Raw genomic sequence first — 44598 nt, forward strand, 5'->3', positions numbered from 1 at the left:
CCATGTGCACGATGCACAACTGCACGGCTGCTTTCGGGAAGACCGCCTCGATAGCTTCCGGGAAACCCTTCAGGCCATCGACGCAGGCGATAAAGATGTCCTGTATTCCTTAGCCTTGTGGTTGCCTCATTTGTACGCTGATACGCCAAAGAAGCGATTTCTGCAACGACCTCATCAATTACTATTTTTTTATCGCCATCCATAAAAATCTCCGAATTTTTCCACTTTAATTTCAAATTAGTGTTGAATTTATGAGCTTAAAGTTCATGTTATATCTATCGAATTCCTAAAGACCCCTTCATCCCCAACGTCTGTTTACAACGCGGATAGTTATGACAACCCCAGAAGTCCGGGCGGCCGCCTTTACCGGCGACATGGCGCATGGGGGTGCCGCAATTGGGGCAAGTAGGCGTGGTGTAGTCGCCGCGCGTGGCAAAAGTCAGCAGCTGTTGTTTGATGTCGGCAGGCAGGCGTTCAATCATCATCAGCAACATTTCTCCATCAATCAGCGTGATGTTGTTGCTGCGGGCAACATTTTTCGCTTCGTCGGAAAACTTGCCGCTGGTCATGAAGAAGGCTTTGGCGATTTTTTCGTGGGTCATTACGCCCAACAGCTCGCGCACCGGTTTTACGCCCACATAGCGTTCGCCCCAGGCTTTGCATTGCACTACCGAGGTGGCGTTGCCCGAATCGTCCTGAAACAGGCGGATATCTATGCCGCCATCCGGCCCCAGCGGGGTGGTCTCACTCTTGATGCCTTTGAGTTGGTAAAACTGCTGGCAAACGTCCTCAAAGCGTTTCCATTCCAGACTGCGTATCAAACCAAGCGACCACGCCTCGGGCTTGGCTGGCGCAACAGGCGTGGCCGGTGTAGCGCGGTAGGCATCCGCCACCGGGTCGCTGGGCTTGTCCACCGTGCGGCGTACAGTGGGCGGGGGGGCGCGGAGCTCGGGTTTTGGTGACTCAGGGAGACGTTGGCCGAAGGCGCGCAGGGCAGAGAGCGCCGCCATGAGGAAGAAGAAACCGGCGACGAGCCAGGCCCCAGAGGCAAAGCCTTGCGCAATGGCTTGCAAGAATATGTTTCCGGCCCAGATAGCTGGCAACACCAGTTTGAGAACTATCAGGCTGGCAAAGCCCAAGCCTGCGCTGACATACCAAGGCAGGGCGATTAAAGCCTCCGCTTGGCTGGTTTTTCCTCTTCTACGTGCCATACCTGTTCCCAAAACCGCCATTTATGCAAAAAGATTTCTCTAGGAGAGCACGCAATTACATTGTTCTCAAGTCCTGAAATCACGCTTCATGCATATAAGCGCTTTGAGTCGCAAGGCCAAGCTGGCTATACCGCGCCAATCCTCATCTTTGCCAAGCCATTGTTGTAACTACTGATCTTTACCCGCCCCCTCATTGGCGCCTGCCAGATCAATCGTTTTTTTGCCATGGCGCAACCGCCCCTCCCCACCCCGCCCGCCGTTTTCTGCGATGATTTCGTCATCAAAACAGGTTGGGGCAGTCTCATGTCGCTGATCACACGCTTTCTGCCGGTTTACCAGTTTGCCGAAACGCACACCCGCTATATCCCGGCGGCGCCGGCCGCCGTACTGGATGCGGTAAGCCGGCCGGAGGTGGTGGACGACCCGGTGGCGCGGTTATTGATTGCGCTGCGCGAGTTGCCCAACCGGCTGGCGGGACGCTTGGGTTTTGCTTCCGCCTTGCGCCAGCAGCCGGCGTTTGGCCTGGCCAACTTCACCTTTCTGGGCCGAGATGGCGATCATGAAGTGGCTTTCGGCCTGGCCGGCCGCGTCTGGCAGGCGGATTACGGCTTGCACAGTGTGGCGGATGCGGAGGCGTTTGCCGCGCTCAGCGCCGCCGGCATGGCCAAGCTGGTGATGAATTTCTCCGCGCAGGCGGAGGGCACTGGCACGCGCCTGACCACCAGCACCCGCGTGTATTGCGGCGATGCGGCGGCCTTGCGTCGTTTTCGTCCTTACTGGTGGTTGATCCGGCCGGCCAGCGGCCTGATTCGCCGCCGCTTGCTACAGCGCGTGCACGCGGCGGCCACGCTCTCCGCCAACTGCTAGCCCCTGCCCGCCACAGCCATAGGCGCTGCCGGCGGTTTTTCATGCTCCCTCCTTGTGCCGGTGGCGCGCTCTGCCGCGCATTTCTTGCCTCGTTGCCCAAGCCCGCCGGTAATCCCTCCCCTGCCGTTCAATAGCGGCACCGGGATTGTCCGGCCGGGCTTCCTGGACTGCTGTGCTAACGCGCACCAGTCCTCCCTCCATTGCTTTGCCGTTTTCCATGGCGGGCCGTGGTGGGAGTCTCTCCGGAGACGCCGGACGGAAGCCGGTAACGCCAATCCCGCCATGCGCCTGCCACCCCGATTGGCGTCAGGTTGGGAGGGTTTGTCGCTCTTCCAAAAAGGGTTGCGCCATGAGCCATACGACCCGCAATACGCCGCGCCCCCTGCGGCCTCCCATCCCGTCCCTGCCCGTCGATTCCCCCAGCCTGACCGTCCCGCGCTTTGCCCTGTTCCTGCAGCAACTGGGCTTGCCGCTGGGACGCCTGCGCGCCCACCTGGCCGCCCTGCACCAGAGCCTGGGCGAGCACCCACTGCCGGAAACCCGGCAGACGCTCAGGCTGATCAACCACGCTTGCCATATCCTTGATGCGGGGCTGGAAGAAGTGCGTTACCTGCTGGACGACAGCGCGCAACTGATGAACAAGCTGCTGGCCATGCTGGACCGTACGGAGGTGGAAGGGCTGGAAGACTACGACCTCTACATCCCGCTCAAGTACCTGCAGGGTGTACTGGATCAAGCCCGCAACGAGCTGAAGCTGGCGTAAACCACCACACCATCCCCAAGAAAACAGCCCCCGGTCATCCGACCCGGGGGCTGTTGGTTGGCGGGTGGTTGGCCGAAGGGCGTAGCGATGAGGGCGAGGGGCTGCGAGGCCGGGCTTTGTGCGGGGCTTACGCCCTGAAGCCGCGCGCTTTCATGCCCTCATCGTAGGCCACGGTGATTTCGGCGGATTTTTCCTGACACACCTGCCGCACTTCCTCGCCCATGCCGGCTACCTTGTCAGGGTGGTACTGGCTGATCAGCGCGCGATAGGCTTTTTTCAGCTCTTCCTCGCTGACGGTTTCGGCCACGCCCAATACTTCAAACCATGGCCTGCGGGCGCTGGCGGGGACGGGCGCTTGCCAGGGGTCCGGCCCGGCGCGCCGCCAGGCACCCCAGGCGTCGTCAGTCTCCGGTTTGGCCTGATCAGGCTTGGCCGAGTCGCCGATGAAGCGGGACACCAGCCAGTAACCCAACAGAGCGCAGCCGATGATGATCAGGATGTCTTTGACGGCCATGCGGAGGTTTCCCTTTGCAAAAATGCGTTAAAGCCAAGCCTGGCGGCGGGCGTCTGGCCCGCGGCGGCAAAATCCAGCTGCTCTTGCAGCGTGCCGGCGCTGTGGGCCAGCAGGCCTGCCCAGCTAGCTTCGTCCAGCAGCCTACCGGCTTCGGCCAACCCATCCGCGCTGATGGGCAGGGCCAGGGTGAGCCGGCGCGGCAGGTTGGGGGCAAACGGCGGACAACAGAGGATTTCAAAAGCCAGCCCCGCCAGTTGCCCGGCGCTGAAACCGTAGTGGCGTCGCTGCGCCGCAAGCCAGGCAAAACACAGCACGGTGGCCGCGTAAAAGGCCAATAGCGCTAGCCCGGCCTGATTCCACTGCCCGGCCAGCGCGGCCCAGCCTGTCAGCAGCAGCAGGCCGCTGGCGGCGACGGCGTACCAGCGCACCGGCGGCAGCATGCCCTCCAGCGCTGCCGGCAGTACGGCCGGTTGCGGCCCTGTCGCCCCATCCATATTCCAGGCTAGCCGGTAGGCGGGGGAGAACATGCGACACGGCGCAGGCAGATGCACACCCTTGCCGCCGATATGCACGGCGCGGCCGGCATGCTCTGCCCGCCAGCCGCCGCGCTGGCGCACCAGCAGGAATTCATTGCTATAGAGCAGGCTGGCGGCTTCGTACAGGTACAGCCCCACGGCCAGCGCGATGGCCAGCCATTCGGGATGCGGCAGGTAGGGCAGAAAAGCCATCAGGACTGTTTTTTGCGGCTGAACAAGGATTTGAGCCAGGCCCCGGCGCCCAGGCATGCGGCGGCAATCAGTTTCCAGCCGCTGGCCAGCGCCGCGCCCAGCACTGCCCAGAAGCCTTTCTTGGTGGCCACAGCCGCCGCGCCGCCAATGATCAGCGCGCCCAGGCCCAGCTCCGCCACGTGGTCGCCGGGTTTGAATTCGGAGTATTTCTGGCCGGCATTGAAATTGTAGGTGGCAAGCATTTTCTTGAATTGCGGCAGGTCGCGGTCCAGCGTCTGGGTGTCGGTGACCAGCACGGCGTTCATCACGCCCTCTCGGCCGAGAATGCGCACCGTGTAGTTCACCGACTCCACATTACCGGAGCTGACGCGAATCGCCCATTCCAGCTGGTGGGTGACGGGGTCGTAATGCGGCGGGGTGTGCCAGCCCAGCGTGTGCAGCGCCGGCATGCCTTGCTTGGCCCGCTCTTCATTGGACGGTTCGTCCGAATCCTTGATGGATTTGAGGATGGCGTCGGCGTCGATCTTTTCGTCGTCCTTCACGTAACCCATGGGGTCGAAGCTGAAATCCGACCACCAGCCCTGCTTGCTGACGATGATGATGTTGCCCGGCTCCGGCAGGTTTTTGGTCAGCCGCAGAAACTCGGAAGAGTCTTTTTCGTCCAGCCCGCTCTGCTCTGCGTTCAGAGACAGGGCGCCGCGGTTGACGATGGTTTCCTGGCGCGGTCCGGTGTGCCAGTTGAGTTTGTCAAAAGCGCTGTCGGCTTCGCCTTCGGCCAACGCCGTTACCGGGAAAGCCAACGCCAGCAACAGCAACAAGGTGTTTTTCTTCATTGTCGTCTCCAAAAATTTTCCGGCTTGGCCATGATGCTCCATGACTGCCGGCCCGGCTGATCACACCAGCCGCCCGTTATGCAAAATTAATATCCGGCATTGTGCCGCGACCCCGCGCGCAAGGCGAGCCCACGCGGCTGACCTACATCAGTCAATACGCAATAAAGCCCCCGGCCAGTGGGCGCGGGGGCTGTGTGGGGGCCGGGTTGGCCGAAGTGCTGCGGCTAGCTGTGCACAGTTTATTGTTGCGGGTTCTGATAAGCCCCGGCGGAGTAGGTCAGCTCGTAGCTGTGGCTGTAGATTTCCAGGATGTTGCCGAACGGGTCTTCCATATACACCATGCGGTAGGGCTTTTCGCCGGGGAAGTATTCGCGCACCGGCATGCGCTGCTTGCCGCCGGCGGCCACGATGCGGGCGGCCAGGCCTTCCACATCCGGGTCTTGCACGCAGAAGTGGAAGACGCCGCCTTTCCAGTATTCAAAGTTGTTGTCGCGTTTTTCCGCGTTGGCAAACTGGAAGATCTCCACGCCCACGCGGTCGCCGGTGGACAGATGGGCAATGCGGAACGATCCCCAGCCGGGGCCGAATACGTCGCTGCACATCACACCGATGGCGGAATCGTCTTCCGAGATGGTGGTGGGCGGCATGATCAGATACCAGCCCAGCACCTCGGTGTAAAAGCGGACGGCGGCATCGAGGTCGGTAACCGACAGGCCGATGTGGGAGAAATTGCGCGGGTAAGCGGGGTGTTGCATGGTCTGGCTCCTGTTCAAATGCATGGCGGCAGTCTAAGCTGGCAGCGCCATAACAAGAACCGCACAAACCTTATCTATTTGATAAATCCTGCTTATGATTAACCCACTCTGGTTGCGCTCCTTTCAAGCGGTGGTAGCCGCCGGCGGCTATACACGCGCGGCGGAACGGTTGAACCTGACCCAGGCAGCGGTAAGCCAGCACATGGCGCGGCTGGAAGCGGAAACCGGCCGCCTGCTAACGCGACAGGGCCGCGCGCTGGAGCTGACCCCGCGCGGGCATGCCTTGCTAGCCTACGCCGCAGAAGTGGCGTTAGCCGAAAGCCGGTTGCGGCAAACGCTGAGCGACGACGGCCCGCCGGCCGGCCCGGTGCGACTGGCCGTGCCCGGCAGCGTGGGCCTGATGCTGTACCCGCGCTTGCTGGCATGGCAAAGCCGCCATCCGGGCGTGTGGGTGGACCTGCGCTTTGCGCCGGAGCCCGGCATCCTGCGCGCACTGCTGGCGCAGGAGGCGGAGCTGGGCATTGTGACGCTGCCGCCCAGCGACAACCGGCTGACAGCGGACTGGCTGGGGCAGGAGGAGCTTTGTCTGGCGCTGCCCGCCACCAGTACGGCCAACAGCTGGGACGAGCTGGCGGCGCTGGGCTGGATAGGCCACCCGGACGGAGAGGCCATGGCCGGACGCTATCTGGCGCGGGCCTTCCCCGGCAAGCGGCTGGCGGACATGCCGCAACGCGGTTTCATCAATCAGATCAGCATGATTTTGCAGCCCGTCGCACTGGGGCTGGGCTTTACCGTGTTGCCGCGCCATGCGGTACAAGCCTTCGGCCACGCCGAAGCCCTGCGCTTGTGGCCGCAGCCGGAACCACTGAGCGATACGCTGTGGCTGGCGCGCCGGCGCGAGTGGCCACTGAGCCGCCCGGCCGCGCTGGCGGCGCAGCACATTCACGCGCTATTGGGCGAGACAGGCAACAGGTAGCGGCCCCGCGCACCAAAACAAAACCCCCGGCTTCACGGCGCGGGGGCTTTTTGTGGATAGCAGCTTGGCCGAAGGGCAGCAGCGGCCAGGCCGTGGCTCACGCAGGGTTTTGCTGTACGTTCACCATCCATGCTACGCCGAAGCGGTCCACCAGCATGCCGAAGCCCGGGCTCCAGAAGGTGGCCTGGAACGGCATGGTGACATTGCCGCCCTCGGCCAGCGCGTTGAAGCTGCGCTGGCCGGCGGCCACGTCGTCGGTTGCCAGCGACAGGCTGAAACCGGCATGGGCCCTGTGTTCCGAGCAGGCGCCGCCATCCGACATCAGCACATGGCTATCGCCCACGCGTACGGTGGCGTGCATCACTTTGTCGGCCATGGCCGGGTCGGGGGTGCCGCCCGCGCCGGGCGGGGCGTCCTTGAAACGCATCAGCAGAATCACTTCCGCATTCAGCGCTTGCTGGTAGAAGGCGATGACCTCATCGCAACATCCATTGAAAAACAGGTAGGGCTGTACTTGCATGGCGGGCTCCTCGCGCAGAGGCTGGACGCATCGCGTCCGGGTGGGGGTGACGGAGCGCGCCCGCATCAGCGCGCCCACGCCTCAACATAGAGTTGCGCGGGGGTGGGAGCAAGAGAAGATGGCGGGCGGCAAAACACAATGTCATCTGCTATTTCTAAAGAAGTCTGCAATGCATACAGGCTTTTCAAATTTTCATTTGCTTTGAATACTTCTTCGCCTGGCAATCAGGGCGGCAGGACAAGCCATCATGTCGGCCACACCACACACCTTGCTTGAACGATTCAGCCCGCGCTTTTGGGGCCACGGCCCGCGTCTGGTGGTGCTGGGCCACGGCATAGGCACCGACCAGAACGCCTGGCGGCTACAAAGGCTGGCACTGGTTGAGGCAGGCTATCGCGTGCTGACTTTCGACTTTGCCGGCGCCACGCCGGAAACGGAGGCCAGCTTCTCGCCCCATCACCACGACACGCTGTACGGGTTTGCCGAAGACCTGCTGGTACTGCTGCATCATCTGGAGATTGAGCCCGCCGCCTATGTGGGTCATTCGATTGGCGGGATGATCGGCCTGCTGGCCTGCGTGGCCGAGCCATCGCGCTTTGAGCGGCTGGTGCTGCTGGGTGCGTCCGCCCGTTACGTGGACGACCCGGCCAGCGCGTATCAGGGCGGCTTCACCCAGGAAGCGGTCCAGCAATTACTGGATGCGGCGCGCACCGACTACGCCAAGTGGGCCAACGGCTTTGCCCCCGCCATGGTGGGTGAGGTGAACCCGCACCTTTCCTCCGCCGAGTTTTCCCGCCATCTGCAGACGCTCAGGCCGGACATCGTGCACACCATGCTGAAGGCGGCCTTTCTGTCGGACCATCGCGCCGAGGTAGAGCGGCTGAGCCGCCCGCTTTATGTCTTGCAGACCAGCGAGGATGTAGCCGTGCCCTGGAGCGCGGCGCAATGGCTGGCCGAACACGGCAGGGCCCGGGCGCTGATCCGGCTGCCCACGCACGGCCACTTGCCTCACATGACAGCGCCTGACAGCGTCAATGCCGCGCTGCTGACTTGCCTGACCGGAAACGCCGATGGCTGACCTGTCGCTGGCGGTGGCGGCGGTCCGCGATCTGCTTGCCGCGGATGCGGTCTGCCTCTGGTTTGTCGAGGCGGAGTCCGTCGCAGTACCGGTGGCCAGCGCGCCGGCCGACTGGATGTCCCGCCCTTGCGTGCTGCCGATGGCGGATCAGCCCTGGCTTTTAACCGTAGGCGAGGCTGCGGCTGACATGCTGCCGCTGTCCCTGCGCGCGCGCGAAGCGCTGGGCCATGACAGTGCCGTGCTGCTGGCCCGGCGACAATTGTCGGCAACCGTCAATGTGGGCTTGCTGGCCTTGTGGCGACAGAGGGCGCCGCCTGCCAGCGGCCTGGAGAAAACGGTCGAGGTGCTGCTGACCGCGCTGGGACAGAACATCTGGCAAAGCGGCGCCGGCGTCAGCCTGCTGGAGGAAGATCCGCACCTGCATGCGCTGGCGGACGCACTGCCGCAGGGCATCGTCATCGTGCCGCTTGATGGCCGCATGGGCTTCGTCAACCACACCGCCGCTGGTTTGCTGGGCATCGCCAAAGGCGAAACCTTGCCCGCCCCCCTGTCTCAGGCGCTGCGCCGCCTTATCGAGCGGGCCATCAATGCCGAGGAGGTGTCCGGCTTTGTCTTGCCGCTATTGGGCGGCTTGCCGCCGGATGACGAACTGCGCAGCATCACCATGCGCTTGCCGGCCGGCCAGGCACTGAGGCTCACCATTGCCCCGGTTGGCGACAGCCAGACAAGCGCCTGGGCCTGGCTGCTGGACGACATCAGCCACGAAACCGCCTTGCAGGACAAGCTTTCGGCCAACGAGCACAAATTCCGCCATTTCTATCAAACCATGCAGGACGCCGTCGCGTTTTATGACCAGGACGGCCAACTGACGGAGGGCAATGCGGCGCTGCTCAAATTACTGGACTGGCCGCAACAGCCGGTAGCCCACGCCTTTGATCTGGGCTGGCAAGTGGAGACCTGGCAAAACATGATCACCGTCTGCCTGGCCCACGGCTTTGCGCCCATGGCCGAACGCCAGCTGCCCAGAGCGGATGGCGCGGTGGTGTTTGTGGAGTTCTCCTGCCATGTGCGCCGCGACAGCGCCGGCCGCGTCACCGGCTGGTACGAAGTGATGCACGACATCACCCAGCGCAAGGCCAGCGAAGCGCGGCTGCGGCTTGCCGCCACGGTGTTTGAACGGCATGCCGAGGGCGAAGTGCTGACCGATGCCAGTCACATCATCCTTGCCTGCAACAGCGCTTTCGTGGCCATGACCGGCTACAGCCATGACGAATTGCGCGGCCAGACGCCCCGCTTGCTCCACTCCGACAAGCACAACGACAGTTTCTACCTGCTGTTGCGCCAGCAGATTCACGCCCGGGGCTGGTGGCAAGGCGGTATCTGGAGCCGGACCAAATCCGGCGAGCTGTTTTTTAAATGGCTCACCATCAACGCTCTGCGCGACGAGGCCGGCAACATCACGCACTTTGTCGGCCTGTACCGTGAACCCGAAGCGGTAAACGCCGCGCAAGGCCGCATCGCCTATCTGGCCACGCATGATTCGCTGACCCGGCTGCACAATCGCCAGTGGCTGGAAGACCGCCTTGCCCATTTGCTGAGCGCCAGCATCGGCAAAGTCATTGGCGTGGCGGTGCTGCAGCTGGACAATTTGCACAGTGTATTGGGCACGCTGGGGCAACAGGACGGCGATGAGCTGATACGACGCGCCGCCGCCCGACTGCGCGAGGTGGGCCAAGACGCCATCGCCAGCGCGCGCTTGTCGGACGACCGGTTCGCCCTGGTGCTGGAGGCGGTGTCCATCGATCAGTTGAGCGACACCGCGCACTGGCTGCTGCAAGCGCTCAACACCCCGTCAGGCGCAGCCGCCGACCCGCACATGACCTGGTTGCTGGGCCTTAGCGCCTACCCGGAACACAGCGACCGCGCCGATGCCCTGCTGCTGAACGCGCAGGCGGCGTTAATGCGGCTCAAGGAGGCGGGCGGCAGCGGCTGCCTGCTCTACAGCGCGGACATGCGCAAGGAAATCACACGGCGCTTCCAACTGGAAAACGGCTTGCGCGCGGCGCTGGAGAAAGATGAGCTGTTTCTGCACTATCAGCCGCAGATTGCGGCGCACAGCCACCGGCTGGCCGGCTGCGAAGCGCTGGTGCGCTGGCGGCGCGGGCAAAACATCGTGCCGCCCGGAGAATTCATCCCGGTGGCGGAACGCTCCGACCTGATCATCCCGCTGACGCGCTGGGTACTGCGCCGCGTTTGTCTGGATCTCCAGCTCTGGGACAAACAAGGCCTGGCCCCGCCAGTGGTCAGCGTCAATATTTCCGCCCGCCATTTCCAGCGCCCGGACATGGTGGATGATCTGCTGGCCATCGTGCGCGAGCATGGCATTTCCCCCTACCGGCTTTGTCTGGAAATCACTGAAGGGCTGCTGGCAGAGCCCGAGCAAACCTCCGGCAAGCTGCTGGCGCTGAAGACGGCGGGCTTTCACATCAGCATCGACGACTTCGGTACCGGCTTTTCTTCGCTGTCTTACCTGAAGCACTTTGCGCTGGATGAAATCAAGATCGACCGCAGCTTTGTCGAGCATCTGTTTGACGAGGAGGGCGACCAAGCCATCGCGCTGGCCATTCTCGCCATTGCCCGCAGCCTGAGCATGCGCGTGGTGGCCGAAGGGGTGGAAACCCTCCAGCAGGCCGCCTTCTTTCGCCAACACGGCTGCGAGCTGCTGCAAGGTTATCTCTTCGCCAAACCCATGGCCGCGGAAGCGTTGGCGGACTTGCTGCTGCGCCCCGGCGGCCCGTTTGCCGACCCGGCCTGAGGCGCTAAGAGCTGAGGCAAGGAGGCGCGACGCAGCATCAGGAATTTTGTCAGCCGCTCTAAACGCTCAGGGCTTGCGCAGGGCCGGCAACATGCGGCGCAGCACATCGCCCTGCCCTTGCAGGCGGTGAGCGATGGCCCCGGCCACATGCAGGCCGATCAGCATTGCCAGCGCATAGGCAGTGGCGGAGTGGGCCAGCCCCAGCAAGTGGGAAAGCTCGCGGTTTTTCTCCAGCAGGGTGGGCAGCGTCAGGCTGTCGAACAGGGTCAGCTCGTGGCCGGCGGCATTGGTTTTCAGCCAGCCCAACAAGGGCACCAGCAGCATGCCCAGATACAACAGGCCGTGCACGGCTTTCTCAGCCAGATACTGCGGGGTACCGGCAGGATTCACCGACGCCGGCAGCCGGCGGCTCGCCAACAGGCGGTTGAGCAAGCGCGCGGCGGCCAGGGCCAGCACCAGCACGCCAAGGGCGCGGTGCAGGTCCATCAGTTCGGTGGCGTCGTCCAGCAGCCAGCCCACCGCCAGATTGGCGAAAATGGCCAGCGCCACCAGCCAGTGCAGCAGCACTACCGACAGCGGATAACGATCTTGCTTGTTCATAATGTTCTCCCGTCTGGGGCAAGCGGACTGCGCCAGCATCAATTGAGGTAGTTGTGGTAACGCTTCTTGATGGGATTGGTCTGGGCCAGCGCCGCTTTGGCGGCGGGCAGGTTATTGGCCTGCACTTGCACGGCTACGGCGTCCAGTTGGATTTGCAGTTTCTGCATGCCTTCCTTGTAGAGCGCCGGGTCTGCCTTCCAGTTTTGCTGGCTGGCGCGGCGGCTGTCGTCTTGCAGGCGGGCAAACTGCTTGGAGAAGTCCTGCATATTGTTGCTGGCCATGGCGGCCTGCATGGCCTGTTTCATGTCTTTCATCAGGTTTTTCACCTCGCCGGCCTGTACGGTGGAAACAGCGGCGAAAGCGAGCAGGCCGGCGGCCAGCAGGATGCGGGTTTTCTGGGTCAAGACGGACATCGGCGAAGCTCCTTGGGTAGGGTATGGCGCCGATGATAGAGTGCGCGACTTAAGGCAACCTTAAACGCCGCGGGGCAGTGAATGGCGCAAGGCAAAGCGAGGGCCCGACGCCGCTTGCCGCTGGCAAGGCACAGGACAAGGGGCGGCGGTTTGCTGAGCGGCCTTACAGCGGCGGCAGCCGCTTTTTCAGGTACAGCCGGCGGTGGCCGGGTGGGCAGTCTTCCAGCTCTCCCATCAGTTCAAACCCGCAGCGCTGGTAAAAACCCGGCGCCTGAAAACTGTAGGTGTAGAGAAACACGCCCACGCAGCCGCGCCGGCGCGCTTCATCGTCCACCAGCGCCATCAGCCGGCGGCCCAGGCCAGAGCCGCGATGATCGGGATGCAGCCACAGGTAGTCCACATACATCCAGCCCATGCCGTCGTTGCCGAACAGCCCGCCCACCACCTCGCCCCTTTCGTCGCGGGCGTACAGCTCCAGATTGCGGTAGGCGGAGTGATTGCCGTACAGATGCTGGCCGATCACCTCGGTGTTGAAGGCTTTGAGGCCGTCCTCGATCACCGCGCGGGCGGCGGGATTATCGCCAAAGTGAAACTGATAGGGTGTGTTCATGGAATGTGCCTGATCAATAAACCCGCCCCGCTTGCCGGGGCAAAACCGCATTCTGCCTGACGCCGCCGCCAGCCTTCGGCCAACCTTGATTGCCGGCATGGCGGCAATCCTGCCGTACAGATGGTTGACCACCGCTCAGGGCAACAGGCAATAGGTTTTGCGTACGGTTTCGTCCACTTCCCATATACCTTCGCTGTGGGCGGGAAAGTACAGCGCATCGCCCGCCTGGATGTGAAACACCTCGCCGCTGTCGGCAATGAAACGGCACCGGCCCTGAATGAAGTGGCAGAACTCGGCGTTCTTGATCTGCCGCCGCCAGCGGCCCGGCGTGCACTCCCACACGCCGGTTTCCACCCCGGCGTCCGGTTCTGCGTCATGGGTGGCAATGCGCGAGGGCGGGCTGGATAGCGGCAACCCCACGTCCTGCGGAGCGGAAAGCGTTTGCTGCTGGGCCTGACTGAGTTGAACGATGGGCATGCGATGTCCTTTTAATCATGAGCGATGCGGAATGAAGGGCCGGCCGGGCAAAACCTGGCCAGCAACGCTCGGACCCGCTCACAAAACCCCTGATCCTGCGTTGCGCTTCCTTGTCGTACTGCGGGCACGGCCGGCGCCGGCGCGCCTTGCCTCAGTCGTGATACTGATTTTTGCCAGCCGCGCTTACTGCATCAGGCTTTCCATGCGATTGGCCAACCCTTGCGCCAAGCGCCGTTGCCAGGCCGGCGAGGCGGGGTTGTTCAGCACGCGGTCTTCCCAGTCGAAGCTGCGGATGATGCCGTTGTAACCCAGCCAGCGCAGCGGCTCCGGCTCCCAGCGTGCCACTTCGGCGGTATTGCGCAGCCAGGGAATCTGCCGCAACTTGCCGTTGCGGTGGGTAATGAGCGAGGCGATGGTGCGGCCGGCCAGATTGGTGGCGCCCACGCCCTCGCCGCCATAGCCGCCGGCAAAGTACACACCGCGATCATCATCGGCGACGATTTGCGGATGAAAGCGCCGCGCCACGCCCAGGTTGCCGCCCCAGCCGTGGGTAATGGCGGCGTTGCCCAGCATGGGAAACAGCTCCAGCATCATGTTGCGGCGCATGGCCACTTCTTCGGCGGACAGGGCAAAGTGGCTACGCAAGCGGCCGCCAAAGCGGTAGCCGCCGCGCGCGCCGAACACCAGCCGGTTGTCGCGGCTGCGCTGGCCGTAGCTGACCAGCCGGCTCCATTCGCTGAAGGCCTGCCCTTCGGCCAGACCTATCTCGTCCCACAGGTCTTGCGACAGGGGTTCGGTGGCAATGATCAGGCTCTGCACGGCAATCTGGTGGCCGCGCACGCCCTGCAAGCTGCGCGAATACGCTTCCACCGCCGGCACCACCCACTTGGCCGCTACCCGGCCGCTGGCGGTGCGCACGGCTTGACGTTCGATGGCGACGACCGGCGTTTGCTCGTAAATGCGCACGCCCTTGGCCTCCACGCAGCGGGCCAGCGAGCGCGCCAGCCGCGCCGGCTGCACGGTGGCCACGTGCGGCGAGAAAATGCCGCCGAAACGGGTGGCCAGTTTGAGCTGCCGATCCAGCTCCGCGCCGTCCAGCCAGCGGAAGTCCTGCTCGCCGTGGCCGTGCGCGCGCCAGTGCGCCAATTGCTGGCGCAGGCGGGTTTCCTGCTCAGGGTAGCGGGCGGCGCAATAGAGTACGCCGCCCTTGCGGAAGTCGGCGTTCAGGCTTTCCCGCGCCACCACCCGCCCCACTTCGTCGGGGATATCCCGCAGGATGTCCAGGCACTCCGCGCGGCCGGCGGCGTCCAGATGCGCCAGCAGGCGGTCTTCACCGGCCAGCTCGCCAATCACCCAGCCGCCGTTGCGACCGGATGCGCCATAACCGGCAATATTGGCTTCCAGGATGGCGATGTCCAGATCCGGGGCGTACTGCTTGAGGTAATAGGCGGTCCACAAGCCGGTGTAGCCGGCGCCGATGATCACCACGTCGGCACTGGCGTCGCCGTCCAGCGCCGCGCGCGGACGCTTTTCCGCCGCGTCCAGCTGATCCATCCACAAGCTGATGTCGCTTGCCTGCGTTGCCTGCTCCATGGCGCTCTCCCATCGGTTGATGGGTCACACCTTAAACGGCGTCGGACGGAGGCGTCGTCGCTGCGGACACGCGAGAAAAGTCGCGCAGCCAGGCGGCGGGTGTCATGCCGGTGACTTCGCGAAAAGCGCGGTAAAAAGAGGACAGCGAGTTGAAACCGACGGAGAACGCCAGCTCGTCCACCCGCGCCGCGGCCGGAGCAGGCTCAAGACGGCTGAGCAAATGTCGCACGCGCGCTTCGTTGAGGTATTGGTAGAAGCTGCGGCCCAGCACCTGATTGAAAAGATAAGACAGCTGGTTGCGGCTGTAGCCGGTGGCGGCGGCCACCGTCGGCAAGCTGCAATCCGGGTCGAGAAACGGCCGACGTTGGCCGAAGAAGGCGTGCAGGTCTTCCGCCATGCGGCTGAGCTGGCGCGCGGACAAGCCCAGCTTTTGCAGCGGGCCGCGCGGGTCCGCCGCGCCTTTCGCGCCGGAGGGGCGTTGCAAGGTGGCGTATTCATTGATGCGCCACACCAGATTGTCGCGCACGCGGATGGCTTCGCTGCTGCGGAAATAAGCCCCGCCCTCTTTCAGCGACAGCCGATACTGAATGAAGGCGGTGTCGCCATCCACGCGGATGCGGTCCAGATGTTCCAGCCGGCCGCTCTCGGCCTGCGGCAAGGAGGCGCGCACGTAATCGCGCAGCTCGTCCTGACGAAAGACGCGGTTTTGCAGCAGGTCGTGATATTCGATGTCCGGGTGGTACAAGGCGAGGATGGCGTCCAGATCGCGGTTTTTCCAGGCGTGGTGATAGCGCAGCACCACCGCGTGGGTGGCGGGGTCAAATCCTGCGCCGTCTGCTGCCTGCATGTGCCGCTCCTTGTGCCGCTGCCGCCCGCTCAGGATGGCGGGCCCGGCTGACAGCATAGCAAGCCGCAAGGCTCAGGCGAAGACCGCCACCACCTGACGCGACAACGCCACCAGTTCGCCGTCCGGCCCGTGCAGGTGGGCGTCCTGATTGGCATAGCCATCGCGCGCGGCCGCCAGGCTGGCGTCCATGCGCCACCAGCCCTCGCTGGATACCGGCTGGCCGTGGTGGATAAACTCCAGTTCCCAACTGAGCGTACTGGCCGGCGCATGCCCTTTCACCATGGACAGCGCCACCGGCGGGATGGCGTCGGCCATGGCCACAATCTGCTCCTCGCCCATCAGGCCCTCGTCGCGCTGGCGCAACAGGATACGGTTGAATGGCTGGTCATGACCGCTGAATGGCAGCCCGCCCTCTACCCAGCGGTAGGCGTAATGGCGGGTGAATTCCGGCGACATACCGGCGATGAAGGGCAGCTCCGGGCTGGGCGACGCCTGCTCGGCCAAGGGTTTGACCGGCGCGGCGACAGACAGCGCCGACTCGCGCGAAGCGCCAAACGCCGCCACGAACATCGCCGCCACCTGATCGCCGGTCAGCAAGCGCGCCGCCATTTGCACGGCGGAACGCCCCTGCCGCAGCAGCTCAACCCGCAGGCTTGCTTGCCCCGGCGCTACCGGCGCGACAAACGTGGTATGCAGCGACCACAAGGGCGGCAGCTCCGGCATTGCCGTGCGCATGGCGCGCACCGCCAGCAGTGCCTGCACCCCGCCAAACAGGGTGCGGCCCTGCGCCCAGCTCTCGTCCACCTCGGCAGTGAACAGGCCAGGCTCGCCCGCCACGGCGGCTACGCTGCGACACACTTCATCGATATGCATGGTTTTTCTCCTGGAGGTCCTGCCTGCGCCATCCGGCGGGGCAAGCAGCGTGCAGGCAGTCTAGCAGTGGCCTGCCCGGACCATCAGTGGCAATATTGACAATCTTCATGCCGATATCGCCATCATCATGCATCAGGTTCGCTTGCTCCTGCTGGACAACTGCTATGCCGGCAGCGTGACCGGTTTCATCGATCTGCTGCACTTCGCCAACCAGATTGCCCAGCGCAAAGCTTGGCCGAAGGCCTTCCACTGGCGGGTATTCAGCCTGGACGGTCGGCCGGTGACCACCGCCTCCGGCCTCTCGCTCACACCGGAGGGCGATGCCGCGCTGGCCAGGGACGCTGACACGCTGGTGCTGCCGCCGCTGGGCTACCAGCGACTGGCGGATTTCGAAGCCCGGCTGGCGACGGAAAAGGCGGCTGGCGCACTGGCCGCCCGCCTGCACAGCGAGGGCCGGCGCGTACTGTCCTTTTGCACCGGCGTGCCGCTGCTGGCGGAGCATGGTTTGCTGGATGGCCGGGAGGCCACAGTGAGCTGGTGGCTGCATCACTGGTTTCGCCAGCGTTACCCGCAAGTGCGCTTGCAGGACTACGCCACTTGCAGCGAATCGGACGGCGTTTGGTGCGGTGGGGCCACCACGTCTTATATCGATCTGGCGCTGCGGCTGATCAGGCAGGTGGCCGGCGTGGAGCTGGCCATGTCCTGCTCGCGCCTGATGCTGGCGGACCTCAATCGCGCGAGCCAGGCACCATACATGTCGATGCAGAGCTTTGCCGGCCACGGCGACGAGCTGGTGCTGCGCTGTCAGGCCTGGTTGCAACAGCACTTGGCCCACCCTTACCGGCTGGGCGAACTGGCCGACAGCGTGGGCGCGAGCGAACGCACGGTGATGCGGCGTTTTCAGCTGGTGCTGGGCCAGCCGCCCTTGCGTTATCTGCAGCAATTGCGCTTGCAGGCGGCGCGCCGCCTGCTGGAAACCAGCACCTTGCCGCTGGAGGATATCGTCGGCCGGGTGGGCTATGCCGATGCGGCCAGCTTTCGCCGCCTGTTCCAGCGCGAACTACAATGCACGCCGGCGGAATACCGCCGCCGCTTTGCCGCCTGAGCCACGAAAACGCGCCGATAAAACCGGCTGCGGATCATGAATCCCCCCCTCTCGCTTCCCGGTCAGCCAGCGAACCCCTTCTTCAATTGGCCGTGCAAGGACGTTGGAGGGGGAATAAACGGCAAGGCTGCGGCATTGCCAAGTTAAGCGCGGCTAACAAACATCCATATCACGGCTAAGGCGAGGCGCCGACGCGGGCAGTCCTTGAGTACGCAAGGAGACGCAACGCAGCTTCCGGTGTTTTGTTGGCGGCGCCAAGTCGAAAGGCCCGACTTGGCCGGGCCCTACGCCATCCTGCCCAATGCCTGGCCAGCCTCCGACGCCGGCAAAGCCAAAGGCGCGGTCTAAGGGCCGCGCCTTTGCTGTTTCGCCTACTCAAGTTACAGACGGTAAGCGGCGACGATGCCCTGCATCTGCCTGGCTGCGGCGTCCAGTTGGCGCGCCGCGCTGGAAGTGGCGCCCGCGCCCTCGTTGGCCTCGCGCGCCATGTCGGCGATGCGGTCCACCTGTACGGCGATATCGGTACTGGCCGAGGCCTGCTCGCGAATGGAGCCGGTAATGCTGCCCACCAACCCCACCAGATCCTGCGTGGTGCTGCCGATGCGGCTGATGGCGTCCTGCGCCTGATCGGCCCGTTGCAAACCGTTGTCCACGCGAGACACCGTCGCGCTCATGGCGCGACCGGTCTGCTCGTTGCTGTCGGAAATGGCGCGGATGACAGTGGTGATCTCGCCGGTCATGGCGGCGGTGCGTTCGGCCAACTTGCGCACCTCGTCCGCCACCACCGCAAAGCCGCGCCCCTGCTCGCCGGCCCGCGCCGCCTCGATGGCGGCGTTGAGCGCCAGCAGATTGGTCTGGTCGGCAATGTCCTTGATCACGGAAACAGAGGCCACGATGGTCTGCGCCTGTTCGCCCAGCCGCCGCACGCTGTCGGAGGCATCGCGTACGGTGGCGGCGATGTCGCGGATATCGTCCACCGTGGCGCTGACCACCTGATGACCGGAGCTGGCCAGATCGCCGGCGGCTACCGCGTGATCATTGGTGGAGGCCGCCTGCGAACCCACGTGGTTGATGCTGACGGTCAGCTGCTGCACGGTGGCGGCCACACTGGCCGACACTTCGCTTTGCGCCTCGGCGGTACGCGCCACGTCGGTGGAGGTTTCCGCCAGCGTGGTGGCCGCGCCGGCCACGCGATGGATGTTGCCGGCCAAGTCGGACAGGCTCGACTGCAAACGGTCCACCAAGCCGTTGAAGGCCTGGGCGATGCTGCCCAGCTCGTCCTGGCTATCGGCCGGCGCGCGGCGGGTAAAGTCCAGCGAGCCGGCGATATCGCTGATGGCGCCTTGCAAGCCGCTGATGGCGCGACTGATGGAGCGCGCCAGCGACCAGCCGATAGCGCTCACCACGATCAGGCACAACAGCACCGTGCCCCAGCTGATGGCCTGCACCCGCGACAGCAGGGCGCGGGCATCGCCGGCCGCCCCGGCAGTCACGCTGTAGTTGTATTGCAGATGCTTGCCCGCCGCCGCCAACACGGCGCGCGAAGCCGGCTCCACCATGCGCAGGGCGGATTTGGAGGCCACGATATCCCCACTCTCGGTGGCTTCCAGATAGGGCTTGAGCTGCGCCACGTAGTCGTTGAGGGTTTTCAGGTCCGCCGCCAACAAGGCCTTGTCGGCCTCATCCAGCGGCTGATAAGCCTTGAGTGCGGCGCGCGCGTCGGCCTCTGCGTCGGCAATGGCCTTGGGCAAGGCCATCAGCTCATTGGCGTTGTCGGTGGTTTGCAGCAGCAGGGAATCGGCATGCAGCCGCAACACGTCGGCTTCGAAGCGCTGCAATGATTTGAGACTGGGCATCTGCTCGCTCACCACTTCTTCCACGAAGCGGCCGAGACTGAAAACGGTATAGGCGATAACGGCGCCGCTAAGGCAAAGGCCCAGCGTGGAAATGGCCGCCAGCATGGTAAGACGGTACTTGATCTTCATCGTTTGCATTCCGCATAGCCCGAGGGCCGGTCCATCCTCTATGCCGTCGACGAGACGGCCTCCCCGTTCCGGGAATGCGCATGGCGATGCATTATTTGATCTGAAAATATCGCCAGTCATGAATACCGCCATGAACCTGCATTGCAACACACATGATGCGCATGTGCGTCAATGCGTGAAAATCATGGAAATACTCGCTCAAGACAGCATAAAAGGTCTTCATTGCCCGCTAACCGTCTTGAGACACCCCCTGAACCCGGCCATCATCTAGCCACGCATTTGATCAAAATGGCAAGAAAAAGGCGCAATTCCGCTATTCCGCCGGCAAAAGTGCGTCATCCGGGCGACGCCGCTCAGCGGCGACGCAATTGCGGCGCTGCCGGCAGGCCGGCCAGGGTGGCGGCGATCATGCGCTCGCTGTCGGCCAGCGCCTGTTCGGCCTGACCCTCGTCATAGCTGAACTTGAGCATGGAATAGATGCCGTCGAACACGGCGTAGAGGTAGCGGTTGCAGAGGGGCACATCCAGGTCTGCCGGCAGCTCGCCGCAGGCGATGGCCTGCTTCAGCAAACGCCGGCTGTAACGCATGGATAGGCTGTCCATCAGATTGCGCCGACGCAGGATGGGACGATTTTCTTCGTTGCGTTCGCACTTGAAGTAGAGGATTTCCCCCACCCGCTGCAGCTGACCAGGGCGGCTCCACAGCAAGAGGTAATAGCCGGCGGCCTGGGCCAGCGCCGCCATCGGGCTGTCCAGCCGCGGCAGGCTGTCGAAGTGGTCGTGCTGCATGGCGCGCTCGGTCATGGCCAGGCACACCTCGATCTTGTTGGCGTAGTGCCCGTACACCGCGCCGCGCGATACGCCGGCGGCGTCGGCGATATCAGCCATGGTGGTGCTGGCAATGCCCTTGGCCAGAAACACGCGCTCCGCGCCGTCGAGAATGGCGTCCCGCGTTTTCTGCGAATCTTCCTTGGTTTTGCGCGCCATGCCCTTGCACCCCGCCTTGAGAGACGCGCCATTATGCCACAATTAAATAATTAATCGCTCATGACTGATTAAATGTTAGACTACCTGTTTCAACACCAACGCCAGAGCGCCGCCATCTGCCGCAGGCAGGCCCTAACCACGGGCAGCCGGCAAGACGTCCTGCCCTCCGGCGCAACCTTCCATTCATCAAGGAGCGTCTGTCATGACTGCCGATCTGCGCGATCTGGACACCCTGCCCGTACGCCGCCTGTTCTGGCGTTACGCGGCGCCGTCCATCGCCGGCATGCTGGTGACGGGCGTCTATTACCTGGTGGACGGCATGTTCGTCGGCCGTTACGTGGGCGAAACCGGTCTTGCCGCCATCAATCTGGCCTACCCGCTTGTGATGTTCATCCTGGGGGTAGGGGCCATGCTCAGCATGGGCGCGGCTACCCGCGTCAGCCTGTCGCAAGGCGCGGGCAAGCCTGATGAAGCCAGAAACGCACTGGCCGCCGGCCTGTGGCTGACGCTGCTGGCCGGGCTGCTGATACCGCTGGCGGGCTGGCTATGGCGCGAGCCGCTGCTGAGCCTGCTGCGGCTGGATGCCAGCCCGGCCTTGCGCCAGCAGGCCGGGCTCTACCTCTCACTGATGCTGGGCGGCGCGGTGCTGGTGCTGGGCCAATTTATGACGGCGGCGCTGCTGCGCAACGATGGCCGCCCGCGGCTGGCCACTGCCTTGCTGAGCGCCGGCGCGGTGCTGAACATCCTGCTCGACTACCTCCTGGTGGTGGTGTGGCCCTTCGGGCTGGCCGGCGCCGCAGTGGCCACCCTGTTGGCCGAAGGTCTGGTCAGCGCCGCAGGCCTGATATATCTCACTTCGCGTCATGCCCGCCTGCGCCTCAGCGCCAGCGATCTCTTGCGCTGGCCGCGCGGTATGGCCGATGTGCTCAAGCTGGGCTTGTCCGGCTTCATGATGGAGCTCAACCTGGCCTTGCTGCTCATCGTCCACAACCTGCAACTGCTGCGTTACGGCGACGAAACCCAGGTAGCCGCCTATGCCATCGCCGGTTATACCGAATCGCTGTTCATTCTGGTGGTGCATGGACTGGCCATCGGCGTACAACCGCTGATCAGCCACGCCACCGGCGCCGGTGAACCGCGCCGGGTGGCGGAAACCCTGCGCTACGCCATTCGCGCCACCTTGCTGACGGGGGGGCTAAGCTGGCTGCTGGTGCAGGCTCTGCCGGAGCTGATCGCCACCGTCTACACCAGCGACAACCCGGTCCTGCTGGCGGCCGGCGTCGCCGCGCTGCGGCTGCACCTGCTGGCCATGCCGCTGGACGGGCTGATCATCATGGGCGTGGTGCTGCTGCAAGCCATGGCCGATACGCGCGGCGCGCTGTTCGGCACCGTGGGCAAAACCCTGTTGCTGCTGCCTGTGTTGTGGCTGCTGCCACAAGCGCTGGGGCTCAACGGCGTCTGGCTGGCGCTGCCGCTGGTAAATCTGTTGCTGGGCGCGGTCATGGCGCTGATGCTGGCGCGCCAGTTGCGTCGTCTGAGCGGCATTCGCCGCCGTCAGCCCGCCTTGACCTGACCCCCTGCCGACGGCGGGCGCTTCCGCTATGATGATGGTGACATTTCCCCGGAGCCGTCTCATGCCGTCCGCTCGTTTGCTGCGCGCCTGCCTCAGCCTGCTGTGCTTGTTCTTCGTCCTGTGCGCGCCCGCTCGCGCAGCCGAACCGCGCCTTGCGCCCGATGCCTGGGAGCAGGAACGCACGCTCACCCTCGGCAACACGCCGGTATATCTGTTTCTGGCCCGCGAAGGCGAACTCACCCCGCAACAACGCGTAGAACGCGTCCGGGCGCGGCTGGCCGTGCTAGACGAAAGCGATGCCGCCAAACCGGTTACCGCCACCCCCTTCGGAGGCGGGGCCAGTGCCGGTTACCGGCTGGCGGTCAACGGCAAGCCGCTGTTCAACATTCTGGCGGGCGATCTGGACCCGGCCGACGGACTCAGCCTGCAACAATCCGCCGCCAATGTGCAAAAACGGCTGGACGATCTTCGCCTGGCGTATCTCGAACAACACTCCGCCAGCTCACTGTCGCTGGGCGCGGGGCTGGGCTTGCTGGGTACGCTGGTCTTCGCCGCCATACTGTGGCTGGTGCTGAAAGCCCGCGGGCTGTCGCTGCAGAAACTGACGCAACGCACCGCGCTCGGACCCGCATGGCTGCGGCGGCGGCCCGAGCTGCAACAATTGCTCAGCATGTTGGAGCGGGGCGTCATCAATATCACCGCCCTGCTGGTAGGGCTATTTGCCACCTATATCTGGCTGACCTGGCTGCTGGCCCGCTTTCCCTATACCTTGCCCTTCAGCCGTCGGCTGGGCCGTTTCCTGTTCGGCCTGTTCGGCGATCTGGGCGCCAGCGCGCTGGGCGCGGTTCCCGGCCTGCTGACGGTCGCCATTATCTTTCTGCTTACCCGCCTGCTGGGGCGTTGCGTGCAGCTGCTGTTCGACATGGTGGAAAGAGGGCAGCTGAGCCTGCCGGGCATGCATGCGGAAACCATCGGCGCCACCCGGCGGCTAGTCAGCACCGTGCTGTGGCTGTTCGCCCTCACCGTGGCCTATCCCTATCTGCCCGGTGCCAACACCGACGCCTTCAAGGGCATGAGTGTTTTCTTCGGCCTGCTCGTCACCCTGGGTTCAGCCGGCATCATGAACCACGCCATGAGCGGCCTGGTGCTGGTTTATTCCCGCGCCATGCGACCGGGCGATTTTGTGCGCGTGGGCGATGTGGAAGGCGTGGTCACCGAGCTGTCCGCCCTGTCCACCAAGATCAAAACCCGCAACGACCATGAAATCACCGTGCCCAACGCCGTGGTGGTGGGCGGCAAGGTGGAAAATTTCAGCCGCACCCAGGACGGGGTGGGCATGATGATCACCACTACCGTCACCATCGGCTACGACACGCCGTGGCGGCAGGTAAAGGCCATGCTGGAGCTGGCCGCCCGCCGCACCCGGCTCATAGACCAACGTTTGCCGATGCGGGTGCGCATGCTGGCCTTGCAGGACTTCTACGTGGAGTACGAATTGCAAGCGCGCGGCCTGCCGGGCCAGCTGTCCCATGATGTGCGCAGCGAGCTGCACGGCCACATACAGGACATCTTCAACGAATTTGGCGTTCAGATCATGTCGCCGCACTTCATCGCCCAGCCGGAAAACAATGTGCTGGTGCCGCGCGAACACTGGTACGACGCGCCGGCGCAAGCCGATCAGGACCCGCCGCCACCGGCCAAGGACTGAATATCGACTCGTTGGCCGCAAGCAAAACCGATTCCCTTGTCATGGATCATGCCGGATATTGTTTCTTTAAAATATAACCGGAATCCGGCCCGCTTTTATTAGGCAAGCCTTGCCCCGCGCCAAAGCCCGCTGCTATACCGAAATCATTACGGGGCCTTATTCAAAGACGGGAGACAACATGGCCACCCCCCCAATGAAGCTGCTGATCCTGGAAGATCAGGTTGTCCTGCGCAAGCTGATCTCCCGGCAAACCGGTTTTTTCAGTCGCTACCCAACCGATATCGACGAATTCAGCGACGCCGCCGAGGCCTTGCGCAGCGTGGCCGAACACCGCTACGACCTCATCATTACCGACATCGGCATGCCGGGCATGAGCGGCATCGATTTCATCAAGAATCTCTCCGCAATGGGCTGTAACGCCTCATTGCTGATCGTCTCCGGCTACGATGTCAAAATCTTGGAAGTCATCGCCTCGATGGGGCGGGCCCAGGGCTTGCCGGCAGTGCATTTCCTGACCAAGCCTTACTCCATGGATGCCTTTCTGGACAAGCTCAATCAGGTGTTCAGCGAGATGGAGCAGCGCGCCGCCCTCCAGGGGCTGGATCAAGGCAAATTCTGGGATGCTTTGAACAGCGCCAACACGCTCCTGCACTTCCAGCCCGTACGCGACCGCGCCAATCGTCAAACGCGGGGTTATCAATTGCGTTTCCTGCAACTGCCGGATGGCGGGCAGCACGTGGCGCTGACGCCCGAACTACTGCGATCGCTCAGCGATAACCCGCAGTTGCCTGCGCTGATCACCGAAACCTTGCTGGAACGGGTGGCCAACTGGGTAGCGTCCCTCCCAGAGGAAAGCCGAGCGGGAAAACGGTTCTACTTTGAAATCGGCAGCGAGGCACTGGCCTGCGAAAATCTCTTCGACCGCTTCGCCATGCAGTTGCGGCAGCTGCGTTTGCCCAACCAGCAATTCGGCTTTCTGGTCGGTCATGGCTTGCAGGAAGGCCGTTCGCCGGTGGGTTTTGAAAACATCGCCAAGCTCAAATACATCGGTTTCCCCCTGCTGGCCCACAAGCTGGAGGAAGGCGCCTTTACACTGGCCAACCTGCTGCGCCTGCCCTTCGACGGCGTCCACCTCTCCTGCAGGGCGCTGCGGTTGCTGGCCGACACCGGTCTTGGCGGCCCGTCGCCGCTCGGCTTCCTGCTGAATCTCGGCATTCCCGTCTCCCGCCTCACTGTCACCGGCATTGATCACGAAGCCGACATGGCCTGGCTGGAAGGCGTAGGCGACATCAGCTTGCAGGGCGAGCAAATTGCGCCCCTGCTCTCAAAACAGGCAATCATGGCCGATATAACAAGCGCTACCGAAGCCAAAGGAGCTTCGGCCTGATCGTTAACAAGGGGAAAACATGTCCATCGAACTGGGAAAACTGAAGGTGCTGGTCGTGGACGATCAATCCCTGGTGCGCACGCTGGTCAGCCAGGCCTTGGTCTCCATGGGAGTGAAAGCTGATCTTATTTCACAAGCCCCGGATGGCAGCACCGCCATGCGCGTCCTGGGTATGCGCCAGGTGGATCTGGTGCTGTGCGATGTGGAAATGCAGCCGATGAACGGCATGGACCTGCTGAAAGAAATCCGCTGCGCGCACACAGCCAATCCGTCCAATCTGCCCTTCATCTTTTTGTCCGGCCATGCCGACCGCAACAATATCGAAGTCGCTCTCAAGCTGAATGTGGACGGCTTTGTCGTCAAGCCGCCCAAACCGGTCGACGTGGAAAAGGCTATTGGCCTGGCCATGAAAAGAACGCGACCGGACATCGACCCTTTCCGCTACTACGAGGTCGACACCGGCACGGATTACGACCACAAAGTGTTCCGCCGCCTGTTTGAAATGCGCGAGCAAGGCGAAGAAGCCGCTCAACAGGAAACCGTCACCTTGCTGAGCGCCAGGGCCGACTCGGTGCTGGCGGCTGATTTGCGCAGCAAGTCCGGCCACCTGCTGTTGCCGCGCGGCGCCGTGATTTCCGCCAACCAGTTGGCCGTGCTGAAAGACTTCAGCGACCGTTATGGCGTTACCGAACTGATCATCGAGCCCGTGCCGGACGCGGACAGCCCCCAATCCGCTGAAAGCTGACCGTGAAACCGTCGCTGCCCGCCGGCTGGCTCAACATCCGCATGCCCAGCCATACCCGCTCCATCAGCCGGGCAGTCATGGCTATCGTGCTGTTGCTGGGCTTGCTGCAATTGGGCTGGATTATGGAAATGATGGCGGCCGGGCTGGAAAGCTATCACCAGGCGGAACAGATGTCGCGCGTCAACAGCGCCGGTAACCAGCTCTACAATTCTGCCCGCCTGCTGCGCGACGAAGCCATCCAGACCCGCACCATCCTTTACAACGGCCACAGCCCTTCCCAGGATGAAACCCAGAACCTGCGCAGCCTGCGCCTGCGGGGCGATGACGCGTTGCGGCAGGCCAGGGAAAGCATCAACGCCGACTTCTCGGATGCCCCCAAGGGCGAGCTGGCCAACCTTGAGTTGCAGTTCACCAACTATCAAAACCTGCGGCAAGACGCAGACAACGCCCTGGCCGACATGCGTGGGCCGGATGAGGATCTGGGCCAGCAAGTGGAACTGGCGTCCCGTCACCTGCAAAACGCCATCAGCGACATGCAGGCGCGGCTACTGAGCTTCACCAACCCCGGCGATTCCGCGCTGCATTCGGCCAGCGATGCCCTGCAGGAAATCTGGGGCATCAGCAACAGCATGCGCGGCACCGCGCTGGCGCTGGTGCTGCGCAGCGACACCAACGCTCGCCTGAGCGATTCGGAAGAGGTCGAACTGCAATCCGCCGCCGAGCGCGGCAATCTGCTGCTGTCCAAATTGCTCGTCGACACCAAGCGCATTGACGACGCGCAGTTGAGCGATCTGGCGTCCCAGCTGAACGACCTTACCCGGCGGCTTGTCGCGCTGAATGCACACCAGCTGCAGGGCATCGACGCGCAAACCCCGCCCGACCTCGATCAGGCCGATCTCTACGACATGCTGTCCTCGGTGCAGGCCACCACGCTGGAAGCGTTCAAACTCACACAAGAAAGAGTAGAGACCCTGGCAACCGATGCCCGGCGCAAGGCGGAGAGAAAACTGTTTCAGGATGCGCTGATCGGGCTGTCGCTGATCGGCCTGTGCCTGGCGCTGCTCTACCTGATGGTGGGCCTGGTGTTCAAGCCGCTGCACCGTCTGCAAGCCATGCTTGACGGTGCCGGCGTGGCCATTCTCACCATCGATGAAGCAGGCAACATCGTTTCGGCCAACCTTGGGGCGCAACGACTGTTCCGCCTTGACCAGCAAGACATCCTAGGGCTGCCGGCGCGCAAGCTACTGCACTTCGATCTGCCGCTGGAAGACGCGATACAGCTGACCGAGCAACTGGACAGCCAGAACATTCCCGGCATGGCGCTGCATGCCGATGGCGAAACGTTTTACGTGGACATGACGCTCAGCCAGTTTCAGGCCCACGCCGAACATCCGCTGTACATGCTCATCATCCGCGATGAACACCAGCGCCGCATGGCGGAGCAATCGCTGGCGCACAATCTGTCCATGCTCTCCGCCACCTCCCAGGTGGAAAGCATGATGCTGAGCCATCGTCCTCGCGAAGAAGTGCTGGAAAGCACCTTGCGCCAATTCCTGCGTTACTCAGGCGCGCGCGCCGGCTTCATGCTGAAAATCGACCAGTTTCCGGACGATCGTTATCAGATCAATCTGCAAGCCGGTCAATGGCCCGCCAACCTTCCGCCGCTGTCCGAAGTGGTGCACGAACACCGTCCCCTGGTATGGCTGCTGAACCGGCTGGCGGAAATGCCACCCTGGATTTCCATGCCTGTCACGCTGGATGAAGACGTCCTGGCGCTGGTTTGCCTGCTGGACCCGGATTTCCACCTGCTGGACAAGGGCATGCAGCCCTTGATCGGCTTGTACGCCAACATCCTCGGCTTTTACGAGGAAGAGGACCGCCGGCTGGATTCCGAATCGCAGCTGCGCTCGGTGCTGCAAGAAGAAGAGGCCATTTACTCTGCCTCCCCAATCGGCTTGCTGCGCCTCAACCATCAATTGCAAATCGTGCGCGCCAACCACACCGCCAGCCTGGTGTTCGGCAGCGACAGCCAGAGTCTGGCCGGCATGCATTTGATGGAGCTGATCGCTTCCGACGCCAGCTGGTATGAGCTGACCAGCCAGCTGCAACAACTCCCGCACAGCCCGCAAAAAGTACGGTGCGAACTGGAGTGCCTCAACGCCGCCGGCGTGCCGATCTGGGTGCTGTTTGAAGGCATGCTGCTGTTCCCCGAACAACCCGACGAAGGCTACATCCTGGCCTGCCTGGACATCACCGAGCGCAAGCTGGCCGAATTCGAGCTGCGCACCGCGCGCGACCAGGCCAATGACGCCAACCGGGCCAAGAGCGCCTTCCTCGCCACCATGAGCCATGAAATCCGCACGCCCATGAATGGCGTCATCGGCATGCTGGAACTGTTGTCCATGACCCCGCTGGACGACGAACAAAAAGACCATGTCCACACCATCCAGACTTCGGCCAACACCCTGTTGCGCCTGATCGATGACATCCTGGACTTCTCCAAGATCGAGGCCGGCAAGCTGGAAGTGGTGGCCGCGCCCACCGCCGTCTGGCCGCTGCTGGAACAAGTACGCAGCCTGTATATGGAAGCGGTGCAGCGCAAAGGCCTGCTGTTCAATCTGGATATCGACGCCGCCCTCGCGCGCGGCCTGATGGTGGACCCGCTGCGTTTGAGGCAGATCCTGCTCAACTTCGTCAGCAACGCCGTCAAATTCACCGCCAGCGGCAATGTCTCGCTGGCGGCACGCGTACTGGACGAGTTCGGCGGCAAGCAAGTGGTGGAATTCGCCGTGCGCGACTCCGGCATCGGCATCAGCGCGGAGAACCTGACGCACTTGTTCCAGCCTTTCACGCAGGCGGACTCCAACACCACCCGCCGCTTTGGCGGCACCGGCCTGGGCCTTGCCATCTGCCGCCGACTGGCGGAACTGATGGGCGGCGAAGTGAAACTGGAAAGCCAAGCGGGCCAAGGCACGGTCGCCACGCTGAAGCTGACTGCGGCCATCGTGCCCGACGAACAGCTGGAAGATGATCACGAGCATGAGCAGACCAGTCGCAACCTCGCCAAAACCCCCACCTCGCCCAAGCCGGAAAGGGTTGACGGCATGTCGCTGCTGTTTGCCGAAGACAACCCCACCAACCGCAAGCTCACGCTCAAACAGCTGGAAAAACTGGGCTACCCGGTGGACTGGGCCGAGGACGGCGCACAGGCTTTCGCCTTGTGGCAAAAGGGTAGCTACAGCCTGTTGCTGACCGATTGCCACATGCCCGGCACCGATGGTTACCAGCTGGCCAGGCTCATCCGCTCCTATGAGGCGCAACATCCCGAACGCGGCCGCATGCCCATCATCGCCTGCACCGCCAACGCGGGTCAGGAAGAAATGGACAAGACCCGCGAAGCCGGCATGGACGATTTCCTTACCAAACCCCTCTCCATCAACGCCTTGTCCGCCACGCTGGAAAAGTGGCGGCAAACCATGGCCGACAGAGAACAACCGGAGACAAGCATGACCGACATCAGCCCAGCAGCCCAAACCGGCGACGCCTTGCCGGTGGATCGTTCGGTGCTGGAGGTATACAGCGACGGCGATATCGCGGTGGAGCTGGAGATCCTGCATGACTTCGACACCGCCAACGACGAAGACATGGTCACGCTGCGTCAGGCCATCGCCGCCGGCGACGCGGAAGCCATTGCCCGCGCGGCGCACCGTGTGAAGGGAGCCAGCCGCATGGTGGGCGCCAACCCCACCGGCAATGCGGCGGAAGCCATCGAAAAAGCCGGCAAGGCCGGCGAAGCAGGCAAAGCCGCTGAGCTGATGCCGTTACTGGAAGCCTGTCTGGCCGATTTCAAACACTGGGTACAGGCGCAGGAAACCGCCCAAGCCTGAACGAAGAACACAAGCAAAAGGGCGCAGACCCTGTCTGCGCCCTCGGCCTGCTGACAAACTGATCGGATGAGCTTGCGCGGGACCCGCCCTGCGACTCCCCTGCAGATGCCGCGGCCCTCCCAGTGAGGGCCGCCAACAAAACCTGGCAGAGGCCCTGAACCAAGGCGTGCCGCCGCAGGCGGTGCCCGGAGTGCGACAAGGAAGCGCTAGGCAGGCGCGGGGGGCTTGTGTGCCCAGGTCCTACTCGTTGACGCCGGTATTCCAGTAGGCCTGGCTGATCCACTGCTTGGCCACCAGCGCGGTGATCACCGCGTCCAGCTCTTCCGACTCCACCGATGTGGCCGTCAGCGTCGCCTTGATCTCCACCTCGTCCTCGCCAAAAGGCTCCACGTCCAGTTCGCTGATGGGATGCTGGCCTTGCTCCAGCAGTTGGTCGATCAGCTCCATGGCGGCTTTCTGCTTGTCGCGGCCGGCCACTACGCACAAGGTGAAGGACAGTTCGCTGGCCGCTTCGTCCAGCGGGGCGCGGTTGACCGCATTGACGATAGGGCGCAGCAGGGTGTTGGCCGCCAGCACGAAAACCGTGGCCAGCACGGCTTGCGACAAGAGCCCCGCGCCAGCGCAGGCCCCCACCGCCGCCGAGCCCCACAGGGTGGCCGCGGTATTCAGCCCGCGCACGTTCATCCCGTCTTTCATGATGGTGCCCGCCCCCAGAAAACCCACGCCGGACACCACATAGGCCACCACCCGCACCGCGCCGTCCGGGCCGGACAACTGACCGGCCATGTCCACGAAAATGGCGGCAGCCACCGCCACCAGCGCATTGGTGCGCAAGCCGGCGGTACGTTGGCGGAACTGGCGTTCGAAACCGATCAGCGAGCCGCAGATGAAGGCCACGGTCAGGCAGAGCAGGGTATTGAGCAGGGTCGGGACATTGAAGTGGGCAAATGACAACATGGATCACTTCCTGAGGCGCGGAATCAAGAAACAGGCGGCGATGGCCGCGGCGCAAAAGCCATCGGGCGCCGCCTGCGGTCGTCAGGTCAGCGAAGCGCGACGCGGTCTTCGGCCAACCTTGCCAAGGTTGGCCGCATGGTAGCACAGGCGGGAGAGAACAGAACGGGCCGGGGCGCTCAGAAGTTGTGGCTGACCGCTTCGCTGCGCGCCACGGTTTGCACCAGCCAGTCGCGGAAAGCGCGAATCTTGGGCAGCTCGGCCATTTCGTGGGAGTACATCAGGTAGTAGGCCCACTCGGTTTCCAGCACGGTATCGAAAGGAATCACCAGCCGGCCGCGCTGCAGGTCGTCCGTCACCATGGACACCTGGGCCAGGGTGACGCCCATGCCGGCGGCGGCGGCATGCAGCGCGTATTCCAGCGCGTCGAAGGTAACGCCGCTTTCCGGATTGATGCCACTGACGCCCGCCAGCTTGAGCCAGCGTTCCCATACATCCTGATCGCGCCAGGGGTGCAACAGGGTGTGGTGCTGCAAGTCCTGCGGCGTACGCAAGGGGTGCTCGCCCGCCATCAGCGCCGGCGAACATACCGGCACCAGTTTTTCCCGGCTGATACATTCCACGCGCAGGTCGGGCGACACATCCGGGCGCGCCATGCCGATGATGGCCAGATCGTACTCGGCGCGATTGAACGGCTTGTCGTGTATCAGCTGCGTGATCAGATGCAGGGTGTATTCCGGGTGCCGGCTCTGGAAATCCGGCAGATTGGGCAGAATCCAGCGCATGGCGGGGGTGGGCGGAATGCGCACGCGCAAGCCGCTCTGGCGCAGGCGCAGCACTTCGCTGGCCTCGTGTAGCAACTGAAAGGCTTCGCGGGCCGGCTTTTCCAGCGCTTCGCCCTCGGCGGTCAGGGCCAGGCCGCGCGCCTGACGGATAAACAGCGGCGTGCCGTAAAACTCCTCCAGCGTCTGCACATGGCGGCTGACCGCGCCCTGGGTAAGGTGCAGGGCCGTGGCGGCACGGGTAAACGACAGGTGTTCGGCGGCGGCGACGAACACGCGCAGGGCGTTCAAGGGAGGCAGTTTCATGGCGTATGCTCTTTATTCATGGCTGACATGATTATAACTGCTTTGTCAGCTTTTCAGTGACTGGTTATCCTTGGGCAAACATCCTTGTAAATCAAGCCATCATGGCTTGTTAACGCCAAATGGCATTTTCTTCCGCTGAAACGGCGTTTTTCGCCTGATTTTCCCAGCAATGCCCTGCGCGCATGGATGATACCCTCTCACGCTCCGACGCCGCGCCTGTTGCAGGAAGCGGACGGCGAGCAGGCGCGACAGCGCCGCAACGATTGTCCTTCCATCTCCACAATTGGGAACGGCCGGTCCTTACCTCTGGGGCCCGGCCGATTTTTTATTCGTGCCGCTTGCGTGTGCCCACTCGCGCCGCCGCAAATCGACAGGCAAGAAAAAAGGCCACTTTCGTGGCCTCAAGATTCGGAGAAAAACGCCGGGCAAGCGCCCGGCTTTTTCTGCAGCGGCAGTGTACCCCGAGCCGCCGCCTTCGGCAAACCTCATTCAGTATTCAGTCGCCCATCGCCGCCAGCAGTTCCGCTTGCTGCTCCGCCACCAGCGCGTCGGTCAGTTCCTGCAGATCGCCGTCCATCACTTGATCCAGCTTGTACAGCGTCAGGTTGATGCGATGGTCGGTGATGCGGCCTTGCGGGTAGTTGTAGGTACGGATGCGCTCGGAGCGGTCGCCCGAACCGATCAGGCTCTTGCGCTCAGCCGCTTCCTTCTGGTTCTTCTCGCGCAGCTGGATATCGTAGATGCGCGCCGCCAGCACCTGCATGGCGCTGGCCTTGTTGGCGTGCTGCGAGCGGCCGTCCTGGCACTCGGCCACGATGCCGGTGGGCAAGTGGGTGATGCGCACCGCAGAGTCGGTCTTGTTGATGTGCTGACCGCCCGCGCCGCTGGCTCGGAACGTATCGATGCGCAGATCGGCCGGGTTGAGCACCACTTCAGCCACTTCGTCCGCTTCGGCCATCACCGCCACCGTGCAGGCGGAGGTATGGATGCGGCCCTGGGTTTCAGTGGCCGGCACGCGCTGCACGCGGTGACCGCCGGATTCAAACTTGAGGCGGGAGTAAGCGCCCTGTCCCACCAGCCGGACAATCACCTCCTTGTAGCCGCCCAGATCGGACTCGCTGGCGGAGACGATTTCCACCTGCCAGCGATTGCGTTCCGCGTAGCGGGTGTACATGCGCAGCAAGTCGGCGGCGAACAACGCCGCTTCGTCGCCGCCGGTGCCGGCGCGCACTTCGAGGAAGATGTTCTTCTCGTCGTTGGGGTCCTTGGGCAGCAACAGCTTTTGCAGCTCGGTGTCCAGCGCGTCAAGGCGCTCGCGGCCGGCGTTGATTTCCAGCTGGGCGAACTCCTTCATGTCCGGATCGGACAGCATTTCTTCGGCGGTGGCGATGTCGGCCTCGCACTGGCGATAGGCGGTGAAGGTTTCCACCACCGGGGTCAGCTCGGCGTGTTCGCGGGTAAGCTTGCGGAACTGGTCCATGTCGGCAGTGGCCGCCTCGCTGGCAAGCAGGTGTGTCACCTCCTCCAGACGATCGGCCAACTGCGACAGTTTCGTCGCAATCGACGGTTTCATTACGACTCCGGATGTAAGCGGTACAGACGGGAGATGAGATCCACCACCGCGTCGTGTTCAGGCCCGCGCGCCGAGGACAGGGCCTGGGTGGGCGGGTGCATGAGTTTGTTGGTGAGCTGTTGCGACAGGGATTCCAGCACCTTTTCCGGCGCTTCGCCCTTGGCCAGCTGCTTCATGGCGGCTTCCAGCGCATGGCGACGCACGCGGTCGCCCTCGTCGCGCAGCGCCCGGATCAGCGGCACGGTTTCGCGCTTTTTCAGCCAGTCGGTGAATTCGGTCACGCGGCTCTGGATGATGGACTCCGCTTCTTCAGCCGCTTCCTGCCGCGCCTCGCGACCCACTTCCACAATGCTGGCGATGTCGTCCACGGTATAGAGGAACACATCGTCCAGCGCGCTGACTTCCACTTCGATATCGCGCGGCACCGCCAGGTCCAGCATGAAGATGGGGCGATGACGACGCGCCTTGATGGCGCGTTCCACCAGCCCTTTGCCGACGATGGGCAACTGACTGGCAGTGGAGGTCACCACCACATCGTAACGCGGCAGCGCGTCGGGCAGCTCGGACAGGGTGATGGCGTTGCCGCCAAACTGTTCCGCCAGCTTTTGCCCCCGCTCCAGCGTGCGGTTGGCGATGGTGATACAGGAAGGTTGCCGGGCGGCGAAATGGGTGGCCACCAGTTCGATCATCTCCCCCGCGCCGATGAAGAGCACGTTCAGCTCGCCAATGGTGGGGAAAATCTGTTCGGCCAGCTTCACCGCCGCAGCGGACATCGACACCGAACTGGCACCCACCGCCGTGCTGCTGCGCACTTCCTTGGCCACCGCGAACGTGCGCTGGAACAAGCCGTTGAGCAAGGAGCCCAGCGTGCCCACCTGCTCGGCGGCGCGCACCGCGTCCTTCAGCTGGCCGAGAATCTGCGTCTCGCCCAGCACCATGGAGTCCAGGCCGGAAGCAACGCGGAAGGCGTGGCGCGCCGCGCTGGTGGCGTCCAGCTGGTAAAGATAAGGGCGCAGCTCGTCCACCGGCAGACCATGAAACTGCGACAACCACTTGAGCGCCTGCTCCGGATTATTGCTGTTGCAGTAGATTTCTGTGCGGTTGCAGGTGGAAACGATGGCGGCTTCCTGCGCGGCATGCGAAGACACCAGGCTTTCCAGCGCCTTGGGCAAGATCTCTGCCGGAAAGGCGAGTTTCTCCCGCACCGACAAGGGCGCGGTTTGATGATTGAGACCAAAGGCAACCAGATGCATGGCAGAGAAAGAAGGGTTAAGGCCGCAGGGCGAACGGGGTATTTTAGCCTAAGTTGCGCCTATCGTCCTTCTCCGAGATGGCGCAACTGCGCCGCTTGCCACAGTCCACCCCCGGCGACGCGCTCGTCGCGAGGGGCGATTGCCAGTACCATGACGGTCTACAGGAGGCCGATCATGTCGCTTAATCTCGCTGATATCCGTCAGGAATATTCCCAGAAAGAACTCTCGCCCGACGACTGCCTGCCCGACGCCGTGGCACAGTTCGAGGTATGGCTCAACGAGGCCATCGCCGCCAAAGTCAACGAACCCACCGCCATGAACGTGGCCACGGTGGGCCCGGATGGCCGCCCCAGTTCGCGCATCGTCCTGCTCAAAGGGGTGGAGGAAGGGCAGTTGCTGTTCTACACCAACTATCTCAGCCGCAAGGGCCGGCAACTGGGCGAGCACCCCTACGCCGCCGTGACTTTCTTCTGGCCGGAGCTGGAGCGCCAGGTGCGGGTGGAAGGCCGGGTGGCGCAGGTGGCGGCGGAGGCCTCGGACGCCTACTTCGCCAGTCGCCCCTACACCAGCCGCCTGGGGGCCTGGGCCAGTGAACAAAGCACGGAAATCTCCTCCAAAGCCGTACTGGTGACCCGCGCCGCCATGTTCGGCGTCAAGCACCCGGTCAGCGTGCCGCGTCCGCCGCACTGGGGCGGATACGCGGTGATTCCCGATCGCGTGGAGTTCTGGCAAGGCCGCCCCAGCCGCTTGCACGACCGCGTGCTCTACACGCTGGCCGACAACGGCCAGTGGCTGCGCAGCCGCCTCGCGCCCTGATCGCTTCCGCCTTCAGTCCTGCGCCGCCGCCCCCGCATGGGCAGCGGTCAGATCATCAATGAAGGCAGCGATGCTATCCCTGCCCGCCGCGCCCTTGCGCGTTACCAGGTGGATTTCCGGCTGATAGCACAACAAGGCCTCGTTGAGCGGGCGCAACAGACCCTCCGCTGCCAAAGGCCGGGCAAAGTGCTCCGGCAAAAAGCCCAGATGGCAGCCTGACAGCACCAGCGCCGCCATGGCTTCCATATTGTCGGCGCGCGCCGTCACCCGCCAGCGTTCATAAGGCAGCCCGATGGCCGGCAGCGGATAGGTGCGCCAGGCCCAGTCGTAGCGTTCCGCCGCCGCCAAGCCCACCGCGCCGGCTTCGGCAAACAGTGGATGGCCTGCCGCGCAATAGGCCAGCTGCCGTTCCCGCAATAGCAGCCGGTAATCCAGGTTGGCCGAACGGTGCCAGAAGTAGCCGATGCCCAAGTGCAGTTGGCCATTGATCAACGCCTCTTCCAGCATGCCGGGCGGCAGCATGGTGATGATCAGCTCCACCTCTTCATTCCGCTGGCGAAAACGGCGTATGGCGTCGGACAGCCGCTCGCTGCCGCGCAAGGTGGTATGCCCCACCACGCCCACGCGCAACTGCCCCACCAGTTTGTTTTCCAGACGGCGCGAGCCGGCGCAGAAACCCTCCACAGCATCCAGCAGCTCGCGACACGCCGCCAGAAAACGCTCGCCGCGCGCCGTCAGCGCAAAACCGGCGCGCCCCCGCTCGCATAGCCGGTAACCCAGTCGGGTTTCCAGCGCGGCCAGCTGGTTGCTGATGGTGGACTGACTGACATTGAGCGACGCTTGCGCAGCCGACACGCCACCGGCTTCGACCACCGCCATGAAGACGCGGATGAGGCGCAGATCCAGATCAGACAAGGTGTTGAGCATGACGATGGTCGCCCGGCGCAATTAAGAAAGGGTATTTATTACATTCAGATGGATGAATGTAAACAGTGGAACACGGTGATTTTTCTCAATGTGCGCGCTGCCTAGACTAAGAGCCGCTGATAAAACCGCGCAGCCACCCCGGGCCCAGGCGCGCCGACGCAGGCAGTACAGGAGAGTTCGGCAAGGAAGCGCCACGCGGAAGCAGGGAGGGTTGCTTAGCGGGTCTCAGCTTGGTTGGCTCATGCCGACTACCCATTCTCAGCCAGGAACCACCATGTCCCACCACACCTTGAATCAGCCGCTGGGCGGCAACGCCATGCCGCGCTTCGGCGGCATCGCCACCATGATGCGCCTGCCGGCTGCCGACAGCGCCGCCGGTCTGGACGCGGCCTTTGTCGGCCTGCCGCTGGACATCGGCACCTCCAATCGCAGCGGCACCCGTTTCGGCCCGCGTGAAATCCGCAACGAATCCGTGCTGCTGCGCCCCTACAACATGGGCACCGGCGCGGCGCCGTTCGACACCCTGCAAGTGGCGGACCTGGGCGACATTGCCACCAACCCCTACAACCTTGCCGACAGCGTGGCCCGCATCGAAACGGCCTATCGCGACATCCTGCGCCACGATGTGATTCCGCTGGGCATTGGCGGCGACCACACCGTCACCCTGCCCATCCTGCGCGCCATCGCCGCCAAACACGGCCCGGTGGGGTTGATTCATGTCGACGCCCATGCCGACATTAACGACGAGATGTTCGGCGAGAAGATCGCCCACGGCACCACTTTCCGCCGCGCCCAGGAAGAAGGCCTGCTGGCCACGGGCCGCGTGGTGCAGATCGGCCTGCGCGGCAGCGGTTATGCGGCGGAAGACTTCGACTGGTCGCGCCAACAGGGCTTTCGCGTGGTGCCGGCGGAAGCCTGCTGGCACCGCTCGCTGCAAGCCCTGATGGCGGAAGTGCGCGAACAGATGGGCGATGGCCCGGTGTACCTGAGCTTCGACATCGACGGCATCGACCCGGCTTTTGCCCCCGGCACCGGCACGCCGGAAGTGGCCGGCCTCACCGCGCCGCAGGCGCTGGAAGTCGTGCGCGGCTGTCGCGGGCTGAATCTGGTGGGCGCGGATCTGGTCGAGGTGTCCCCGCCCTACGACACCAGCGGCAACACGGCGCTGCTGGGCGCCAATCTGCTATTTGAAATGCTGTGCGCGCTGCCAGGCGTTATCACCCGTTAAAACCCGTTTCTCCTGATCCTGCGTTGCGCCGGCTTGCCGTGCTTCATGCGCTGCCTGCGTCGGCGCGCCCAGGCTCAGGAGCGCTACCAAGGTTTGGCCGCAGCGCCAAACCTTGGCCGGCTTCAGGCCGCCGCAGAGCGGCCCTTGTCATAACCACCCTTTGTGCTGCAAAGGTCTACTTATCAGGAGAAAACCATGACGCTGGACGTACTGGTGGTATTTATCTACATCGCGGGCATGCTGTGGCTGGGCTGGCTGGGCATGCGCCGCGCCGACAGCCGCGAAGCCTTTCTGGTGGCCGGCCGCAATCTCGGCCCTGGTTTTTACATGGGCACCATGGCCGCCACCGTGCTGGGCGGCGCTTCCACCGTGGGCACGGTCAAACTGGGCTACCAGTACGGCATCTCCGGTTTCTGGCTGTGCGCCGCGCTGGGCTGCGGCATTCTGGTGCTCAACCTGGTGCTGGCCAAGCCGCTGCTCAAACTCAAGGTATTCACCGTGACGCAAGTGCTGGAGCGCCGTTACAACCGGCTGGCGCGCCGCACCAGCGCGCTGGTGATGTTGATGTATGCGGTGATGTTGTGCGTCACCTCGGTACTGGCCATCGCCACGGTGATGCAGGTGCTGTTCGAGCTGCCATTCTGGCTGGCGGTGGTGGTGGGCGGCGGTGTGGTGGTGGTGTACTCCGCCATCGGCGGCATGTGGTCGCTGACACTGACCGACATCGTGCAATTCCTGATCAAGACCTTCGGCCTGATGCTGGTGCTGCTGCCCTTGTGCCTCTACAAGGCCGGCGGCTGGGATGCGCTCACCGCCAAATTGCCGCCGGCTTTCTTTGACGTCACCCATATCGGCGTGGACACCATCATCACTTACTTCGTGATCTACTTCTTCGGCATCCTCATCGGTCAGGACATCTGGCAGCGGGTATTCACCGCCCGCGATGAGAAGGTAGCGCGCCGCGCCGGCAGCCTAGCCGGCCTGTATTGCATTGCCTATGGCTTGGTGTGCGCCTGTATCGGCATGGCGGCGCGCGTATTGCTGCCGGATCTGGACAACCCGGGCAACGCCTTCGCCGCCATCGTCAAGGAAGAACTGCCGGCCGGCGTGCGCGGGCTGGTCATCGCCGCCGCGTTGGCCGCTATGATGTCCACCGCCAGCGCCGCGCTGCTGGCGGCCTCCACCACGCTGACGGAAGACTTGTTCGGCAAACGCGACAGCCTGTGGCTGGACCGGCTCACCGCCTTTGCCACCGGCCTTGCCGTGCTGGGCATCGCCATGCTGGTGAGCGATGTCATCAGCGCACTGACGCTGGCTTACAACCTGCTGGTGGCGGGCATGCTGGTGCCGCTGCTGGGGGCGATGTTCCTGCCGCGCGCCAGTACCGCCGGCGCGATCGCCAGCATGCTGCTGGGCTGCGGCGCGGCCATCGCCAGCATGGTGGTGTACGGACTGGACGCCAATCAGCCCATTTACTTCGGCCTGGCCGCCAGCCTGGCGGGTTTCCTGCTGGGCAACCGGCTCTACCCGGCGCCGCAAACCATCGCGCAGCAGGCCTGAGTCTGCCAGCCCTTCCCGACAGCACGGAGGCACTTGCAATGCGCGGTGCCCATGCGACAACGCCGTTCACTCCTGCGGGTGAACGGCGTTTTCCCATGCCAAAACCGGCATCGCCGGGCTCGTCCGGACCCGACTCAATCCAGCAGGTAGCGCGCATGAAAGCGCAAATGTTCGTCGATCAAGCTGGCGATGAAGTAATAGCTGTGGTCGTAACCCTCATGGCGGCGCAAGGTGAGCGGATAACCGCTCTGCGCGGCCGCGCGCTCCAGTGCTTCCGGCTTGAGTTGCTCGGCGAGGAAACCATCCGCCAGCCCCACATCCACCAGCGCCGGCAACGTTTGCCGCGCTTCACTCATCAACAGGCTGGCGTCCCATTCTGCCCAGACGCCGCGCTCTTCGCCCAGATAGGCGGAGAAGGCTTTCTGCCCCCAGGGCGCAGCCACCGGATTGGCGATAGGCGCAAAGGCCGACACCGAGCGGTAACGGTCCGGCCGTTTCAGCGCGCACAGCAAAGCGCCGTGTCCGCCCATGCTGTGTCCGGCCACGCTGCGTCGCTGACTCACCGGAAAATGACTGTCGATCAGCGCCGGCAACTCGTCCGTCACGTAGTCGAACATGCGGTAATGCCGATTCCACGGCGGCTGGGCGGCGTTGAGATAGAAGCCCGCGCCTTGGCCCAGGTCGTAAGCCGCGTCGTCGGCCACGCCTTCGCCGCGCGGGCTGGTGTCCGGCGCCACCAGCGCCAGCCCCAGCTCTGCCGCCATGCGCTGCGCGCCCGCCTTCTGCATGAAGTTTTCATCGCTGCAGGTCAGGCCGGACAGCCAGTACAGCACCGGTACCGGGCCGGCCGCAGCCTGTGGCGGCAGGTAGATGGCAAAGCGCATGCGGCAGCCCAGCACGGCGGAATCGTGCTGATATTGTTTGTGCCAGCCGCCAAAGGATTTGTTGCTGCTGATATTGTCCAGATTCATCGGCATGGGTCCGATCATGTTGGCCGAAGGGCGCGCCCTCAAGCGGATGGAAACGGCCCCGCGCAGGCGGGGCCAAGGCCGGCATCAGCGCGGATAATGCACCACCGAGCGGATGCTCTTGCCCTCATGCATCAGGTCGAACGCCTGGTTCACCTCTTCCAGCGGCATGGTGTGGGTGATGAAATCGTCCAGACGGAATTCGCCTTTCAAGTAGCGCTCCACATAGTCCGGCAGCTCGCTGCGGCCGCGCACGCCGCCAAAGGCGGAGCCTCGCCACACGCGCCCGGTAACCAGCTGGAAAGGCCGGGTGGCAATTTCCTGTCCCGCGCCGGCCACGCCGATGATCACCGATTCTCCCCAGCCCTTGTGGCAGCACTCCAGCGCCGCGCGCATGACTTTGACGTTGCCGATGCACTCAAAGGAAAAGTCCACCCCGCCATCGGTCATGTCCACAATCACTTCCTGGATCGGCTTGTCGAAATGCTGCGGATTGATGCAATCCGTCGCACCCAATTTGCGCGCCAGCTCAAACTTGCCTTCATTGATGTCGATGCCGATGATGCGCGATGCGCCGGCCATGCGCGCGCCGATGATGGCGGACAAACCGATGCCGCCCAAGCCGAAAATGGCCACGCTGTCGCCGGCCTTCACCTTGGCGGTGTTCATCACCGCGCCCATGCCGGTGGTGACGCCGCAACCCAGTAGACACACCTCCTCCAGCGGCGCGGCCTTGTTCACCTTGGCCAGCGAGATTTCCGGCAGCACGGTGTACTCGGAGAAGGTAGAGGTACCCATGTAGTGGTAGATGGGCTGGCCATCCTTGGAGAAGCGCGTGGTGCCGTCCGGCATCAGGCCCTTGCCCTGGGTGGCGCGGATTTTCTGGCATAGGTTGGTCTTGCCGGATTGACAGAACTTGCACTCGCCGCACTCCGGCGTGTAGAGCGGAATCACATGATCGCCCACCGCCACGCTGGTAACGCCTTCGCCCACCGATTCGACGATGCCGCCGCCTTCATGACCGAGAATGCAGGGGAACACGCCTTCCGGATCATCGCCCGACAGGGTGAAAGCGTCCGTGTGACACACCCCGGTGGCCACCATGCGCACGCGCACCTCGCCCGCCTTGGGCGGCGCCACCTGGATTTCTTCAATGCTCAAGGGCTGGCCGGCGGCCCAGGCCACGGCGGCCCGGCAAGTAATGACGTCACTCATCTGAGTCTCCTGCTGCAGGTATGGGGAAGAGGCTCATTGTATTGCCGACAAAATTGTTGATAATCCTGTCATTTGGTAAATGATTTTTTCTGTGAGGAAATAATGACGGATTGGCAAGGCATCAACGAGTTCGTCAGCGTTGCAGAGCACGGCAGCTTTACCCGTGCCGCCCAAGCGCTGGATCAGTCCGTCGCCCACGTCAGCCGGCAAGTCAGCAGGCTGGAATCGCGCCTGCACGTGCAACTGCTTTACCGCACCACCCGCCACGTCACCCTGACCGACAGCGGCAAGCTCTATCTGCAACACTGCCGCCAGTTGCTGGAAGGGTTGGCCGAAGCGGAACGGGCCATGTCGCGCCATCTGGCGGTGCCGCAGGGCAAGCTCAAACTCACCGCGCCGGTGGCCTATGGCGAAAGCCACATTGCCCCGCTGGTGCTGTCTTTCCTGCAACGCCATCCCTCACTGGACATCCAGCTCAATCTCACCAATCAGGTACTGGATCTGGTGCACGAAGGCTACGATCTGGCCATTCGTCTCGGCCATCTGAGTGACTCCAGCCTGATGGCGCGCAAGCTGGCCAGCCGCCGCCAGCATGTCTGCGCCGCGCCGGCCTATCTTTCGCGCCACGGCCAACCCAATAGCCTGTCGGAACTGGAGCAACACAACTGCCTGCTGGGCACCAACGATGTCTGGCATCTGCAGGAGCAAGGCCGGCGACGCCTGTTGCGTGTGCGCGGCAATCTGCGTTGCAACAGCGGCCATGCACTGACCGAGGCTGCGCTACAAGGCCAGGGCATCGTCCAGCTGCCGGACTACTACGTGGCGCGCCACCTGCGCGACGGCAATCTTGTGGAGCTGCTGGCGGCTTACCGCGAGCCGGACGAAGGCATCTGGGCGGTGTTTCCGCACAATCGCCAGCTCTCGCCCAAAGTGCGCATGCTGGTGGACCATCTGGCGGAACAGTTGCCGGGGCTGCCGGAAGAGCGCCGGCAGCACTGAAAGCGGCTAACAACACCTCGCAAAGGCCCCGAACCCGGGCACGCCGGCGCAGACAATGCACGTTGCAAGACAAGGAAGCCGACGAAGGGCCGGCTTTTACTCGCGGCTCCAAGGATGGCAAGGCCGCCCGCCTGTCGTATCATGGCCGTTTCATCGTCAGCGCCCCGCCCCATGAGCCTTACCCGCCAGATACCCAAAGAAGAAATCAAGTCCATGCCCCTGTTTGCCGCGCTGACACCGGATGACGTTACGCTGGTGGACAGTGAAGACAGCCTCGCGGCGGCGCTACCGATCTTGCAAGGCGCCGGCATTCTCGGCTTCGACACCGAGTCCCGCCCCACTTTCCACAAGGGTGAAGAGTCTGACGGCCCTCACCTGTTGCAGCTGGCCACCGATGCGCATGCCTGGCTGTTTCCCATCCGCGACGGTCAGCTGCCAGAGGCCGTGCGACAACTGCTCGCCGACCCGGCTTGTCAGCTGGTGGGCTTTGATCTGGTATCGGATCGCGCCCGCCTGAAAAGCCGGCTCGGCATCGAGTGCCAGGGCATCATCGATCTGGGTCATCTGATCCGCTCGGACGCGCCGCGCATCACCGTTGGCGCGGTACAAGCGGTGGCAAGGCTCTTCGGCCAACAGTTCCATAAATCCAAGAAGCTCTCCACTACCAACTGGTCGCGCCTACCGCTCTCTCCGGCGCAACAGGCCTATGCCGGCAACGATGCCTGGGTGGCGCTGCGCATTTATCGGGAACTGGCCGCTCGTGGCGCGCTGCCCGCCAACAAGGCTGCGACATGAGCGACTGGACTCTCGCCTTCCCCGCGCTTGCCGCCCTGGATGCGACCAGTCGACAAGCACTACAGGCGGCAAGTCAGCCCGTCGACCTGCCCGCCGGCATCACTGTTTTTCACGAAGGCAGTCCCTGTCAGCTCTACCTCTTCCTGCTGGAAGGACGGCTAAGGGTGCAAAAGCTGGCGGAGAACGGTAGGGAAATTACCCTTTACCGAGTGGAAAGCGGCGACACCTGCATCGTTACCACCGCCTGCCTGATGAGCGGCCGCGCCTATAACGCCGAGGGCGTGACAGAAACGCCGGTTCACGCCATGGGCCTGCCAGTGCCGGCCTTCCGCCAGCTATTGGCTGAGTCCGCCGGCTTCCGCGATTTCGTCTTCAGCACCTATGGCGAACGCATTGCCGACCTGCTGTTGCTGATCGAAGAAGTCAGCTTTGGCCGTATCGATCAGCGCCTGGCTGGCAGCTTGCTGACGCTACCCAAACAGGACGGCGTGCTCGCCATCACCCATCAGGAACTGGCCGTGGAGTTGGGCAGCGCCCGCGAAGTGATCAGCCGGCAACTGAAAGAGTTTGAGCGTCGGGGCTGGATCAGCCTGGCCCGTGGCCAGATCCGCCTGCAAGATGAGCCTGCCTTGCGCCAGTTGGCCGACAAGCACGCTGTGTGATGTAGTCACAGACGGCAGGTAAGGTCCGCTCTAGCATGAACATGTCAACCCAAAAAGGAGTCCTGCCATGTCCCCGAATGTCGGCGGTATCGACCGCATCCTGCGCATCGCCATCGGCCTCGCCCTCATCGGCGCCACGCTCGCCGGCCTGTTGCCCGCCTGGGGCTGGATCGGTGTCGTGCCGCTCGCTACCGGGCTGATTCGCTGGTGCCCAGCCTACCTGCCTTTCGGCCTCAAAACCTGCAAACCGCGTCAATAAGCCATTCCGCCGGCAGGCGCACCTGCCGGCTTTCTGCTTTTTCACTCCGCCAGCGGCTTGATCATCCCTCCCCTTTCGCTCCCCGTTTAGCTTTTCCCACAGCCTCACCCATCCTGGGGACTGCCACCCAAAACAGCGACACTGCCTCCTCCCACAGCCATGGAGCCTGCGAGATCGCCGACTTTTTAGCAACCTGCGCGCTGTTTGCCTGAATTTGGAAATCGCCAGACTAGACTGCTCGGTTAGCCGGGAGGGGGTCAATGACACACGTTTGCCGAAGAGTCTGGCAAGGAGGCCAAAGACCCGATGGGGAGGCGGCGCATAAGCCGCGCGTTGGCCAGGGTCTGGCTGCGGGTAGCGACGACAGGGCGGGGGGTTTGCCGAAGGCAGGCGCGTAGCCACCCGGCAAACACAATGCACAAAGCCCAGCTCGTCTGAGCTGGGCTTCGTCA

General features: G+C 63.6%; 40 protein-coding genes and 1 pseudogene. 18 read left to right on the forward strand and 23 right to left on the reverse strand.

The annotated features are described in order from the left end of the window. Both Q0P52_RS18405 and Q0P52_RS18410 read right to left on the reverse strand, forming a co-directional pair. Positions 1 to 109: pseudogene (locus Q0P52_RS18405) on the reverse strand (transposase); the annotation flags it as partial. Positions 110 to 275: 166 nt separating this feature from the next. Further along, positions 276 to 1232, reverse strand: a complete 957-nt coding sequence (locus Q0P52_RS18410) for a restriction endonuclease (protein ID WP_293766121.1) — start codon at positions 1230 to 1232, stop codon at positions 276 to 278. A gap of 282 nt (positions 1233 to 1514) precedes the next feature. Here Q0P52_RS18410 and Q0P52_RS18415 point away from each other — a divergent pair, with 282 nt between their 5' ends. Both Q0P52_RS18415 and Q0P52_RS18420 read left to right on the forward strand, forming a co-directional pair. Beyond that, entirely contained in the window at positions 1515 to 2078 is a 564-nt protein-coding gene (locus Q0P52_RS18415) for a hypothetical protein (protein WP_293766120.1), read from the forward strand. A 349-nt stretch (positions 2079 to 2427) separates the two neighbouring features. Continuing rightward, positions 2428 to 2841 carry a hypothetical protein gene (locus tag Q0P52_RS18420; protein WP_293766119.1) on the forward strand — a complete coding sequence of 138 codons (414 nt, stop codon included), beginning with the start codon at positions 2428 to 2430 and terminating at the stop codon, positions 2839 to 2841. A 127-nt stretch (positions 2842 to 2968) separates the two neighbouring features. Here Q0P52_RS18420 and Q0P52_RS18425 read toward each other — a convergent pair whose 3' ends face one another. The 4 genes from Q0P52_RS18425 to Q0P52_RS18440 all read right to left on the reverse strand — a co-directional run bounded on the left by Q0P52_RS18425 (position 2969) and on the right by Q0P52_RS18440 (position 5671). Continuing rightward, complete coding sequence (locus Q0P52_RS18425; protein WP_293766118.1) at positions 2969 to 3355, reverse strand: DnaJ domain-containing protein; 387 nt, start codon at positions 3353 to 3355, stop codon at positions 2969 to 2971. Continuing rightward, complete coding sequence (locus Q0P52_RS18430; protein WP_293766117.1) at positions 3334 to 4083, reverse strand: hypothetical protein; 750 nt, start codon at positions 4081 to 4083, stop codon at positions 3334 to 3336. The genes Q0P52_RS18425 and Q0P52_RS18430 overlap by 22 nt, the downstream gene beginning before the upstream one ends. Further along, positions 4083 to 4916 carry a DUF2167 domain-containing protein gene (locus Q0P52_RS18435; RefSeq protein WP_293766116.1) on the reverse strand — a complete coding sequence of 278 codons (834 nt, stop codon included), beginning with the start codon at positions 4914 to 4916 and terminating at the stop codon, positions 4083 to 4085. The genes Q0P52_RS18430 and Q0P52_RS18435 overlap by 1 nt, the downstream gene beginning before the upstream one ends. 239 nt (positions 4917 to 5155) lie before the next feature. Then, the gene (locus Q0P52_RS18440; protein WP_293766115.1) at positions 5156 to 5671 is read right to left on the reverse strand and encodes a lactoylglutathione lyase family protein; all 516 of its coding nucleotides are present in this window, start codon (positions 5669 to 5671) and stop codon (positions 5156 to 5158) included. Positions 5672 to 5765: 94 nt separating this feature from the next. On the opposite strand from Q0P52_RS18440, the gene Q0P52_RS18445 reads away from it, so the two are divergent. Next, positions 5766 to 6647 (forward strand): LysR family transcriptional regulator, encoded by an 882-nt coding sequence (locus Q0P52_RS18445; RefSeq protein WP_293766114.1) that lies wholly within the window; start codon positions 5766 to 5768, stop codon positions 6645 to 6647. A 97-nt stretch (positions 6648 to 6744) separates the two neighbouring features. On the opposite strand, the gene Q0P52_RS18450 is transcribed toward Q0P52_RS18445, so the two are convergent. Continuing rightward, positions 6745 to 7167, reverse strand: coding sequence for a VOC family protein (locus tag Q0P52_RS18450; RefSeq protein WP_293766113.1), 423 nt, complete (start codon positions 7165 to 7167; stop codon positions 6745 to 6747). A gap of 247 nt (positions 7168 to 7414) precedes the next feature. Between Q0P52_RS18450 and Q0P52_RS18455 the strand changes: the two genes are divergently transcribed. Beyond that, the gene (locus Q0P52_RS18455) at positions 7415 to 8245 is read left to right on the forward strand and encodes an alpha/beta hydrolase (protein WP_293766112.1); all 831 of its coding nucleotides are present in this window, start codon (positions 7415 to 7417) and stop codon (positions 8243 to 8245) included. After that, entirely contained in the window at positions 8238 to 11060 is a 2823-nt protein-coding gene (locus Q0P52_RS18460; RefSeq protein WP_293766111.1) for a bifunctional diguanylate cyclase/phosphodiesterase, read from the forward strand. The genes Q0P52_RS18455 and Q0P52_RS18460 overlap by 8 nt, the downstream gene beginning before the upstream one ends. A 66-nt stretch (positions 11061 to 11126) precedes the next feature. Here Q0P52_RS18460 and Q0P52_RS18465 read toward each other — a convergent pair whose 3' ends face one another. The 7 genes from Q0P52_RS18465 to Q0P52_RS18495 all read right to left on the reverse strand — a co-directional run bounded on the left by Q0P52_RS18465 (position 11127) and on the right by Q0P52_RS18495 (position 16473). Beyond that, entirely contained in the window at positions 11127 to 11660 is a 534-nt protein-coding gene (locus Q0P52_RS18465) for a cytochrome b/b6 domain-containing protein (protein ID WP_293766110.1), read from the reverse strand. 38 nt (positions 11661 to 11698) lie between these two features. Next, on the reverse strand, positions 11699 to 12073 hold the full coding sequence (locus Q0P52_RS18470) for a cytochrome b562 (protein ID WP_293766109.1): 375 nt from the start codon (positions 12071 to 12073) through the stop codon (positions 11699 to 11701). Between the two features lie 163 nt (positions 12074 to 12236). Next, positions 12237 to 12683 (reverse strand): GNAT family N-acetyltransferase, encoded by a 447-nt coding sequence (locus tag Q0P52_RS18475; protein WP_293766108.1) that lies wholly within the window; start codon positions 12681 to 12683, stop codon positions 12237 to 12239. 135 nt (positions 12684 to 12818) lie between these two features. Then, on the reverse strand, positions 12819 to 13160 hold the full coding sequence (locus Q0P52_RS18480) for a cupin domain-containing protein (protein WP_293766107.1): 342 nt from the start codon (positions 13158 to 13160) through the stop codon (positions 12819 to 12821). 183 nt (positions 13161 to 13343) lie between these two features. Continuing rightward, on the reverse strand, positions 13344 to 14753 hold the full coding sequence (locus Q0P52_RS18485) for an FAD-binding oxidoreductase (protein WP_293766106.1): 1410 nt from the start codon (positions 14751 to 14753) through the stop codon (positions 13344 to 13346). Between the two features lie 31 nt (positions 14754 to 14784). Beyond that, the gene (locus Q0P52_RS18490) at positions 14785 to 15600 is read right to left on the reverse strand and encodes a nuclear transport factor 2 family protein (RefSeq protein ID WP_293766105.1); all 816 of its coding nucleotides are present in this window, start codon (positions 15598 to 15600) and stop codon (positions 14785 to 14787) included. A gap of 72 nt (positions 15601 to 15672) precedes the next feature. Beyond that, positions 15673 to 16473 (reverse strand): thioesterase family protein, encoded by an 801-nt coding sequence (locus Q0P52_RS18495; RefSeq protein WP_293766104.1) that lies wholly within the window; start codon positions 16471 to 16473, stop codon positions 15673 to 15675. 127 nt (positions 16474 to 16600) lie between these two features. Between Q0P52_RS18495 and Q0P52_RS18500 the strand changes: the two genes are divergently transcribed. Next, a complete protein-coding gene (locus tag Q0P52_RS18500; RefSeq protein WP_293766103.1) occupies positions 16601 to 17578 on the forward strand; it encodes a helix-turn-helix domain-containing protein in 978 nt (325 codons plus the stop codon). Positions 17579 to 17958: 380 nt separating this feature from the next. On the opposite strand, the gene Q0P52_RS18505 is transcribed toward Q0P52_RS18500, so the two are convergent. Together Q0P52_RS18505 and Q0P52_RS18510 are read right to left on the reverse strand one after the other, a co-directional pair. Next, entirely contained in the window at positions 17959 to 19563 is a 1605-nt protein-coding gene (locus tag Q0P52_RS18505) for a methyl-accepting chemotaxis protein (protein ID WP_293766102.1), read from the reverse strand. A 353-nt stretch (positions 19564 to 19916) separates the two neighbouring features. Next, positions 19917 to 20549 carry a TetR family transcriptional regulator gene (locus Q0P52_RS18510; RefSeq protein WP_293766101.1) on the reverse strand — a complete coding sequence of 211 codons (633 nt, stop codon included), beginning with the start codon at positions 20547 to 20549 and terminating at the stop codon, positions 19917 to 19919. A 202-nt stretch (positions 20550 to 20751) separates the two neighbouring features. On the opposite strand from Q0P52_RS18510, the gene Q0P52_RS18515 reads away from it, so the two are divergent. The 5 genes from Q0P52_RS18515 (at position 20752) to Q0P52_RS18535 (ending at position 29849) form a co-directional block, all read left to right on the forward strand. Beyond that, positions 20752 to 22122, forward strand: coding sequence for an MATE family efflux transporter (locus Q0P52_RS18515; protein WP_293766100.1), 1371 nt, complete (start codon positions 20752 to 20754; stop codon positions 22120 to 22122). Between the two features lie 61 nt (positions 22123 to 22183). Next, the gene (locus Q0P52_RS18520) at positions 22184 to 23830 is read left to right on the forward strand and encodes a mechanosensitive ion channel domain-containing protein (RefSeq protein WP_293766099.1); all 1647 of its coding nucleotides are present in this window, start codon (positions 22184 to 22186) and stop codon (positions 23828 to 23830) included. 178 nt (positions 23831 to 24008) lie between these two features. Beyond that, the gene (locus Q0P52_RS18525) at positions 24009 to 25217 is read left to right on the forward strand and encodes a response regulator (RefSeq protein ID WP_293766098.1); all 1209 of its coding nucleotides are present in this window, start codon (positions 24009 to 24011) and stop codon (positions 25215 to 25217) included. Between the two features lie 19 nt (positions 25218 to 25236). Continuing rightward, positions 25237 to 25962: a response regulator gene (locus Q0P52_RS18530; protein WP_293766097.1), complete on the forward strand. Its 726-nt coding sequence runs from the start codon at positions 25237 to 25239 to the stop codon at positions 25960 to 25962. 2 nt (positions 25963 to 25964) lie between these two features. Beyond that, positions 25965 to 29849, forward strand: coding sequence for an ATP-binding protein (locus Q0P52_RS18535; protein ID WP_293766096.1), 3885 nt, complete (start codon positions 25965 to 25967; stop codon positions 29847 to 29849). A 240-nt stretch (positions 29850 to 30089) separates the two neighbouring features. Here the strand turns inward: Q0P52_RS18535 and Q0P52_RS18540 are convergent, their stop codons facing one another. The 4 genes from Q0P52_RS18540 to hemA form a co-directional block, all read right to left on the reverse strand. Beyond that, positions 30090 to 30806: an MgtC/SapB family protein gene (locus tag Q0P52_RS18540; RefSeq protein ID WP_293766095.1), complete on the reverse strand. Its 717-nt coding sequence runs from the start codon at positions 30804 to 30806 to the stop codon at positions 30090 to 30092. 176 nt (positions 30807 to 30982) lie between these two features. Beyond that, the gene (gene gcvA / locus Q0P52_RS18545) at positions 30983 to 31891 is read right to left on the reverse strand and encodes a transcriptional regulator GcvA (RefSeq protein WP_293766094.1); all 909 of its coding nucleotides are present in this window, start codon (positions 31889 to 31891) and stop codon (positions 30983 to 30985) included. Between the two features lie 496 nt (positions 31892 to 32387). Continuing rightward, positions 32388 to 33464 (reverse strand): peptide chain release factor 1, encoded by a 1077-nt coding sequence (prfA, locus tag Q0P52_RS18550; RefSeq protein ID WP_293766093.1) that lies wholly within the window; start codon positions 33462 to 33464, stop codon positions 32388 to 32390. Beyond that, on the reverse strand, positions 33464 to 34717 hold the full coding sequence (gene hemA / locus Q0P52_RS18555) for a glutamyl-tRNA reductase (RefSeq protein ID WP_293766092.1): 1254 nt from the start codon (positions 34715 to 34717) through the stop codon (positions 33464 to 33466). The genes prfA and hemA overlap by 1 nt, the downstream gene beginning before the upstream one ends. A gap of 174 nt (positions 34718 to 34891) precedes the next feature. On the opposite strand from hemA, the gene pdxH reads away from it, so the two are divergent. Further along, on the forward strand, positions 34892 to 35533 hold the full coding sequence (gene pdxH / locus Q0P52_RS18560) for a pyridoxamine 5'-phosphate oxidase (protein ID WP_293766091.1): 642 nt from the start codon (positions 34892 to 34894) through the stop codon (positions 35531 to 35533). A 12-nt stretch (positions 35534 to 35545) separates the two neighbouring features. Here pdxH and Q0P52_RS18565 read toward each other — a convergent pair whose 3' ends face one another. Next, on the reverse strand, positions 35546 to 36460 hold the full coding sequence (locus Q0P52_RS18565) for a LysR family transcriptional regulator (RefSeq protein ID WP_293766090.1): 915 nt from the start codon (positions 36458 to 36460) through the stop codon (positions 35546 to 35548). 274 nt (positions 36461 to 36734) lie between these two features. On the opposite strand from Q0P52_RS18565, the gene speB reads away from it, so the two are divergent. Together speB and Q0P52_RS18575 are read left to right on the forward strand one after the other, a co-directional pair. Further along, complete coding sequence (gene speB, locus Q0P52_RS18570; protein ID WP_293766089.1) at positions 36735 to 37688, forward strand: agmatinase; 954 nt, start codon at positions 36735 to 36737, stop codon at positions 37686 to 37688. Positions 37689 to 37883: 195 nt separating this feature from the next. Continuing rightward, entirely contained in the window at positions 37884 to 39248 is a 1365-nt protein-coding gene (locus tag Q0P52_RS18575) for a sodium:solute symporter (protein ID WP_293766088.1), read from the forward strand. 134 nt (positions 39249 to 39382) lie between these two features. Here the strand turns inward: Q0P52_RS18575 and fghA are convergent, their stop codons facing one another. Continuing rightward, a complete protein-coding gene (gene fghA, locus Q0P52_RS18580; RefSeq protein WP_293766123.1) occupies positions 39383 to 40213 on the reverse strand; it encodes an S-formylglutathione hydrolase in 831 nt (276 codons plus the stop codon). A gap of 90 nt (positions 40214 to 40303) precedes the next feature. Continuing rightward, a complete protein-coding gene (locus tag Q0P52_RS18585) occupies positions 40304 to 41431 on the reverse strand; it encodes an S-(hydroxymethyl)glutathione dehydrogenase/class III alcohol dehydrogenase (protein WP_366062726.1) in 1128 nt (375 codons plus the stop codon). Between the two features lie 102 nt (positions 41432 to 41533). On the opposite strand from Q0P52_RS18585, the gene Q0P52_RS18590 reads away from it, so the two are divergent. The 4 genes from Q0P52_RS18590 to Q0P52_RS18605 all read left to right on the forward strand — a co-directional run bounded on the left by Q0P52_RS18590 (position 41534) and on the right by Q0P52_RS18605 (position 44146). Beyond that, positions 41534 to 42430, forward strand: a complete 897-nt coding sequence (locus tag Q0P52_RS18590) for a LysR substrate-binding domain-containing protein (RefSeq protein WP_293766087.1) — start codon at positions 41534 to 41536, stop codon at positions 42428 to 42430. 171 nt (positions 42431 to 42601) lie between these two features. Further along, positions 42602 to 43225 carry a 3'-5' exonuclease gene (locus Q0P52_RS18595; protein WP_293766086.1) on the forward strand — a complete coding sequence of 208 codons (624 nt, stop codon included), beginning with the start codon at positions 42602 to 42604 and terminating at the stop codon, positions 43223 to 43225. Beyond that, the gene (locus Q0P52_RS18600; RefSeq protein WP_293766085.1) at positions 43222 to 43887 is read left to right on the forward strand and encodes a Crp/Fnr family transcriptional regulator; all 666 of its coding nucleotides are present in this window, start codon (positions 43222 to 43224) and stop codon (positions 43885 to 43887) included. The genes Q0P52_RS18595 and Q0P52_RS18600 overlap by 4 nt, the downstream gene beginning before the upstream one ends. Positions 43888 to 43954: 67 nt before the next feature. Next, positions 43955 to 44146, forward strand: a complete 192-nt coding sequence (locus Q0P52_RS18605; RefSeq protein WP_293766084.1) for a DUF2892 domain-containing protein — start codon at positions 43955 to 43957, stop codon at positions 44144 to 44146. The last annotated feature ends 452 nt before the right edge of the window (positions 44147 to 44598 follow it).

Origin of the sequence: uncultured Aquitalea sp., from assembly GCF_945957525.1 — a bacterium.
In the GTDB taxonomy this organism is placed as follows: domain Bacteria; phylum Pseudomonadota; class Gammaproteobacteria; order Burkholderiales; family Chromobacteriaceae; genus Aquitalea.

Excerpts from the sequence above, each read along its gene's own strand:
- Q0P52_RS18410 (WP_293766121.1), bottom strand. The coding sequence starts at position 1,232 with ATGGCGGTTTTGGGAACAGGTATGGCACGTAGAAGAGGAAAAACCAGC.
- Q0P52_RS18415 (WP_293766120.1), top strand. The coding sequence starts at position 1,515 with ATGTCGCTGATCACACGCTTTCTGCCGGTTTACCAGTTTGCCGAAACG.
- Q0P52_RS18420 (WP_293766119.1), top strand. The coding sequence starts at position 2,428 with ATGAGCCATACGACCCGCAATACGCCGCGCCCCCTGCGGCCTCCCATC.
- Q0P52_RS18425 (WP_293766118.1), bottom strand. The coding sequence starts at position 3,355 with ATGGCCGTCAAAGACATCCTGATCATCATCGGCTGCGCTCTGTTGGGT.
- Q0P52_RS18430 (WP_293766117.1), bottom strand. The coding sequence starts at position 4,083 with ATGGCTTTTCTGCCCTACCTGCCGCATCCCGAATGGCTGGCCATCGCG.
- Q0P52_RS18435 (WP_293766116.1), bottom strand. The coding sequence starts at position 4,916 with ATGAAGAAAAACACCTTGTTGCTGTTGCTGGCGTTGGCTTTCCCGGTA.
- Q0P52_RS18440 (WP_293766115.1), bottom strand. The coding sequence starts at position 5,671 with ATGCAACACCCCGCTTACCCGCGCAATTTCTCCCACATCGGCCTGTCG.
- Q0P52_RS18445 (WP_293766114.1), top strand. The coding sequence starts at position 5,766 with ATGATTAACCCACTCTGGTTGCGCTCCTTTCAAGCGGTGGTAGCCGCC.
- Q0P52_RS18450 (WP_293766113.1), bottom strand. The coding sequence starts at position 7,167 with ATGCAAGTACAGCCCTACCTGTTTTTCAATGGATGTTGCGATGAGGTC.
- Q0P52_RS18455 (WP_293766112.1), top strand. The coding sequence starts at position 7,415 with ATGTCGGCCACACCACACACCTTGCTTGAACGATTCAGCCCGCGCTTT.
- Q0P52_RS18460 (WP_293766111.1), top strand. The coding sequence starts at position 8,238 with ATGGCTGACCTGTCGCTGGCGGTGGCGGCGGTCCGCGATCTGCTTGCC.
- Q0P52_RS18465 (WP_293766110.1), bottom strand. The coding sequence starts at position 11,660 with ATGAACAAGCAAGATCGTTATCCGCTGTCGGTAGTGCTGCTGCACTGG.
- Q0P52_RS18470 (WP_293766109.1), bottom strand. The coding sequence starts at position 12,073 with ATGTCCGTCTTGACCCAGAAAACCCGCATCCTGCTGGCCGCCGGCCTG.
- Q0P52_RS18475 (WP_293766108.1), bottom strand. The coding sequence starts at position 12,683 with ATGAACACACCCTATCAGTTTCACTTTGGCGATAATCCCGCCGCCCGC.
- Q0P52_RS18480 (WP_293766107.1), bottom strand. The coding sequence starts at position 13,160 with ATGCCCATCGTTCAACTCAGTCAGGCCCAGCAGCAAACGCTTTCCGCT.
- Q0P52_RS18485 (WP_293766106.1), bottom strand. The coding sequence starts at position 14,753 with ATGGAGCAGGCAACGCAGGCAAGCGACATCAGCTTGTGGATGGATCAG.
- Q0P52_RS18490 (WP_293766105.1), bottom strand. The coding sequence starts at position 15,600 with ATGCAGGCAGCAGACGGCGCAGGATTTGACCCCGCCACCCACGCGGTG.
- Q0P52_RS18495 (WP_293766104.1), bottom strand. The coding sequence starts at position 16,473 with ATGCATATCGATGAAGTGTGTCGCAGCGTAGCCGCCGTGGCGGGCGAG.
- Q0P52_RS18500 (WP_293766103.1), top strand. The coding sequence starts at position 16,601 with ATGCATCAGGTTCGCTTGCTCCTGCTGGACAACTGCTATGCCGGCAGC.
- Q0P52_RS18505 (WP_293766102.1), bottom strand. The coding sequence starts at position 19,563 with ATGAAGATCAAGTACCGTCTTACCATGCTGGCGGCCATTTCCACGCTG.
- Q0P52_RS18510 (WP_293766101.1), bottom strand. The coding sequence starts at position 20,549 with ATGGCGCGCAAAACCAAGGAAGATTCGCAGAAAACGCGGGACGCCATT.
- Q0P52_RS18515 (WP_293766100.1), top strand. The coding sequence starts at position 20,752 with ATGACTGCCGATCTGCGCGATCTGGACACCCTGCCCGTACGCCGCCTG.
- Q0P52_RS18520 (WP_293766099.1), top strand. The coding sequence starts at position 22,184 with ATGCCGTCCGCTCGTTTGCTGCGCGCCTGCCTCAGCCTGCTGTGCTTG.
- Q0P52_RS18525 (WP_293766098.1), top strand. The coding sequence starts at position 24,009 with ATGGCCACCCCCCCAATGAAGCTGCTGATCCTGGAAGATCAGGTTGTC.
- Q0P52_RS18530 (WP_293766097.1), top strand. The coding sequence starts at position 25,237 with ATGTCCATCGAACTGGGAAAACTGAAGGTGCTGGTCGTGGACGATCAA.
- Q0P52_RS18540 (WP_293766095.1), bottom strand. The coding sequence starts at position 30,806 with ATGTTGTCATTTGCCCACTTCAATGTCCCGACCCTGCTCAATACCCTG.
- gcvA (WP_293766094.1), bottom strand. The coding sequence starts at position 31,891 with ATGAAACTGCCTCCCTTGAACGCCCTGCGCGTGTTCGTCGCCGCCGCC.
- prfA (WP_293766093.1), bottom strand. The coding sequence starts at position 33,464 with ATGAAACCGTCGATTGCGACGAAACTGTCGCAGTTGGCCGATCGTCTG.
- hemA (WP_293766092.1), bottom strand. The coding sequence starts at position 34,717 with ATGCATCTGGTTGCCTTTGGTCTCAATCATCAAACCGCGCCCTTGTCG.
- pdxH (WP_293766091.1), top strand. The coding sequence starts at position 34,892 with ATGTCGCTTAATCTCGCTGATATCCGTCAGGAATATTCCCAGAAAGAA.
- Q0P52_RS18565 (WP_293766090.1), bottom strand. The coding sequence starts at position 36,460 with ATGCTCAACACCTTGTCTGATCTGGATCTGCGCCTCATCCGCGTCTTC.
- speB (WP_293766089.1), top strand. The coding sequence starts at position 36,735 with ATGTCCCACCACACCTTGAATCAGCCGCTGGGCGGCAACGCCATGCCG.
- Q0P52_RS18575 (WP_293766088.1), top strand. The coding sequence starts at position 37,884 with ATGACGCTGGACGTACTGGTGGTATTTATCTACATCGCGGGCATGCTG.
- Q0P52_RS18585 (WP_366062726.1), bottom strand. The coding sequence starts at position 41,431 with ATGAGTGACGTCATTACTTGCCGGGCCGCCGTGGCCTGGGCCGCCGGC.
- Q0P52_RS18590 (WP_293766087.1), top strand. The coding sequence starts at position 41,534 with ATGACGGATTGGCAAGGCATCAACGAGTTCGTCAGCGTTGCAGAGCAC.
- Q0P52_RS18595 (WP_293766086.1), top strand. The coding sequence starts at position 42,602 with ATGAGCCTTACCCGCCAGATACCCAAAGAAGAAATCAAGTCCATGCCC.
- Q0P52_RS18600 (WP_293766085.1), top strand. The coding sequence starts at position 43,222 with ATGAGCGACTGGACTCTCGCCTTCCCCGCGCTTGCCGCCCTGGATGCG.
- Q0P52_RS18605 (WP_293766084.1), top strand. The coding sequence starts at position 43,955 with ATGTCCCCGAATGTCGGCGGTATCGACCGCATCCTGCGCATCGCCATC.